Source organism: Mangrovicoccus algicola, assembly GCF_014903745.1.
Classification (GTDB): Bacteria; Pseudomonadota; Alphaproteobacteria; order Rhodobacterales; family Rhodobacteraceae; genus Mangrovicoccus; species Mangrovicoccus algicola.
This window is the reverse complement of the sequence record NZ_JACVXA010000005.1, coordinates 57030-113174: the sequence shown is the minus strand read 5'-3', so window position 1 is coordinate 113174 and position 56145 is coordinate 57030. Positions and strand designations below refer to the sequence as shown.

The following is a 56145-nucleotide window of genomic DNA, read 5'->3' as shown; positions in this document are numbered from 1 at the left end:
TCGTGTACCGGTCGTGGCCTGTGGCACCTGGCCGGCCGTTCTGCCTGCGGGCGTCGAAGGCAAACCCGTCGGCAACCCGGTGCGCCAGGTGGTGCAGGAGCGGGCGGGCGCCCCCTATATCCCGCCCGGCGACTACCCGCTGAGCCTGACGGTCTTCGGCGGCAGCCAGGGCGCGCGGATCCTCTCGGACGTGGTGCCCGAGGCGGTCTGCGCCCTGCCGGAGGCGCTGCGCGCGCGGCTGCGCGTGTCGCAGCAGGCCCGGCCCGAGGACCTGGACCGCGTGCGCGCCGCCTATGAGGCGGCCGGGGTGCAGGCGGATGTGCGCGACTTCTTCGACGACATTCCCGCCCGCCTCGCCGAGTGCCAGCTGGCCATCGCCCGGGCCGGGGCCTCCTCGATCGCCGATATCACGGTGATCGGCCGCCCGGCGATCCTGGTGCCCTTTGCCGCCGCCGCTGCCGACCATCAGACCGCCAATGCCCGTGCGCTGGTCGAGGCGGGGGGCGCGATCCTGATCCCCGAAAGCCGCCTTGACGCCGAGGGGCTGGCCGCGCAGATCGCCGCGATCCTGGGCGATCCCGGGACCGCGATCAAGATGGCCCATTCCGCGCTGGCCGCGGGCCATCCCGATGCCGCCCCCCGCCTGGCCGCGCTTGTCGAATCCATTGCCGGAACCGGCTAACAAGAAGAGGAAGAGCAGATGAAACACTGGGAGGCCGCGATGCACGCCGCCACGAAACTTCCCCTGGGTCTCGGGGCCATCCATTTCGTCGGGATCGGCGGGATCGGCATGTCCGGGATCGCCGAGGTCCTGCTCAATCACGGCTACACCATCCAGGGATCGGATGCGAAGACCTCGAAGATCACCGACCGGCTGGTCTCGCTGGGGGCGAAGGTCTTCGAGGGGCAGCGCGCCGGGAACCTGGACGGGGCCGAGGTCGTGGTGATTTCCTCCGCGATCAAGCCGGGCAATGCCGAATATGACGAGGCGCGCCGCCGCGGCCTGCCGATCGTGCGCCGCGCCGAGATGCTGGCCGAATTGATGCGGCTGAAATCCAATGTCGCCGTCGCGGGCACCCATGGCAAGACCACCACCACGACGATGGTGGCGACGCTTCTGGATGCCGGGGGGATCGACCCGACGGTGATCAATGGCGGGATCATCCATGCCTATGGCTCCAACGCGCGGATGGGGCAGGGCGAATGGATGGTGGTGGAGGCCGACGAATCCGACGGCACCTTCAACCGCCTGCCCGCGACGATTGCCATCGTCACGAATATCGACCCCGAGCACATGGAGCATTGGGGCTCGGTGGAGAACCTGCGCCGGGGCTTCGACGATTTCGTCCACGGCATCCCCTTCTACGGGCTGGCCGTGTGCTGCACCGACCATCCGGAAGTGCAGGCGCTGGTCGGGCGCACCCATGACCGCCGCATCCTGACCTTCGGCTTCAACGCCCAGGCCGATGTGCGCGCCACCGGGCTGCGCTATGAGAAGGGCGTGGCGCATTTCGACATCGCGCTGCCCGATGGCGAACGCATCGCGGGCTGCACCCTGCCGATGCCGGGCGACCACAACGTGTCGAACGCGCTGGCCGCCGTCGCGGTCGCCCGCTACCTGGGGATGGAGCTGGACGCGATCCGCGAGGCGCTGGCCGCCTTCGGCGGCGTCAACCGGCGCTTCACCCGGGTGGGCGAGGCCAATGGCGTGGCGATCATCGACGATTACGGCCATCATCCGGTGGAGATCGCCGCCGTGCTGAAGGCCGCGCGCCAGTCGGTCGAACCGGGCGCCCGCGTCATCGCCGTGCACCAGCCGCACCGCTATTCGCGGCTTTCCTCGCTATTCGAGGATTTCTGCACCTGCTTCAACGAGGCCGACGTGGTCGGCATCGCCGAGGTCTATGCCGCGGGCGAGGCGCCGATCGAGGGCGCGACCCGCGAAAGCCTGGTCGCCGGGCTGATCGGCCATGGCCACCGCCATGCCCGCGCGGTGATGGACGAGGACGACCTGGCGCGGCTGGTCCGCGAACAGGCCCGTCCCGGCGACATGGTCGTCTGCCTCGGCGCCGGCACGATCTCCTCCTGGGCGAACCGCCTGGCGGAACGGCTGAAGGGCTGAATACGGCTGCGGGGCCGGGTCAGGCCTCGCATTGCTCCGGAGTGACGGAGCCGGTCGTGCCCCAGCTGGTGCAATCCTCGGCGGCGACCACCTGCGGCATGCCGTCGGGCGTGGTCGTCGTCGTCGTGCTGGAGGAGGTCGAGTATTCGACGCAGCCCGACAGGGCGGCGGCAAGGGCAAGGCACAGGGCGGCGGGTTTCATCGGCGGACTCCTTCCGGTCGGGGCGGGGCGCGATGGTGCGCCGGGGTGACAAGCTCGTGATGACGAAGTAATCCGGCCCCCATGGAAAGCAACCGCCCCCTTGCCCCGCTCACCTGGCTCCGCGTCGGCGGGCCGGCCGAGAGGTTCTTCATGCCGAAGGACCTCGAGGATCTTTGCGCAACGCTTTCCGGGCTCGCCCCGGAAATTCCGGTGTTTCCGCTGGGCCTCGGCTCCAACCTGATCATCCGCGACGGCGGCATCCGGGGGCTGGTGATCCGGCTGGGGCGCGGCTTCAACGGCATGGAATTTTCCGGGGACCGGGCCGTCCTGGGCGCCGCCGTGCCCGATGCGCAGGCGGCCAAGCGTGCCGCAATGGCGGGGTTGGACCTGACATTCCTGCGCACCATCCCGGGCAGCATTGGCGGCGCGGCGCGGATGAATGCCGGCTGCTACGGCAGCTACCTGGCGGATCACTTCCTCGAGGCGCAGGCGGTGACGCGGCAGGGCGAGGTGGTCACGCTGCTGCCGCAGGACATGGGATTCGCCTATCGGCACACCGACCTGCCGCCCGATCTGGTGATCACGCGCGTCACCCTGGCCGCCGCGCCGGGCGACCCGGAGGCCCTGGCCGCGAAGATGGAGGAGCAGCTGGCCCGGCGCGACGCGTCGCAGCCGACCAGGGACCGCACGGCCGGCAGCACCTTCCGCAATCCGGCCGGGTTTTCCTCCACCGGGCGCGCCGATGACACGCACGAGCTGAAGGCCTGGTCGCTGATCGATGCGGCCGGGATGCGCGGCGCCCGGCTGGGCGGGGCGCAGATGTCGCCGATGCATTCCAATTTCCTGGTGAATGCCGAAGGGGCGACCGCCGCCGATCTGGAAGGATTGGGCGAGCTGGTGCGGAAAAAGGTTTGGGATTTCCACGGGATTGAGCTAATCTGGGAAGTGCAACGGGTGGGCGATCCGCTTTCCGTTCATCCCGAGTTAACCAAAGATTAACCGATCCGGGAATAACCCGGACGGCAGAGCAGTCAGAGGCCGTCAACGGCCCGAGCGAGAGGCAGGGGCATGTCACCAGACCCCTTGGTTGCGGTTCTCCTTGGAGGGCCGTCTTCGGAGCGCGAGGTATCCTTGTCCTCGGGTGCCGAATGCGTGAAGGCGCTGAAGGCCGCGGGCTTTCGCGTCACCGAAATCGATCCCGGCGCCGGGATCGCGGCGCAGCTGGCCGAGGCGGCGCCCGATGTCGTGTTCAACGCGCTGCATGGCCGCGGCGGCGAGGATGGCGCGGTGCAGGGCATCCTCGAATGGATGCGCATCCCCTATACCCATTCTGGCGTGGCGGCCTCCGCGCTTGCCATGGACAAGCAGAAATCCAAGGCGGTGCTGGCCTGGGCCGGGCTGCCGGTGATGGAAAGCCGGATCGTGTCCCGGGATGAGGCCGAGGCGGCGCATGTCCTGCCGCCGCCCTATGTGGTCAAGCCCAACAACGAGGGCTCCTCCGTCGGCGTCTATCTCGTGCAGGAGGGCGCCAACGCGCCGCCGAAGCTGGCCGCGACCATGCCCGCCGAGGTGATGGTGGAAACCTTCGCCCCGGGCCGCGAGATGACGACGGCGGTGATGGATGGCAAGGCGCTGACCGTGACCGACATCCTGACCGACGGCTGGTATGACTACGACGCCAAGTATCGGCCCGGCGGGTCGCGCCATGTCATTCCCGCCGAAATTCCGGCCGAGATCTTCGCCGCCTGCATGGACTATGCCGAGCGCGCGCATCGGGCGCTGGGATGTCGCGGGATGAGCCGGACCGACTTCCGCTGGGACGAGGCGCGCGGGCTGGACGGGCTGATCCTGCTGGAGGTCAATACCCAGCCCGGGCTGACCCCGACCTCGCTGGCTCCCGAACAGGCGGCGCATTGCGGCTATTCCTTCCCCGAGCTCTGCCGCTGGATGGTGGAGGATGCCTCATGTGCGCGGTGAGGTCGCCCCGCGAGGATTACGCGCCCTCGCGCATCGCCTACCGGGTGAACCGCCTGTGGCTGTCGCCGGTCTTCCGGGTGGCGACTCTGTGGCTTCTGCCGATGGCGGTGATCGGCGGCGGCGCCGGGCTCTGGGCCAGCCAGCCGGGATCGCAGGAGCTGATCCAGAACGTGCGCATGGCGGTGATGGCGCGGATGCGCGACCAGCCGGATTTCCAGGTCAAGCAGATGGCCGTGCGCGGGGCGTCCCCCGAGCTGACCCGCGAGATCCGCCGCGTGCTGGCTCTCGAATTCCCCGTCAGCGTGATCGATCTGGACCTCGACGCGATCCGGGTCAAGGTCTCGGCCTTCGACGCCGTGCAGCATGTCGAGGCGCATATCGTGCTGGGCGGGGCGCTGATGCTCGATGTCACGCAGCGCGCGCCGGCGGTGATCTGGCGCAATGCCGGGGGGCTGGCCCTGCTGGACGAGGAAGGCCATCGCGTCGCGCTGGCCGAACGGCGCGACGCCGCTCCCGAGCTGCCCTTGATCGCGGCCGCCGGGGCGGAGCGGGCCATCCCCGAGGCGCTGGCCATCGTCGCTGCCGCGGCCCCGCTGAGGGACCGGATGCGCGGCCTGGTGCGCCAGGGCGAACGTCGCTGGGACGTCGCGCTGACCGGCGGCCAGGTGATCCAGCTGCCCGAGACCGGCGCCGTCGAGGCGCTGGAGCGGGTGCTGGCGATGGACGAGGCGGGCGACCTTCTGGGCCGCGATATCCGCATCATCGACATGAGAAACCCCGCCCGGCCGACGATCCGGCTGGGCGACGAGGCCTTTGCCTATCTGAAGACCCTGCGCGGGCTGGAAAAAGGATGAGCAGCAGATGATCGACCTCTACGAGATCCAGCGGGCGATGCGCCAGATGCGCAAGGCCGCGATGCAGCGGGGCGTCGTCGCGATCCTCGATCTGGGGACCTCCCAGACGACCTGCCTGATCCTGCGCTTCGATGGCGGTCATGTGCCGGGCACGGACGGGGTAGGGCCCCTGGCCGGGCAGTCGCGCTTCCGCGTGATCGGCGCGGCGACGACGCGGTCGCGCGGCATGCGCTTCGGCGAGATCGACGTGATGCAGGAAACCGAACGCGCCCTGCGCACCGTTGTCCAGGCGGCGCAGAAGATGGCGCAGGTGCGGGTCGATCACGCGATCGCCTGTTTCTCGGGGGCGGGGCCGCGCAGCTACGGGCTGGCCGGGCAGATCGACCTGTCGGGCGAGTCGGTGCGCGAGGCGGATATCGCCGCCGTGCTGGCCAGCTGCGAGGTGCCGGATCTGGGGCCCGACCGCACCGTCCTGCATGCCCAGCCGGTGAATTTCGCGCTCGACCACCGGTCGGGCCTGACCGATCCGCGCGGGCAGGTGGGCAACACGCTGGCCGCCGACCTGCATCTTCTGTCGGTCGATGCCGGGGTGGTGCGCAACCTTCTGCATTGCGTCAAGCGCTGCGATCTGGAACTGGCGGGGATCGCCTCCTCGGCCTATGCCTCGGGGATCGCGGCGCTGGTGGAGGACGAACAGTCCATCGGCGCGGCCTGCATCGACATGGGCGGCGGCACCACCGGCATTTCCATCTTCATGCGCGGCCACATGATCTATGCCGACAGCGTGCGCATCGGCGGCGCGCATGTGACCTCGGACATCTCCAAGGGCTTCGGCATCTCGCTGAGCCTGGCGGAGAAGATCAAGTGCTATCATGGGGGTCTTGTGCCCACCGGCCGCGACGACCGCGACATGATCGAGCTGACCGGCGAGACCGGGGACTGGGAACATGACCGCCGCGAGATCAGCCGGTCCGAACTGATCGGCATCATGCGCCCGCGCGTCGAGGAGACGCTGGAGGCGGTGCGCGAACGCCTGGATGCGGCCGGGTTCGAGGCGCTGCCCAGCCAGAAGATCGTGCTGACCGGCGGCGCCAGCCAGGTGCCGGGGCTGATGGGGCTGGCCGCGCGGATGCTGGGCCACCAGGTGCGTCTGGGCCGTCCGCTGCGCGTGCAGGGGCTGCCGCAGGCGGCGACCGGACCGGGATTCTCGGCGGCCGTGGGCCTGTCGATGTTCGCCGCCCATCCGCAGGACGAATGGTGGGATTTCGAGATCCCGGCCGAACGCTATCCCGGCCGCTCGCTGCGCCGCGCGGTCAAGTGGCTGAAGGAAAACTGGTGATCCCCCCGCAGCGGGAGACCCTTTCTTTTCCATGCATGCCGACACGCCCCGCGAGGCTGATCGCGCAGGCAGGACGCCATGCAGCACCCGTGCCCGGATGTACCGGCCGCCGCCATCGATGCGGCCGCCGCGGCGGTGGCGGCGATGTGGCAGGCGGCCCTTGCCGGGCTCTCTGCCGCGCCGGGAACGGGCATCCTGGCCCGACCCAAGCCATGCGACACGCTGGCGGCAAAAGGCGCCCCGCCGCCGCCTTTCCGGTGCACGTATTTAATAGGCGGTCCGGGCTGGCAGCGCGCGGCGCGGCTGTGGCCGGGCGCCGAGCGGCGTGCCGCGCTGGCGGCGGCGGGATTTACGGCATGCCGGGCATCGTGACGCCGTTCAGCGACAGGCTCCGGCCGGGCAGAAGCCCGATCTCGCTGGTCAGCCGGTCCCCGGTGCCATCGCGCGTCGCGACGACGCCAAGCATCATGCGGATGCCGAACATCTGCTCCTGCGGGACGATCCCGGCCTGTCCCAGCGCATCCAGCAGCGCCAGCCCGTTCTCCAGCGCCAGCGACACGGTGCCCACCGGTTCCGGCAGCCCGTCCGCCCCGGTCCCGATATCGAGCGCGCCGGCCCCGGTCAGCGTTGCGCCGCCGAATGCCACGAGGAGGTCGCGGATCTCGAACTGCGACAGCGCCAGCGGCAGGCCGGGGACCTGCGGGGCCGCACCGGGCGCAACCGGGGTGAATGCGGCGCCGAGGTCAAGCAGCAGCCGCCCTGGCGCGCGGTCGATATGGGCATCGGGATCGACCAGCGCCCAGGTGGCCTCGCTGGCGCGGAGCGCCTCCGACTCCAGCCGCATTTCGGCGGTATCGCCGCCGGGGCCGGGCGCATAGGGCAGGTCGAGCTGCGTGCGCATGGCGTCGCTGGAGAACTCCAGCGGGCCGGGCAGCATCCCGGGAAGGCTCACCGTCAGGTTGCTTGTCCCGTAGCGGCCATCGAAATCGCCGCGCCCGTCGGCGATCGCGAAACTGCTGCTTATGTCATTGGTTTCGATCAGAAACGGCAGCTCGGCGATATCGGGCAGCAGAGTCGTTCCCTGTGTCTGCAGGCGCGCGCGGCGGATGTCGCCCGTCAATCGCAGATCCCGGCCGTCCCGGGCTTCGATGGCAAGAGAGCCGGAATGATCCTCTGACAGCGCAGTGTCGCGCGCGATTTCGGTGCCGTCCGAAGATGTCCGGAGCAGGACCCGGCTGGTGCGGGCCGCCTCGTATCCGCCGGTGCCGGTTCCGGCATCCGCGCCCTCGGCGGCCAGCCAATGCGCGGTGATCTCCTCGGCGCTGCCGGTCATCGCGCCGGACTGCAGCGGGGTGGCCTGTTCCTCCGCTTCCATGGCCGACATCCGGCTTTCGCCCGTCCAGTCAAGCCGCGGGGCAGTGAAGTCATAGCGCAGCCCGCCCGGAACGCCGCTTGCCCGCAGGCGGCCCTGGCCCCGGGGGATGGCGATGTCGAGGGCGTAATCCGCGCCGGCGTCGTCGAAGGCGGCGTGATGGCTGATCGCCAGCGGCGCCCCGGCTTGCACGGAGACCGCGCCATCCGCCTCTTCCTGCAGGCGCAGCTCGGGCGCCGAGACCCGCACCCGGCCCAGCAGCCCCAGATCCAGCTCTGCCCCGAGCCCGCCGAGGGTCAGACCGTCCGTGCCCGGCGTCACCGACCGGGCCTGCAGCGTGACCCCCCAGGCCTGCGCGGTGTCCTGCCAGTTCTGCCAGACCCGGCCTGCCGTCACCTCGGCATGGAGCGGCGCGGCGGTCGTCAGCATCAGGGCGAGGGCAGGCAGCAGCGGGCGCATGGGCAAGTCTCCGGATGGGGTTGCCCTTTGCGTATCTTCTGGCAGGGTGCGGCGGAAGTCCGAAAATTCGATGCCTTGCAAAGGAGTGACCATGACCGATCTGACCGGGAAGGCAGTGCTGATCACCGGCGCGAGCCGGGGCATCGGGGCGGCTGCCGCGCGCGCCTTCGCTGCCGCGGGGGCGCGCGTGGCACTGGCGGCGCGTTCGCGCGAGGCGATCGCCGATCTTGCGGGCGAACTGGGACCCGACGCGGTGGCCATCACCTGCGATGTCTCGCGCTACTGGGAGGTGGAGGCCGCCATCGACGCGACGCGCCAGAGCTTCGGGCGGATCGACGTGCTGGTGAACAATGCCGGGGTGATCGAGCCGATCGCCCCGCTCTCCGCCTCGGACCCGGAGGACTGGGGCAAGGCGATCGATATCAATCTCAAGGGCGTCTATCACGGAATGCGCGCGGCCCTGCCGGCGATGATCGCGCAGGGCGGCGGCACCATCCTGACCGTCTCTTCCGGGGCGGCCTCGCGCCCGCTGGAAGGCTGGAGCGCCTATTGCAGCGCGAAGGCCGGGGCGGCGATGCTGACACGCTGCGCGGACGAGGAAGGCCGCGGCCACGGCATCCGCGCCATCGGCCTCAGCCCGGGTACGGTTGCCACCGGCATGCAGGAGCAGATCCGCGATTCGGGCGTCAATGCCGTCAGCCGCCTCGACTGGTCGGAGCATATTCCGGCGGACTGGCCGGCGCAGGTGCTGGTCTGGCTTTGCGGCGCGGAGGCGGAGGACCTGGTCGGCACCGAAGTGTCGCTGCGCGACCCCGGGATCCGGCGCCGCGCGGGGCTGACCGGGTGATCGAGACCGAATGCGGGGGCGATCTGTGGGTCGCCCGCCTGTCCCGCCCGGCGAAGGCCAATGCGCTGACCCGGGCGATGCTGACGGATCTGGCGGCGTTTGCCGAAACCGCGCAGGGACGCGCCCGCGCGCTGGTGCTTACCGGGACCGGGCGGGTCTTTTCGGCGGGGATGGACCTGACCGAGGCGGAGGATCTGGCGGCGGACCCCCTGTGGGAACGGGTATCCGGGGCGGTCGCGGCCTTCCGCGGGCTCAGCATCGCGGCGCTGAACGGCACGGCGGCAGGGGGCGCGCTGGGAATGGTGCTGGCCTGCGACCTGCGCATCGCGGTGCCGGGGGCACAGATTTTCTATCCGGTGATGGCGCGGGGCTACCTGCCGCAGCCCTCCGATCCGGTGCGGCTGGCGCGGCTGGCTGGACCTGGCCGGGCCGCGATGCTGTTGCTGGCGGGGCAGAAGGTGGGTGTCGAGGAGGCGCTGGCCTGGGGGCTCGTGGACCGGGTGGTGCCTGCGGAGGATCTCGACGCGGCATCACGCGATCTGGCGGCGGTGGTACTGGCCGCGGACCCCGCTCATGCAGCGGCGATCAAGGAGATGATTCGCTGAAACGCGGCGGGGGGCGGAGCGGCCGCCCCTCCCGCGCAGGGGATCAGCCGCGCCAGCTGCGGACCGTGCCGCAATCCATGTGCACGAAGTTGGAGCCGTAATAGGACCCGACGCCACCGGCCTGGAAGGAGGCTGCCGCCTGGGACATCTGGCCGACCGAGCGCGATTTCAGCCGCAGGTCGGCGGCCTGGCCCTTCATGTGCAGCGAGTTGCGCGCCACCCCGCTGGAGCGCGAGCGCAGATAGGCGTTGGTCTGCGGCGAGCGGTAGCCCGAGAGCATCAGATAGGGCTCGCTCGTTCCCATGAGGTTGTGCGAGGCCGACATGATGTCCAGCGTCCTGGTATCCATCGCGATGGCCTTGTTCTGCCGCCAGTCGCGCATGAAGACATTGATTTCCTTGAGGGATTCCTTGATGTACTTGCCGTCGATCCAATAGATCACGTCGATCCGCTCGCCGGTGCGCCCCGAATACATCTGGAGTTTCCGGATATCGCCCCCGCCGCGCAGGAAACCCGCGGCCTTGGAATAGGTGGGTGCTGCTGCGACCATGGTCGCGGCAAAGGCTCTGAGTATTGTACGCCTGCTGACGCAGCTTGCGCTGTCGCTCATTTGTAGTCCCCGCTCGATCTGCCTCATTTCGCGACCGGCCGTTCCGGCTCAATTCGCTTTCTGCCTAACAGGGAATTGCCATAGATTTGATGAATCGCAAAGAAAAACCCGGTCATTTCGGGGAACCTTTTCCCTATAAGCATAAATCCGCCGAAAAAGGTCATACCTTAATATGTGGGCTTGATTCTCCCATTCCGGACCGTTCCTGCGCCGCCCCCGTCAATTGCGACCGAAGGCCCCGGGCGCCGGCTTCCGACGATGAGGCGCGCCTTCCGCCGGGGCGGCCTTGCGGATGCGTGTTCCGCGCCCGTGCGGGCCGGGGTATCAATCCCCGGCGCGAGGGGCTAACACGGCCCCGTCACAAGCCCCGGGGGACCCTCATGGACATTCTGCTTTCCGATCTGGCGGCGGCGCTCGATGCGCGGCTGGAAGGCAAGGGCGACATCGCCATCACCGGCGCCGCGGAGCCCGCCGCGGCCGGTCCCGGCGACCTGGCGCTGGCGATGCAGCCCGCCTATGCCGAGGGGCTGCGCACGGGGCGGGCCCGTGCGGCGGTGATGTGGGACGGGGCCGACTGGCAGAGCCACGGGCTGGAGGCGGCGCTGTTCGTGCCGCGCCCGCGCTATGCCATGGCCGGGATCACCCGCGCGCTGGATCCGGGCGCCGCGGTGGCGCCGGGCATCCACTCCGCGGCGGTGATCGATCCCACGGCCGAGATCGGCGAGGGCGCCGCCATCGGACCGCTGGCGGTGATCGGGCCGCGGGTGCGGATCGGGGCGCGCGCGGTGATCTGTCCGCATGTCTCGGTGGCCGAGGACAGCGTGATCGGCGATGACGTGCTGCTTTGCGCCGGCGCCCGGATCGGGCGGCGCGTGACCCTGGGCGACCGGGTGATCGTCCAGCCGGGCGCAGCCATCGGCGGCGACGGGTTCTCCTTCGTGACGCCCGAGAAATCGGCGGTGGAAAACGTCCGCGAAAGCCTGGGCGACCGGCAGGAGACGCGCAACACCGCCTGGACGCGGATCCACAGCCTCGGGGGCGTGGAGATCGGCGACGATGTCGAGATCGGCGCCAATTCGACTGTCGACAGCGGCACGATCCGCGCCACCCGCATCGGCCGCGGCACCAAGATCGACAACCTCGTCCAGATCGGACACAACGTGCAGATCGGCGAGGATTGCCTTCTGTGCGGGCTCGTGGGCATTGCAGGTTCCACCAGGATCGGCAACCGCGTGGTGCTGGCCGGCCAGGTGGGGGTGAATGACAACATCACCATCGGCGATGACGTGGTCGCGGGCGGGGCCAGCAAGATCTTCACCAAGGTGCCCGCGGGCCGCGTGATCCTCGGCTCGCCCGCCGTGGAGATGTCCACGCAGATGGAGATCAACAAGGGGCTGCGCCGGCTGCCGCGGCTCTACCGGGATGTCGCGGCCCTGAAAAAGGCGGTTCAAAAGCCGGGGGAAAGCGACTAGATCACGCGGCAAATCCGCAGAAGGGGTCGGAACATGGCTGATGTGGCAAACAGGGTCATCGGCATCATCGCCGAACAGGCGGTTCTGGACGAGGGCGACGTGAGCATGGATCAGACGCTGGAGGATCTGGGGATCGACAGCCTGGGCCTGGTGGAAAGCATCTTCGCCATCGAGGAAGCCTTCGACATCCAGATCCCGTTCAACGCCAATGATCCCGCTTCCAGCGAGTTCGACATTTCCTCCGTTGCCGCCATCGTGCGGGCGGTCGAGGGGCTGGTGGCGGAACAGCACGCATGAAGCGCGTGGTGATTACCGGCCAGGGGACGATCAACCCCCTGGGCCGTTCGGTCGCCGAGACCACCGAGGCGATGCGCGAGGGCCGCTGCGGCATCGGGGCCCTGGAATTCCGCGATGTGGAGAGGCTGGCGATCCGGATCGGCGGGCAGGTAAAGGGCTATGATCCCGAGGCCGAGTTCAATCGCCAGCAGATCGCGCTCTACGATCGTTTCACGCAATTCACCCTGCTGGCCGCGCGCGAGGCGATCTCCCAGTCGGGGCTGAGTTTCGGCGGAGAACTGGCGGCGCGCTCGGGCGTGGTGCTGGGCACCTCGGGCGGCGGTCTGCAGACCTCGGACGAGAATTACCGCTCGGTCTACGAGGAGGGCAAGAACCGCGTCCATCCCTTCGTCGTGCCCAAGCTGATGAACAACGCCGCCGCAAGCCATGTCTCCATGGCCTTCAATCTCAAGGGGCCGAGCTTCACCGTCGCCACCGCCTGCGCCTCGTCGAACCACGCGATGGGCCAGGCTTTCAACCTGATCCGCTGCGGCATGGCGACGGTCATGGTCACGGGCGGGTCGGAATCGATGCTGTGCTTCGGCGGGGTGAAGGCCTGGGAAGGGCTGCGCGTCATGTCGCGCGATGCCTGCCGCCCGTTCTCGGCCAATCGCAACGGCATGGTCCAGGGCGAGGGCGCGGGCGTCTTCGTCTTCGAGGAATACGAGCATGCCCGCGCGCGCGGCGCCGAGATCCTGGCCGAGGTGATCGGCTTCGCCATGACCTCCGACGCGGCCGATATCGTGATGCCCTCGAAACAGGGAGCCGCGCGGGCGATCCGCGGGGCGGTGGAAGATGCGCGCGTTCCGCTGGAGGCGGTGGGCTACATCAACGCCCATGGCACCGGCACGGCCGCCAATGACAAGACCGAATGCGCCGCCGTGGCGGATGTCTTCGGGGCGCATGCCGACAGCCTGATGATCTCCTCGACCAAGTCGATGCACGGCCACCTGATCGGCGGCACCGGGGCGGTGGAGCTTCTGGCCTGCATCATGGCGCTGCGCGACGGGGTGATCGCGCCCACGATCGGCTATGAGGAGGCCGATCCGGAATGCGCGCTGGACGTGGTGCCCAACGAGGCGCGCGAGGCGAAGGTCGATGTCGTGCTGTCCAATGCCTTCGCCTTCGGCGGCCTGAACGCGGTTCTGGCGCTGCGCGCCGCCTGAGACCGGCGGAGGGCGGCGGCCGTGGGTGATGACCCGGCCGCCGCCCGGCATGTCACTGCTGGGCAGCCGGGCCGGGCGCCATGCGCCGGGCGGGCAGCCCGTCGAAGGCGGCGGTGAAGCCTGCCAGCGACAGGGTCAGGTCGACATTGGTGTTCTGCGCGACCATCGGCACGATCTGCAGCGTGGCCGTGACCCCGCGCTTCAGCGCGGCGACCTCCTCGGCGGTCAGCCCGACCTCCGAGACGCAGCCCGAGTCGCTGCAATACTTGAACGGGTAGCGCTTGGCCCCCGCGCCATCGATCGACAGGCTGACGCCCCGCGGCAGCAGCGTCTCCAGCGGCGTGACGACCAGCGCGCCGGCGGCGAAGGACGAGCCCTCGATCTTGAACAGCGTGAATTCCGCGGTCGGCGTGCCGGACTGGTCGCGCATCAGCTGGTACATCTGGCAGGGATCTTCCTGGCCGTCGGGCGCGCGGGCGCAGCGGATTTCCCAATCCTGCTGGCTGCGCGGCACGTAGAGCTGGCCCTGTTCGACCTGGTCGCGGCTGGTGGGACGTTCGCGGGTGACCGGCTCCCCGGCAGAGAGGCCCGCGGTGCCGTCATCCTGGACGTCCGGGGCCGGGGCCTCGGCGGGTGCGGGCTGGGCCGTTTCCTGCGCGGCCGCTGCCGTGGCAAGGGCAAGCGACAGGAGGAGGCCCGCGCCAAAGCGAATGGTCATGATCGGCGTATCCTTTCGGGATTGCATCGGTGCGGCAGGCCTAGCACGGGCGCGGGGCGGATGTCAGGCCCCCAGTTGCGGCGCCGGGCCTGCGCCTGGACATGCTGCGGCGCCGTCCCCGCCCGGATGCGGGCGCCAAAGAAAAAGAGGCCCGGAGGGCCTCTTTTAAATGTGATTTTGCTCCCTGTCGGACTGGCCGACTTGTTGTGACGGAACGCTAGGACGACTCCGTCAGGCGGTCAACAGGAAAGGCGGGGCAGGCGGTGGCCGCATGGCCCGCGACGCGGCGCGGCGGCGCAGCTGCCCGAAAAAAAGCCACGCCCGAAGGCGTGGCCAGGTCAACAGGGAGGAAGATGCGGGCGCCGCCGGAGGGGCGGCCCGTGTCCCGCATCCCCGACACTAGCGCGCAAAGGTTAAGGTATCCTCTGCAGGGGCTATCCGGCCGCGCTGCCGACCGGGGCGATGCGGATCTGGCTGATCCGGTTCTTTTCGCGGCCGAGGATCTCGAAGCGGAAATTGTGGAAATTGAACACCTGTCCCACGACCGGGATCATCTGGGCCTCGTGGATCACCAGCCCGGCGATGGTATTGGCCTCGGTATCGGGCAGCTGCCATTCATTGGCGCGGTTGAGGTCGCGGATCGTCACCCAGCCATCGACCACGTATTGCCCGTCCGGGCCGCGTTCGATGCCCTGGGTCTCGCCGGTGTCGAATTCGTCGGTGATCTCGCCGACGATCTCCTCCAGGATGTCCTCCAGCGTGATCAGCCCCTGCAGCACGCCGTATTCGTCCACCACCAGCGCGAAATGCGTGTGCCGTTTCAGGAACTGGCGCATCTGGTCATCAAGCGTGGTCGTCTCGGGCACGAAATAGGCCTTGCGCGCGACCGAGAGGATGTCGAAGGCCGCGGGCAGGACCGCGCCGTCCCCGGCCTCCTCGCGGGCCTTCGCCAGGCCGCGCAGCAGGTCCTTGGCATGGATCACGCCGATGATGTTCTCGTGGCTCTCGCGGAAGACGGGCAGGCGGGTATGCGGCGAGGCCAGGCATTGCGCCAGCACCTCCTCGGAGGGCGCGTCGGCATCGATCATCTCGATTTCGCTGCGATGCTTCATGATCTCCTCGACCGTGCGGTCGCCCAGGTCGAGCGCGCCCAGCAGCCGGTCGCGATCCTCCTTCTGCACCACGCCCTCGGAATGCCCCAGCGCCAGCGCGCCCGAGATTTCCTCGCGCACGGCAAGCACGTTGTTCTGGGGGTCGGTCTCCACCCCGAAGAGCTTCAGCACCGTGCGCACCAGCGCGCGCACGGCCATCACCACCGGCGAGAAGACGCGGATGATGATCGAGATCGGCCGCGCCACCGCGGCGGCGGCGACCTCGGCATTGGTGATCGCGTAGGTCTTGGGCAGCACTTCGGCGAAGATCAGCACCAGGAAGGTCATGATCAGCGTCGCCAGGGCCAGCGTCGCCCCGCCATCGCCGAAGGCGCGGGTGAACAGCGCCGTGGTCAGCGAGGTGGCGAGGATGTTGACCAGGTTGTTGCCCAGAAGCACCGAGCCGATGAGCCGCTCGTTGTCCTCGGTGATCCGCAGCGCCTCGCCGGCGCCGCGGCTGCCGGCATCGGCCTTGGCCTTCAGCTTTCCCCGCGAGGCGGCGGTCAGCGCGGTTTCCGATCCCGAGAAGAAGCCCGACATGACCAGCAATCCCAGCACCGCGAGTGTGGTGATCCAGAATGCGGCGTCGAAAACCGGGGCGGCGGTGTCCATTCCTTAACGTCCTTGTGTCTGACTGGAAGCCACATGATAGGGCAGGGCGGGCGGTTCAGGAAGGGCAGCCGATGAAGGTCGCGGCACTCGGGCAGTTGGACGGACCGGTCCTGGTTTCGGGCGCGCCGGCCTCGAATCTGCAGGCGCTCATGGCCCTGCTGGGGGAGGCGGCGCGGCGCCGCGTCGACCGGGCTGCGCTGATCTGTAACGGCGGGCTGGTCGGGCCCTGCGGCGATCCCGGCGCCGTGGTCTCGACCCTGCGCACGCTGGGCGGCCCGGTTCTCGCGGCGGAGACGGAGCGCAGGCTCGGGGCCGGGCCGCGCCGCGGCGGGCCGCTGGCCGGGCGCGACTGGTACCGGCTGGCCGATGACCGGCTGCCCGATCGCGACCGGATGTGGCTGGACGCCCTGCCGGGCGCGGCCGTGTTCCGTCACCGGGGGCGGCAGTATGGCGTGATCGCGCCGTGCGCAGGCACGGCACCGGAAGCCGATCTGCCGGAGTGCGATCTTGGTGCCCTGGCGGCACGGCTGGAACCGCATCTGGGCCGCTGCGACACGATTTTCAGCAGCGGGGCGGGCCCGGCCTTCCGGCGCGTTGCGGCGGGCGTGGAATGGATCGGCACGGGCATGCTGGGCCTGCCGCCGGGCGATGGCAGCCGCCGGACCCGGTTCGTGATGATCCGGGCCGGACAGGCCCGGCTTCACCGGCTGGATTACGACCTGGGCGGGGCGGTCGCCCGGATGCGGCAGCTGGGTCTGGATCCGCGCTGGCAGGCTGCGCTTTGCGGCGGCAGCCTGCCGGGGCAGGAATTGCAGCCCGGCCCGCGCGCCGCCTGACATCCGGGAGGCACGGGGCGGGATCGGCGGCAGAGCGGATCAGGCGGTCGCGCCTTTCTTTCATCCGCCGTCTCCGTTCCGGAACGGCGCGTGTCCTTCCGCCCGTTTCGCCCCCTCCGGTTCCGTACGGCCCTTGTCGGCGCCCGGCGAAGGTCTCGGGTCCGGGCACTGCCCGGCGCCGCTGCCTCCGGCCTCATCCACGGCACCGGCGGACCCGCAATGGCGCGTTCGCCCGGCCTGCCCGGCAGGAGCCGCTGTCTTGTCGGGGCAGGTGGCCCCGGCTCGAGGCCGGGGCGGGACAGGGCGGGGCGGGATGCGGAACGGCAAGGCCGCGAACGCTGCCGATACCCCCCGTCTGCGCCCTGCCGACACCCTGACGGAGCGGTCCCGCGCGGCGGAGACGGGCTCCGTTGCCGGAGGAGTGGCTGGCGCGTCCCGGTCACGGCCGGTCTCATGCGATCGGGACTCATCGTCCCGGCCCCGGGGGCGGTCATGCCAGGCGCCGACGGGGCCGATCCGCAGGGAGGATGGGGCAGGGCATCGGCGTGACCGGCGGACAGGACCCGGCCTTCCGGTCGGCCCTGCTGCCGCCGGCCGGTCCGCGGATTGCCCGGGAGGGCGTTCGCCCGCGCTTCGCCGCAGGACCCGGCGGCGGGGGCGGAGCGGCCCCTGCAGCATGTCCCGCCTCTTCTGGAAGGGGGGCGCCGCCCCGGTCGGAGGGCGCGTGCGGGTCCATAGCAAGGGCTGGATGATGCGGTCTGTCCGAGGACGGAGACGCTGCAGGGACCGGATCGGGAGGAGAGTTCGACGGGGTTCCTGCATCCGCCCGGGGGACCGGCTGGCCGGACATGGCGGCGGGCGAAGGGCCCTGTCGCGCCGATCCGGGGCTGCGGGAGGGGCTGGGCTGGGCCGGAGGCCGGTGCGGGGCCGCTCCCGGCGGATGGCGATGCCGACATGTCGACCGGCAAGGGCGCAGGCGGCCTGTTCTCTCCGGCGCGGACATGGTCTGGCCAGGGCGGCGGCGACGGGGGGCGACCGGCGCGGCGCCTGCGGAAATCCCGGGCTGCCAGCCCTGCCCGTCAGGTGAGCCGATGCGGGAGGCGGATGGGCCCGCCCCGCCGGGGCGGCGGTGCAGGCCGGGTGCTGTCGACCGCGACCTGCGGGAGGGGTCCTGTCCGGCGCGGGGCCGGGCAGGAGCCGGACCGGGCTCAGCCCAGAAGGTCGCGAACCTTCTGCGCCGCGGCTTCGGCGGTGATGCCGAATTTCTCGTAGAGCACCTCGGCCGGGGCGGAGGCGCCGAAGCCTTCCATCCCGATGAACCCCGCCTTTTCCCGGCGCCCGCGCTCGTCGCAGAGCCAGCGGTCCCAGCCGAAGCGCAGGCCCGCCTCGACGGCCACGCGGACCGGACCCGCCGGCAGGACCTTGCGGCGCCAGGCCTCGTCCTGCTGCTCGAACAGCTCCCAGCAGGGCATGGACACGACGCGGGTGCCGATGCCGTCGGCCTCCAGCAGCTTGCGGGCCTCCATGGCGATGGCGACCTCGGTGCCGGTGGCCATCAGGATCGCCTGGCGCTTGCCGGTGGCCTCGGCCATGATGTAGCCGCCGCGCGCCGTCAGGTTCTTGGCCGAGTAGCTGTCGCGCAGGGCGGGCGTGCCCTGGCGCGAGAGGGCCAGGACGGAGGGCGTGGATTTCTGCTCCAGCGCGATCTCCCAGGCTTCGGCCGTCTCGGTGGCATCCGCCGGACGGATCACCAGGGTGTTGGGCGTCGCGCGCAGCATCGCCAGGTGTTCCACCGGCTGGTGGGTCGGGCCGTCCTCGCCCAGGCCGATGGAATCATGGCTCAGCACATAGACTGCCGGAACGCCCATCAGCGCCGAGAGGCGCATCGCCCCGCGGGCATAGTCGGCAAAGCACATGAAGGTGCCGCCATAGGGCTTGACCCCGCCATGCAGCGCCAGGCCGTTCATCGCCGCGGCCATGCCGTGTTCGCGGATGCCGTAATGGACGTAGCGTCCCTTGCGGTTGCCGGGCTCGAAGACCTCGATCCCGCCGGCCTTGGTGTTGTTCGACCCGGTCAGGTCGGCCGAGCCGCCCAGGGTTTCCGGCGCGATCGGGTTGATCGCGTCCAGCGCCTTCTGGCTGGCAGCGCGGGTGGCCAGCTTGGGCATGTCCTCGGCGAAGGATTTCTTCAGCGCGCGGACGGTGGCGGCCAGGCGCTTGGGCGGATCGCCTGCCATGACGCGGGCGAATTCGGCCTGGCGCGACGCGGAGACGGCGTCCAGGCGGTCGCGCCAGGCGGCGTGATCGGCTGCGCCGCGCGCGCCGATGGCTTCCCAGGCGGATTTGACATCGGCGGGCACCTCGAAGGGGCCGTGATGCCAGCCATAGGCGGCCTTGGTATCGGCCACCAGCCCGGCATCGGTCAGCGCCCCGTGGCCCTTCGACGTGTCCTGGGCCGCGGAGCCGAGCGCGATATGCGTGCGGCAGGCGATCATCGAGGGCTTCTGGGATTTCTTCGCCTCGGTGATGGCCTGGTCGATTTCCTCGGGGTCATGCCCGTCGCATTCGAAGACCGACCAGCCGGAGGCGCGGAACCGCGCCATCTGGTCGGTGCGGTCCGCCATGTCGACGGTGCCGTCGATGGTGATGTTGTTGTTGTCCCACAGCACGATCAGCTTCGACAGCTCCTGCTTGCCGGCCAGGCCGATCGCCTCCTGGGAGACGCCTTCCATCAGGCAGCCGTCGCCGGCGATGCACCAGGTGTAGTGATCCACCAGCTTGCGGCCGTAGCGGGCGCGCAGCACTTCCTCGGCCATGGCGAAGCCGACGGCGGTGGCGATGCCCTGGCCCAGCGGGCCGGTGGTGGTCTCGATCCCCGGCGCGTGGCCGTATTCGGGATGCCCGGCGGTCCTGGCGCCCCACTGGCGGAAATTCTTCAGCTCGTCGAGGGTCATCTCCGGCGAGCCGGTGAGATGCAGCAGCGCGTAGAGCAGCATCGAGCCGTGCCCCGCAGACAGGATGAACCGGTCGCGATCCGGCCAGCCGGGGGCGGCGGCGTCGAATTTCAGATGCTTCTCGTAGAGCACGGTCGCCACGTCCGCCATCCCCATCGGCATGCCGGAATGGCCGGAATTGGCCGCGGCCACGGCGTCCAGCGTCAGCGTGCGGATCGCGGCGGCCTTCTTCCAGTGGTCGGGATGGGTCTCTTGCGCGGGAGTGATGGTCACGTGAGGTCTCCTCGTCCGGCGGGGTGGTTGATGGCCGGCAAAGCGGCATCCATGCGGCGTTTCGGGCACCCCGCAGCGGGGCGCGTCGGCCCGCCTCTTAGCAACACATCAGTAATGTGCAAGCGCTAAGGAGGTCGGGCATGTTCTGGTTAACGGGGAATTGCCGCCGGGCGGGGCCGCCTTCCGGCCTTGCTCCCCCCGGCCAAGTCTGTACTCATGGGCCATCGAAGAGGAACCGGGCGGCACCGCGACAGGACGGGATATGAGCGAATTGGAAACGATAGCCGCGCGCTTCGAGGCAGCCATGGGCGCCATCGAAGAGCGCGTGGCGGGACTGGCCGAGGCGCTGGCGCAGGAGCGCGCGCGCGCGCGCGCAGCCGAAACCGCGGCGGCCGAGGCGCGCGATGCGCTGGAGGATCTGGAGCCCGGCGATGCCGCGCTGGCAGAGGCCGTGGCCCGCGCAGAAGCCGCGGAGGCAAGGGTTGCGGAACTCGAGGCCGCCGCCGCCGCGCCGCAGCATGACGGGGCGGAGGATGCGGCGGATGTCGCCCGCCTTTCCGCCGAGCTGGCCGAGGCGCAGGAGGCGCTGGCGCGGCTTGGCGTCGAGCTGGAGGAGGCGCAGGCCGCGCGCAGCGAGGCCGGGGTGTCGCTGCCGCAGGATGACGGCGAGGCGGCGCGCATCGCGCAGGATCTCGGCGCCGCGCAGGCCTCCGTCGCGCAGCTGGAGCAGGAACTTGCCGGGGCCCGCGAGGAAAACGCGCGGCTTTCCGCCGAGCAGGAGGCCGCCGGGACCGAGGCTGCGCGGCTTTCCGCCGAGCTGGAAGAGGCCCGCGCGCAGGCCGAGCGGCTCTCCAGCGAGGTGGAGCAATGGAGCGCCGAGGCAGAACGCGTCACCGCCGAGCTGGAGCAGTCGCGCAGCGCGGGCGAGGACCTGGCCGCCGCCACGGCGGAGCTGGACCAGATGCGCCCCGATCTGGCCGCGGCCCGGGCCCGCGCAGAGCAGGCCGAAGCCAATCTTGAGGCCGGGCAGGAACGTCTGGCCGCCCTTCAGGCCGAGCTGGAGGAGGCAAGGGCCGCAATGGCGGGCCTGCAGGAGACCCGGGGCGGGGCCGAGGCGCGCGCCATGGCCGCCCGCGGGGAGACCGAGGCGATGCAGGGGCTGCTCAGCCGCTCCGAGGCGGTGCTGGCGGAATTGCAGCGGGTGAATGCGCAGCTGCGCACCAACAATGCCGCGCTGCGCGGTGCCATCGAGACGGGCCTGTCGGAGGCGTCGCTGGTGGATGCCGCGCTGAAGGCCGATCTGGAGGCACTGGAGGCGGCCCGCGCCGCCGACCGCGCCGAGCTTGACAGTATCCTGGCCGCGCTGGAACCCGCGCTGAAGGAGGACGGACATGCCTGAGGTCACCATTTCCATCGGCGGGCGCGATTTCGATGTCGCCTGCCAGGAGGGCGAGCAGCCCTTCCTCGAGACGGCGGCACGGATGCTGGATGCCGAGGCGCAGACCCTGGCCCAGCAGATCGGCCGCATGCCGGAACTGCGCATGCTGCTGATGGCCGGGCTTATGCTGGCCGACAAGACCGCGGGTCTGGAGGACCAGCTGGCCGATCTCTCGGCGCAGCTGGCCAGCCAGCAGGCGCTGGTGGAGGAACTCGGCGCACGCGCTGCCGAACCCGGGCCGATGACCGAAGAGATGGCCGCCCGCCTGGAGGCGCTGGCCGCCCGCGCGGAGGCCGCGGCGGAGATGGCGGGCGAGTGATCCCGGTCCCGGCGCGCCCCGCGGGGGCGGCCGGGGATGCATGATGCGGGTCCGCGCGGCGAAGCGGACCGGCCCCCGGCCGGGGGAGGCGGTCCCCGGCGCAGATGCCGTCACGCCGTCTTGCAGCCCGCCGCACAGGGTCCGGCCCATCGGCGGGAGGTTTCCGGAACCGGAATCGGGCGTGGGGCCATCGCGCGGCGGCCGAAGCCGCGCGGCGGGGCGATCAAGCCGTTTCGCGCAGGGTCTCGATCATCAGCGCCACATTCTCGGGATCGGCATCGGGCGTGATGCCATGGCCGAGATTGAAGATATGCGGCCCCCCCGACAGGGCGCGGCGGATGCGCCGCACCTCCTCGACCAGCGGCGCGCCTCCGGTGACCATGTGGCCCGGCGCCAGATTGCCCTGCACGCAGGTCAGCGGCTGCAGCGCCTGCGCCGCCCAGTCGGCATCGGCATGCTCGTCGATCGCCACGGCCCGGACGCCCGTTTCCTGCGCGAAGGTCACGTAATTCGCGCGGCTGGTCCCGCGCGGGAAGGCGATGACCGGCACGCCGGGATGACGCTGCTGGAGGGCATGGGTGATGGCGCGGATGGGCCCCAGGGAATAGGCGGCGAAATCGGGCCCCTCGAGGGATCCCGCCCAGCTGTCGAACAGCTTGACCACCTCGGCCCCGGCCTCGATCTGGGCCGAGAGATACTCGATCGTGGCTTCCGTCAGCCGCGCCATCAGCGCGTCGAACAAGGCGCGGTTCTCGTCCTTCAGCCGGTGCGCGGGCCCCTGATCGGGCGTGCCATGGCCTGCGATCATGTAGGTGGCCACCGTCCAGGGCGCCCCGGCAAAGCCGATCAGCGCGGTCTCGGCGGGCAGGGCGCCGCGTAGGATGCGCAGCGTCTCGTAGACCGGCGACAGCGTGGCATGGACGCCCTCGGCATCGCCCAGCCGGGCGAAATCGGCATCTGTGGTCACGGTGGACAGCTTCGGGCCCTCGCCCTTGACGAAGCCGACCTCGGCCCCCAGGGCATCGGGGATCAGCAGGATGTCGGCGAACAGGATCGCCGCGTCGAAACCATAGCGGCGGATCGGCTGGAGCGTCACTTCCGCGGCCAGGTCCGGCGTGTAGCACAGGGTCAGGAAGTCCCCGGCCCGGGCGCGCGTGGCGCGGTATTCGGGCAGGTAGCGTCCGGCCTGCCGCATCATCCAGACGGGCGGCACCGGCTGGGTTTCGCCGTTCAGGGCGCGAAGGATCGTCTTCATCTGTGCCATCCTGTCCTCTCACTGCTGGGGGCGTGACTGCCGGTGCGGGGGCGCAAAGTCAATGCGCGCCCGCCGGGCGATTGCCTCGCCGCGGCGCGGGCGGTAAAGCGAAGGCATGAGCTTCACCTTGCCTTCCCCCGCTGACCCCCTGAAACTCGGCACGCGCGGTTCGCCGCTGGCGCTGGCCCAGGCCAACGAGACCTGCGACCGGCTGGCGGCCGCGCATGATCTGCCGCGCGAGGCCTTCGAGGTGGTCGTGATCCACACGACCGGGGACAACCGCGCGCTGATCGCCGCCGACCGTCCGCTGAAAGAGATCGGCAACAAGGGGCTGTTCACCCGCGAGATCGAGGAGGCGCTGACCCGCGGCGATATCGACCTGGCGGTCCATTCCATGAAGGACATGCCGACCGAGCAGCCCACGGGCCTGGTGATCGACTGCTACCTGCCGCGCGAGGATGTGCGCGATGCCTTCATCTCCGCGCAGGCGGGGTCCATCGCCGATCTGCCCGAGGGCGCGGTGGTGGGCTCCTCCTCGCTGCGCCGCCGCGCGCAGCTGGCCAACCGGCGTCCCGACCTGCAGCTGGTGGAATTCCGCGGCAATGTGCAGACGCGGATGCGCAAGCTGCAGGACGGGGTGGCGCAGGCGACCTTCCTGGCAATGGCCGGGCTGAACCGGCTGGGCCTGTCCGACCTGGCCAAGGGCGCGATCGACCCCGAGGAGATGCTGCCCGCCGTCGCGCAGGGCGCCATCGGCATCGAGCGGCGCAGCGCCGACACCCGGGCCGCCGCGATGCTGGAGCCGATCCACGACATCCCCACCGCCGAGAGGCTGGCGGCGGAGCGGGCCTTCCTGGCGGCGCTGGACGGCTCCTGCGAGACGCCGATCGCGGGGCTGGCGATCCACGAGGGCGGCGATATCTGGCTGCGCGGCGAGATCCTGCGCCCGGACGGGTCCGAGGCGCTGGCCGAGGAGGGCCGCGCGCCGCTGCTCGATGCGGCGGAACTCGGCCGGGCCCTCGCGGCGCGGTTGCTGGCGCGGGCGGCGCCGGGATTCTTCGACTGGCGCGGCTGAGCCCGTTTCGCGGCTGCCGCCGGGTCATCGCCCGGGACTTGCCCCCCGGGAGGCAGGTTGTCACAAATCTGTCGCGGCCCCGTTGCTATAGGGCGGCCTGAACAGCCCGCCTGGCCCGCGGGCCAAGCGGAGACCGATGATGGACGGACAGAAAGACCCCCATGAGATGGACTGGCTGGAGGCGGAGCTTGCCGACACGCTGGACGAGGATTACGAGCTGGAGATGTCCGAACCGGCGCTGTCCCTGGAGATCCGCAAGATCTACGAGAAGGCGCATCCTCCCAGCCTGGAGCGCAAGGATTATTTCCGCAAGCTGCTGTTCCTGCAGTCCGAACTGATCAAGATGCATGACTGGGTGAAATACTCGGGCGAGAAGGTCGTGGTGCTGTTCGAGGGCCGCGACAGCGCGGGCAAGGGCGGCGTCATCAAGCGCATCACCCAGCGGCTGAATCCGCGGGTCTGCCGGGTCGTGGCGCTGCCGGCGCCGTCGGAGCGCGAGAAGACCCAGTGGTATTTCCAGCGCTACGTGCCGCATCTGCCCGCCGCCGGGGAAATCGTGCTGTTCGACCGGTCCTGGTACAACCGCGCCGGGGTGGAGCGCGTCATGGGCTTTGCCGATGAGGGCCAGGTGGAGCAGTTCTTCGAGGACGTGCCGGAATTCGAGAGGATGCTGGTGCGCTCGGGGATCCGGGTCATCAAGTACTGGTTCTCGATCACCGACGAGGAACAGCAGATGCGGTTCCTGATGCGCATCCACGACCCGCTGAAGCAGTGGAAGCTGTCGCCGATGGATCTGCAGAGCCGCGTCCGCTGGGAGGATTACACCCTGGCCAAGGAAGAGATGATGGCGCGCACCAACATCCCCGAGGCGCCCTGGTACATCGTGCCCGGCAATGACAAGAAACGCGCGCGGCTGAACTGCATCGACCATCTCCTGTCGATGATCCCCTACGAGCCGGTGCCGCATGAGGAGGTCGCGCTGCCCGAGCGCAAGTACAATCCCGAATACGAACGCTCGGTGCTGCCGCCGGAACTCTACGTGCCGTCGAAATACTGACCCCCCCGGGCGGCGGGCTTGACCCGCCGCCGCGGGAGCGGTCACATATCCGCGAGGGGAGGCGGATCGCGCCTTCCGCGGCACGGGGGATCTTTCATGCGATATCTGGCGGCCTGCGGGCTGGCCCTGGCGGCGGCGGCCGGTCCGGTCGCGGCGCAGCAGGCGCCCGGGATCGAGACCGAGATCGGGATCTACGGCTTTGGCGTGGCGATCGGCGGCGATGCCTCCGCGGGCGGGGCCGAGATGGATATCGACCTGCCCTTCGGCGATGTCTGGGACGCGCTGGAGGGGCTTGTCCTGGCCTATGCCGAGCATCGCCGCGGCAACTGGATCTATTTCGCCCGTGCCGAATACATGGATCTCGACGGGTTCGAGGCCGAGACCTCGCGCGGGCCGGTCTCGGTCGAGGCACGCGCGGGCATGGCGCAATGGACGGTGCAGGGCTTCGCGGGCTATCGCGTGACGGATCGCGCGACGCAGGCGGGGCGGCTGACCGCCGATCTGCTGGGCGGGCTGCGCTATGTCTCCATCGACATGGATGTCGATGCCTCGCTGGCCGCCTTCGGCCGCGAGACGCGGCGCGATTTCGGCAAGCGCGTCGAATTCACCGACCCGGTCGTCGCGCTGCGGGCGAAACATGTCTGGAACGACGCCTGGGGGCTTGCGGGCTGGATCGATCTGGGCGGGTTCGGGGCCGGCTCGGAATTCAGCACCTCTGCGGAGATCACCATCGACCGGCAATGGTCCAACGGCTGGCGCGCCTTCGGCGGGTGGAAATACTTCACCTTCGATTACGAGGACGGGCCCCTGGAGATGCAGCCGACCTATTCGGGGCCGGTGCTGGGCGTCTCCTACCGGTTCTGATCCCGCTCAGGGCGCGGGATCCAGGCGCTTGTCGCGGAAGAACGCCCACAGGAGCTGCGCGGCGGGCGGACCTTCGGGCCGGGCATAGTCGCCGGTGCCGTCGCCCGGCCAGTAATGCGTGCCGCTGATGTCGGGCCCCTCGAAGAACACGGTTTCCAGCACCTCGCGCCCCTGCGCATCCTCGAAACGGGACTGCAGGCAGGGGATGGCGTCGTCGCTGCAATCGCTCTGCGAGACGGGATCGGGCAGGGCGTCGTAGCGGCGGATCCAGGACGCGGCCAGCGCCTGGCCGTTCTGCACCGGCACGCGGCAGTCATTGAGGCTGTGCATCACCATCAGCGGCACCAGCCGGTCCTCGCCGGGCGCGTCCTGCTCGGCGCGCATCTCCTCGACCATCTCCTCGGGCGTGTCGGTCCAGACCGGCCAGGAACAGCCCGGCAGGGTCCGCACCGCCCAGGCATCCTCGGCATAGCCCAGCCCGGCCACCGCGCCCGCCGCGGCGATGTCCTCGGACCAGGCGACGGCCATGACCACCGACATGGCGGCGCCGGAACTCAGCCCCGCCACATAGCGCCGCGCGGGATCGGTGCCCGCGCGGGTCTCGGCCGCCGCGATCAACCGGCGCAGATCGGCGGGCTCGCCGGCCCCCTCATGGCGGTGATGGTCGATCCAGAAGCCCCAGCAATTCTCGCTGCGCCGCCCGTCATAGCTGGTGATGAAGGGGTAGAGCACGGCGAAGCCCTCGACATCGGCCAGCGCGCGGAACCCGGTCTGCTCCAGCATGTCGTCCTGGGTCTGCTTGCAGCCATGCAGCACCGTCACCAGCGCCGCGCTGCCATCGGCGGGGAGCCCGTCGGGAAGATAGAGCGCATAGTCGCGGTCCCGGCTTTCGGGATGGGCGGCGGCAGGCAGGGTGTCGCGGACCAGTGTTCCGGCCGTGCCCGGCAGCGCCGTGCCGAAGGCGGCGGCAAGACCGAACAGGATGGCGGCAACGGGCGGCGATGCGGGCATGGGGTCTCCTCCGGCTGGGGTCGGGGCATCCTATCGCATCGCGCCCGCTCCGGCGGGTGCGGAATCGCTCACCTGCGGCGATAGGCGATGCGGCTGAGCTGGTCCTTGCGCGGGCCGCGGACATGCCACAGCATCTCCCACCGGGCAGGGTGCATCCGGTAGCGCCCGGTATAGAGGTCCTCGCCGCAGAGATGGCGGATCACGGTCCGGAGGCGGGACGGGTCGAGCAGGTGGAACAGCCTGCCATCGGCAAAGAGCACCCGCGGCAGCGGATCGAAGCGCCACAGATAGACCTGCCCGGAGGCCAGGCGCTGCCCTCCGGGCAGGGTCAGCGTGCCCGTTTCCTCGTAGCGCAGCCCCTCCGCGTCGGGCAGGAACCGCGCCTCGCCTTCCATCTGCGCGGTGCCGCCCGCGCGGGCATCGCGGATCCGGCGGCGGACATGCCAGCGCCCGGCCAGCCCGTCGCGGGTGAACAGCGCCGCGGCGCCCGGCAGGCTTGCGTCGCGGGCCTCTTCCCCGTAGAGGCAGGGCGCCGAAGCGCCGCAGGAAAGGTCCGACGATGATCCCACGCTATTCCCGTCCCGACATGGTTGCCATCTGGTCCCCCGAGACCAAGTTCCGCATCTGGTACGAGATTGAGGCCCATGCCTGCGATGCGCAAGCCGAGCTGGGCGTCATTCCGAAGGAAAACGCGGCGGCCGTCTGGAAGGCGAAGGACGCGGAGTTCAATGTCGCGCGCATCGACGAGATCGAGGCGGTCACCAAGCATGACGTCATCGCCTTCCTGACCCACCTGGCCGAGATCATCGGCAATGACGAGGCGCGCTTCGTCCATCAGGGGATGACCTCCTCGGACGTGCTGGACACGACCTTCAACGTGCAGCTGGTGCGGGCCGCCGACATCCTTCTGGCCGACATGGACAAGCTGCTCGACGCGCTCAAGCGCCGCGCCTTCGAGCACAAGGATACGGTCCGCATCGGCCGCAGCCACGGCATCCATGCCGAACCCACCACGATGGGGCTGACCTTCGCGCGGTTCTATGCCGAGATGGCGCGCAACCGCACCCGGCTGGAGACCGCGCGGGCGGAGATCGCCACCGGCGCCATCTCGGGCGCGGTGGGCACCTTCGCCAATATCGACCCGGCGGTGGAGGAGCATGTCTGCGCCAGGATGGGGCTGGTGCCCGAGCCGATCTCCACCCAGGTGATCCCGCGCGACCGCCATGCCGCCTTCTTCGCCTGCCTGGGCGTGATCGCCTCCTCGATCGAGAACGTCGCGATCGAGATCCGCCACATGCAGCGCACCGAGGTGCTGGAAGCCGAGGAGTTCTTCTCCAAGGGGCAGAAGGGCAGCTCCGCCATGCCGCACAAGCGCAACCCGGTGCTGACCGAGAACCTCACGGGCCTGGCGCGGCTGGTGCGCATGTCGGTGGTTCCGGCGATGGAGAACGTGGCGCTGTGGCACGAGCGGGACATCTCGCATTCCTCCGTGGAGCGGATGATCGGCCCCGATGCCACGGTGACGCTGGATTTCGCGCTGGCGCGTCTGACCCAGGTGATCGACAAGCTGGTCGTCTATCCCGAGACCATGCTGGCCAACATGAACAAGTTCCGCGGCCTGGTCATGTCGCAGCGGGTGCTGCTGGCGCTGACCCAGGCGGGCGTGAGCCGGGAGGATGCCTATCGCCTGGTGCAGCGCAACGCGATGAAGGTCTGGGAGCAGGGCAAGGATTTCAAGACCGAGCTTCTGGCCGATGGCGAGGTGACCGCCGCGCTGTCGCCCGCCGAGATCGAGGAGAAATTCGATCTGGCCTATCATACCAAGCATGTCGACACCATCTTCGCGCGGGTCTTCGGCAGCTGACCGGGCGGCCCCGGTTCCCTGCGGGACCGGGGCGGGACAGCACGGGCGGGGGCGGTGTTTTCCGCCTCGGCCATCGCGATAAACCGGCTGTTAACGCGCCTCCGCCAAAGCTGACCCCGTCGGCAGAAGTCGGAAGGATGCCCATGAGCCAGATGCCCTCGCTTGCCAGCCTCGATCCCGCCGCGCCGCAGCTGACGCAGAAGCGCAAGGCGGCGATCATCGTGCGCATCCTGATGCAGGAAGGCGCCGAGCTGAGCCTGTCTGACCTGCCGGAGGCCCTGCAGGAGGAGCTGACCCACGAGATGGGCGCCCTGCGCCAGATCGACCACACGTCGCTGGGCGAGGTGATCGAGGAATTCCTGGCCGAGCTGGACGCCGTGGGCATGACCTTTCCCGGCGGCCTCGCCGGGGCGCTGGATGCGCTGGACGGCTCGATCAGCGCATCCACCGCGGCGCGGATCCGCAAGCAGGCCGGGGTTCCGGTGCATCGCGATCCCTGGGGCATGATCGGCGGGCTGGATGCCGCGCGGCTGCTGGAGGTGATCGATGCCGAGAGCGAGGAGGTCGCGGCGGTGGTCCTGTCCAAGCTGCCGGTCCAGAAATCGGCGGAGATCCTCGGCCAGATGGATGGCGCCCGGGCGCGGCGCATCGCCTATGCCATCTCCCAGACCAGCGCCATCGATCCCGAGACCGTGCAGACGATCGGTTCGGCCATCGCGCTGCAGCTGTCCTCGCGGCCTGTCGCGGCCTTCACCGACGGCCCGGTGCAGCGCGTGGGCGCGATCCTGAATTCGACGCCCGCCCTGACGCGCGACGGCGTGCTGGAAGGGCTGGAGGAGAAGGATGCAGGCTTTGCCGAGGAGGTGCGCAAGGCGATCTTCACCTTCGGCAACATCCCCACCCGGATCGATCCGCGCGACATTCCCAAGATCACCCGCGCGGTGGACCAGGCGGTGCTGGTCACGGCCATCGGCGGCGGCCAGGGAGCGGATGCCAAGGCCGGCGAATTCATCCTGTCCAACATGTCCCAGCGAATGGCGCAGCAGCTGCGCGACGAGATCAACGATGCCGGCAAGATCAAGGCCAAGGATGCCGAGGAGGCCATGAGCGCCATTGTCGGCGCGATCCGGGAAATGGAATCGGCCGGCGAGCTTCTGCTCTTGAGCGACGGGGAGGATGACGCCTAGGCCGCGCCTCGCCGTCCCTCGGGCGTGCCGGGCGCGGGCGGCGGCGTGACCATGCGCAGCGGGCCGGGCTGCCGGTGATCTGTCCGGATCCGCCTGAACCGGGGGCGGGCCATGTTCCCTTGCCCCGCGCGGCATCGGGGACGCGCCGCAATGTCCGGTCCCGGCGCCTGGGACAGGCGGGCATCTGCCACCTGCCGTGATCCGTGCCGGGACCCTGCGATGCGCGGCCGGGGCGCCCCCGGTCCGCGCTGCTGCCGGATGCGGCGGCCGACGCGGGACGGCATCCCGGCGCGGGGCGGCGGCTCTTGGCGCAGGCCGGCCCGGCGGTTAGAAGGGACGCAGACAAGGCAAGGAGCGCCCCATCCATGATCGCAGAGCTCGGCCATTTCGCCCTGATCCTCGCCGCCTTCGTCGCGCTGTTCCAGGCGGTGGTTCCCTTCATCGGGGCGGCCCGCGGCTGGACGGGATGGATGGCGGCGGCGGTGCCCGCCGCCACGGCGCAGTTCCTGCTGACGGCGGGCAGCTTCGCGGCCCTGACCCATGCCTTCGTCACCTCGGATTTCTCGCTGAAGCTTGTCGTCGAGAATTCCCACAGCCTGAAGCCGATGCTTTACAAGGTCTCGGGCGTCTGGGGGAACCACGAGGGCTCGATGCTGCTATGGGTGCTGATCCTGACCCTGTTCGGGGCGCTCTGCGCCTGGTTCGGCAGCGACCTGCCGCCCGGGCTGAAGGCGCGGGTGCTGGCGGTGCAGGCGATGATCGCGGCTGCCTTCTTCGCCTTCATCCTGTTCACCTCCAACCCGTTCCTGCGCCTGGCGCGGCCGCCGATGGACGGGCAGGACCTCAATCCGCTGCTGCAGGATCCGGGGCTCGCCTTCCATCCCCCCTTTCTCTACCTCGGCTATGTCGGGCTGAGCCTGACCTTCTCCTTCGCGGTTGCAGCGCTGATCGAGGGGCGGGTGGATGCCGCCTGGGGCCGCTGGGTGCGGCCCTGGACGCTGGTCAGCTGGATGTTCCTGACGGTGGGCATCGCGCTGGGATCCTGGTGGGCCTATTACGAGCTGGGCTGGGGCGGGTTCTGGTTCTGGGATCCGGTGGAGAACGCCTCCTTCATGCCCTGGCTGATCACCGCGGCGCTGCTGCATTGCGCCATCGTGGTGGAGAAGCGCGAGAGCCTGAAGACCTGGACCATCCTTCTGGCGATCCTGGCCTTCGGGTTTTCGCTGATCGGCACCTTCATCGTGCGCTCGGGGGTCATCACCTCGGTCCATGCCTTCGCCAACGATCCCGAGCGGGGGGTCTTCATCCTGGCGATCCTCGCCGTCTTCATGGGCGGCGCGCTGACCCTCTTCGCGGCGCGGGCGGGGGCGATGACCTCCAAGGGGGTATTCGGGCTGGTCAGCCGCGAGAGCGCGCTGGTGGCCAACAACCTGCTGCTGGCGGTGGCGTGTTTCGTGGTCTTCATCGGCACGATCTGGCCCCTGGTGGCGGAGCTTCTCTTCGGGCGCAAGCTGACCGTGGGGGCGCCCTTCTTCAATGCCGCCTTCACGCCCTTCATGATCGCGCTGGCGGTGATCCTGCCCGTCGGCGCGGTGCTGCCCTGGAAACGCGGGCGGGCGGGGCGCGCGGCGGCGCAGCTGGCGACCGCGGCGGCCCTGGCGGAGGCGGCCGGGCTCCTGGCCTATGCGGTGCAGAGCGGCCGGTCGGCGCTGGCCCCCGCGGGCATCGCCCTTGGCACCTGGCTCGTGCTCGGCGCGCTGCGCGATTTGTGGCTGCGCACGGGGCGGGGCGAGGCGCGGCTGCGGCGGCTGGCCCATCTGCCGCGCGCCGACTGGGGCAAGGCGGTGGCCCATGCCGGGCTGGGCGTGACCTTCATCGGCATCGCCGCGATGACCGCCTGGCAGGTCGAGGATATCCGCGTCGCCCGCATCGGCGACCGTTTCGAGGTGGCGGGCTACGGCATCAGCCTCGACGCGGTCGAGGACACGCGCGGCCCGAACTACTACACCACCATGGCGACGATGACGGTCTGGGACGGCGACCGCCCGCTTGCGACCCTGCATCCCGAGAAACGCGTCTATCCGGTGGCGCAGATGCCGACCACGGAGGCGGCGATCGACAACGGCATCTGGCGCGACTTCTACCTGGTGATCGGCGATCCCCAGCAGGGCGGCGGCTATGCGGTGCGCACCTATGTCAAACCCTTCGCCAACTGGATCTGGGCGGGGGCGATCATCATGGCGCTGGGGGGGCTCTTGAGCCTCACCGACCGGCGGTTCCGCGTGGCGGCAGGCGCCCCGCGGCAGCGCCCGGTCCGGCCGGTGGCGGCGGAATGACCGGGATGCGTGTGCTGATCGCGGCGGCCCTGATCGCGCTGGCCGGGCCGGTCCTGGCGGTTCAGCCCGATGAAATGCTGGCCGATCCGGCGCTGGAGGCGCGGGCGCGCGAGCTGTCGAAGGAGCTGCGCTGTCTCGTCTGCCGCAACGAGAGCATCGACGAATCCAATGCCGACCTGGCGCGCGACCTGCGGATCCTGGTGCGCGAGCGGCTGCTGGCAGGCGATGGCGATGCCGAGGTGATCGCCTTCGTCACCGACCGCTACGGCGAATATGTGCTGCTGCGCCCGCAGAAGACCGGGGTGAACCTGATCCTGTGGGGCGCGGGGCCGGTGCTTCTGATTCTCGGCGCCGGGATCGGGCTGGCCCATCAGCGGCGCAACCGCCTGTCGCGCGAAACGCCGCCCGAGGAACTCAGCACGGCCGAGGCGGCGCGGCTCCGGGCGATCCTGCAGGATCGCGACCCGTGACCCCGCGTTGCGCTTTTCTTCCGCCGCGGCGGGGCTAGTCTGGCGCAGGAGACCGGCGGAGGACGGCCATGGATTACGAGACGATCGCGCTGGAGCAGGATGCGCAGGGGGTGGCGGTCATCCGCCTGTCCCGGCCGGACCGGCGCAACGCGCTGAACGTGCGGATGCGCGCGGAGCTTCTGCATGCCCTGAAGGCGGCCGAGCGCGACGCCCGGGTCATCGTGCTGACCGGGGCGGGCGAGGCCTTCTGCGCCGGGCAGGACCTGGCGGATCGCGGCAATGCGGCCAGCCTGGATATCGAGCGGACGCTGCGCGACGAATACGAACCGCTGCTGCGGGCGGTGCATGACTGCCGCTTGCCGGTGATCGCCGCGGTCAATGGCGCCGCGGCGGGGGCCGGGGCCAGCCTGGCGCTCTGTGCCGATGTGGTCATCGCCGCCGATAGCGCGGTCTTCGTCCAGGCGTTCTCGCGCATCGGCCTGATCCCGGATGCCGGGGCCAGCTATTGGCTGCCGCGGCAGGTGGGGTTCGCGCGGGCCATGGGCGCGATGCTGTTCGCCGAACCGGTGACGGCCGCCCGGGCCGAGGAATGGGGCATGATCTGGAAGGCCGTGCCCGCGCAGGAATTTGCGGCGCACTGGCAGGCGCGAGCAGCGCAGCTGGCGCAGGGCCCGACCGAGGCGCTGGCGCGGATCAAGCAGGCGCTGCGGGCCAGCACGCAGAACGGGCTGGACGCGCAGCTGGGACTGGAGGCGCAGCTTCAGGGCGAATGCGGCCGCACGCGCGATTTCACCGAAGGCGTCATGGCCTTCCTGGAGAAGCGTCCCGCCCGGTTCGAGGGGCGCTGAAACGCCGGGGTTCAGGGCGCCAGCGACAGCGCGTGCAGGTCGATCATGTCCTTGGGATGGCGATCTGCCCCGGTGACGCCGGGGCGGACATGGCGCATCAGCCGCCGCCAGTAGGGCTGCACGATCACCGCCTGGTCGCGCAGCCGCTGCTGCAGCCGGGTCATGACCTCGCGCCGCTCTGCCGCGCCGGGCAGGCCCTTGGCGCGGTCCAGCAGCGCATCGAATTCCGGGTCGGCAAAGCCGCTCTCGTTCCAGGCGGCGCCCGAGCGGTAGCCCAGATCCAGCGCCTGCACCCCCAGTTCGCGCGCGTTCCAGTTGGTGGAGGAAAAGCCGAAGTCGCGCCAGCCCGCGTGGTAGTCGGCGGCGGGCAGGATGATCCGCCGGACACGGAACCCGGCATCGCGCAGCTGCGCGGCCATCACGTCGGTGGTGAAGCGCCGCCAGTCATCGTCGATGGAGACCAGCTCATGCTCGTATTCCATCATCCCGGCCTCTTCCATCAGCGCCCGCGCCTGCGCCGGGTCGGGACGCTGGGGCGGGATGGCGGCATAGGCGGGATGCAGGGGCGAGACATGGTGGTTTTCCGCGGCCAGCCCGCGCCCGTCATAGCCCAGTTCCAGCAGCACCTCGTTGTCGACGGCCAGTTGCAGCGCCCGGCGCACCCGCAGGTCGGCATAGGGACGGAACCCGCCCAGCTCGTGGCTTTGCCGGGCGCGCAGCACGATTGTGGCCGATGTGTCGATCTCCGAGCGGCGCCAGCCCAGCCCGTCCATCACCGGCACATAGGCCCCGATCGTGTCATAGGTCATGTCGATGCGGCCATCCTCGGCCGCCTCCACCATCGCCACGGGATCGGGCCCGAGATCGACGAACGCGATCCGCTCCAGCTGGCCCGCGCGCCAGGGGCGCCGCTGCGGGTCCCGTTCCAGAACGGCGCCCGTGCCGGGCTGGTATTCGGCAATGCGGTAGGCGCCGGTGCCGATCTGGCGGTCCAGGGGAGATTCGCCGATGGCCGAGCGATGCATCACGGCCGCCGGGTAATCCGACAGGCCGGGGATCAGCGTGATGTCCGGCCAGGCCAGGTCCAGCCGCAGGGTCAGCGGGTCGAGGATCGTGACCGCCCCCTCGCGCAGGCGTCCGGTCCCCGGGTCGATCAGCGGCGCCAGCCGCGAGGCCATGGAATTTCCCGCCAGCCCGGCATCGCACCAGCCCTCGAAATTGGCGAGGACATCCTCGGCGCCGAAGGGATCGCCATTCGACCAGGTCACGCCCGGGCGCAGGTGAAGCACATAGGAGGCCGCGTCCTCGGAGGTTTCCCAGCTTTCGGCCAGCGCCCCCTCCATGCGCCCGTCATGGCGGGCATGGACCAGCCGGTCGAGCAGCCCGGCGCAGGCATTGGATTTCTCGGTGAAATCCCACAGACGCGGATCGCCCTGCGGCAGCACCCGCATCTGGATGCGCAGGCTGCCGCCCCGTGCCTCCTGGGCGCGCGCGGCGCCCAGCGGGCCGAAGGCCTGCGCCGCCACGCCCAGTGCCGTGGCGCGGGTCAGGAATTCGCGACGCCCGATGGCGCCTTGGCCGTAATCCCGGCGCAGCATGGCAAGGGCGTCCCGGGGCGGGGCGGCAAGGCGGCGGCGGAAATGGCGCATCGTCGGGCTCCTCGCGGCGCGGATGTCACGCCGGGGCGCGCCCGGCGGAAGGCTCCGCGCGGGGCCGGGTCCGGCCGTCCGGGAGGATGATGGGGTGTTCGGGGGGGCGGGGCAAGTGTTGCGCGGCGCGCGCAGGCAGCCCCGGTGTCGCGGCCGGTGCCGCGGCGCTCAGCGCTTGGGCTGCGCTATGGCGCGCAGCATGTCCGAGACCTGGACATTGGGCACATGCGGGCGCCCGGCCTGGCGGTTCAGCCAAAGCAGCATCAGCGCGGCGCGATGGTAAAGGACCAGGTCGCGATCCGGGCTGGTCCCTTGCGATTCCTGACGCAGATCCTCGATCAGCGCATTCATTTCGGATTGCATCTGCACGCCCTGCATCCGCAGGTGCAGCTCGTTGGGCGGGAAGGGCAGCATGCTCTTCTCGGCAAAGAAGATGGCCGTGCCCTGGCAGCGCGGCGAGATCTCGATGCCGTGGGACAGGTTTCCGGGAAGGAAGATCGCGTTATGGCCGGTATAGCCGCGCAGCTGGCCGCCGACGCTGAGCCGTCCCTGGCCATGGGCGATCCAGAACAGGACGGGCGCGATATAGCTGCGCTCCGCGCCCAGGCCGAGCCCGCCCGCCCGCGCGAGCTGGGACAGCGGCACGACGCGAAGCGGATGGGATACGTTTTCACTGCCCTGTGCGTCAAACATGGGAACTTCCTCGCAACTTTGCAGGATACTAGGAAATCACGGAGATTCGGCCAAGGCCGGATCGCGGATTCCCGACAGACTCCCCCCATAGAGGCGATAACACGCCGATAATGTTAACAAGAGGTTAAATTCCGGAAACCACCTGCCTCCAGCCGCCCATCTTGCTGCGCATCCAGGTCCTTTGCCGCTTGGCATACCGGTGGGTCGCGGTCTTGGCGGCGGAAATCGCCTCGTCAGGCGTCATCTCGCCGGCCAGGGCGGCGATCAGCTCGCCTGCGCCGATCGCGCGGGAGGATTGCAGGGCCGGGTCCCAGCCGGGCGCCATCGCGCGCGCCTCCTCCCAGGCGCCGCCCTCCAGCATCGCATCGAACCGCCGGTCGATGCGGGCATTGAGCGCATCGCGCCCGGCCTGGACCAGCACGCAGGCGGCCTGCGCCTCGGGCAGCAGCGCCGGGCCGGTCTCGTCCTGCCAGGCGGCCAGGCCGCGCCCGGTCTGGCGCAGCACCTCCCAGGCGCGCTGCACCCGCGCGGGGTTGCGCAGGTCGATGCGCGCCCGGGTCGCGGCATCGAGCTCGGCCGCCATGGCCGGGTTGCCCGCCTCGGCCATCCGCGCATTCGCCGCGGCGCGCACCTGCGGATCGGTGGGGGGGATCTCGGCCAGGCCGCGGGTCAGCGCCTGGAAATACAGCCCGGTGCCGCCGACGATGACGGGGGCGGGGCGCGCATCGAGAAGCGGCGCGACCTCGCGCAGCCAGTCTCCCGCGGAATAGGCGGCGCGGTGATCGACATGCCCGTAAAGCAGGTGCGGGGCCCGGGCGAGATCCTCATCGCCGGGGCGTGCGGTCAGGATGCGCCAGCCGTCATAGACCTGCAGCGCATCGGCATTGACCACCGCACGGCCCTGGCGGCGCGCCAGATCCAGCGCCAGCGCGGATTTTCCCGAGGCGGTGCAGCCCGACAGCAGCACCACCCGTCCGGGGTCGATGTCGCGCAGGGGGTTATCCACCGCGATTCTCCGCCGTCCCGGCGGGCGCGACCGGAAGGACGGTTGTGCCCGCGCCGGTATTCAGCCAATGTCCATTGGCAAGTGAGGACTTCGAGGATCTGTGTGCCATGGGTGATGTCAAAGCAGCGACGCCGGTGACGTTCAAGCGGGTATTGCTGAAGATTTCCGGAGAGGCGCTGATGGGCGACCAGGGCTTCGGACTGCATCCCCCCACCGTCGAGCGCATCGCCGCAGAGGTCGAGAAGGTCCATCAGCTGGGCGTCGAGATCTGCATGGTGATCGGCGGCGGCAACATCTTCCGCGGGCTGCAGGGATCCGCCCAGGGCATGGAGCGCACCACCGCCGATTACATGGGCATGATCGCCACCGTGATGAACGCGCTGGCGATGCAGTCCTCGCTGGAATCGCGCGGCATCCATTCGCGGGTCATCACCGCGATCCGCATGGACGAGGTGGCCGAACCCTATATCCGCCGCCGCGCGGTGCGCCACCTGGAGAAGAAGCGCGTCTGCATCTTCGCGGCCGGGACCGGCAATCCGTATTTCACCACCGACACAGCCGCGACGCTGCGCGCCAACGAGATGAGCTGCGAGGCCATCTTCATGGGCAAGAACGGCGTCGACGGGGTCTATGACAAGGACCCGCGCAAGCACGAGGACGCCAAACGCTATGAAAGCGTCAGCTATGACGAGGTCCTGACCAGGAACCTGAAGGTCATGGATGCCTCGGCGATCGCGCTGGCGCGGGACAATTCCAAGCCGATCTACGTGTTCTCGCTGGATGAACCGGGCGGCTTCTGCGGCATCTTGCGGGGCGAGGGGGCCTATACAAGGGTACACGCTTAGGCGTATACGACTGTGCCGGACGTGCCGCCCGGTGGGCGCGCCCCGGCGGTCTCCGGCAGGGGCCCCGCCGGCAACGATAGCAAAGAATGAGGCTGCTCGCTTATGTCGACCGACGACGACCTGGATATCGATCTTGACGACCTGCAACGGCGCATGGACGGCGCGATGGCATCGCTGCGCCAGGAATTCCTGTCGCTGCGCACCGGACGCGCGGCCGCCAGCATGCTCGATCCGATCCATGTCGATGCCTATGGCTCCTCGACGCCGATCAACCAGCTGGGCACCGTCAACGTGCCCGAGCCGCGGATGCTGACGATCAACATCTGGGACAAGTCGATGGTCGGCAAGGTCGAGAAGGCGCTGCGCGAAAGCGGCCTGGGGATCAACCCCGTGGTCGACGGCACCATCATCCGCCTGCCCATCCCCGAGCTGAATGAGGAGCGCAGGACCCAGCTGACCAAGGTGGCCGCGCAATATGCGGAACATGCCCGGGTCGCGATTCGCAACGTGCGCCGCGACGGCATGGACCAGATCAAGAAGGCCAAGGCCGCGGGCATGAGCGAAGACGACCAGAAGGTCTGGGCCGACGAGATCCAGGAGCTGACCGATGCCTCCATCGCGGGGATCGACAAGGCGCTGGAGGCCAAGCAGGCCGAGATCATGCAGGTCTGAGACCTGTTTCGTGGCGGCCTGTCCCGGCAGGCGGCCGAGCCTTCGCCCCCCGGGGCAGGCATGTTCCGGGCACCGCATGAGGATCCATTGGCGGCGAAAGACACCTCTCATTCCCCGGCATCCCATGTCGCGATCATCATGGATGGCAACGGCCGCTGGGCAAAGGGCCGGGGCAAGCCGCGGCTCTACGGGCACAAGATGGGCGCGCGGCGGGTCCGCGAGGTGGTCGAGGCCTGTCCCGATCACGGCGTGCGCTATCTGACGCTCTATGCCTTTTCCACCGAGAACTGGAAACGCGCGCCCTCCGAGGTGGCCGGGCTGATGGCGCTGTTCCGCCAGTTCATCCGCAGCGAGACGGCGGAGCTGGTGGCCCAGGGGGTGCGGGTGCGCTTCATCGGCGACCGCGGGCCGCTCAATCCCAAGCTGCGCCGCATGATGGCCGGGCTTGAGGAGGCCACGGCCTGCAACGGCGCGCTGAATCTGACCGTCGCGCTGAATTACGGCGCCCGCGACGAGCTGTCCCGGGCCGCGCTGCGGCTGGCCCAGGACGTGGCGGCCGGGCGGGTATCGGCCGATGCGGTCGGGGCCGACAGCCTGCGCCCCTATCTCGACACGGCGGACCTGCCCGATCCCGACCTGGTGATCCGCACCTCGGGCGAAAGCCGGGTGTCGAATTTCCTGCTGTGGCAGTCGGCCTATTCCGAATTCGAGTTCACCCCGGTCTACTGGCCCGATTTCGGCCGGGCCGAGCTGGGCCGCATCCTGGCAAGGTTCGGGTCGCGCGAACGCCGCTTCGGCGCCGTGCTGTCATGAGCCCCGCAGCCGGACCGGGCGGTTCCGCACAGATGGCCGATCTGGGGCCGCGGCTGCTGTCGGGCCTCGTCATGGCCGGGCTGGGACTGGGCATGGTGGCGATCGGCGGCCTGCCTCTGGCGGTCTTCGTCGCGGCGGCGGTCGGGCTGATGGTCTGGGAACTGGCACGGATGTGCGGCTCGGGCGAGGCGGGGCTTCTGGCCGGGGTCGCGGGGGTCTCCTCGCTTCTGGCGATGCTGCTGCCCGAGGGCTGGGGCGTGCCCTTCCTGATCCTGCCGGCCTTCATCGGCATTTCCCGGCTGGATCACCGCAAGATGTCCTTTGCCATCTTTGCCGTGCTGATCCTGCTGGCCGGCTTCGGGCTGGTCCATGTGCGCGGCGATTTCGGCCCGGCCTGGATGGCCTGGCTGATCCTCGTCGTGGTCGTCACCGATGTCTTTGGCTATTTCGCCGGCCGGCTGATCGGGGGGCCGAAATTCTGGCCCAAGATCAGCCCCAAGAAGACCTGGTCGGGCACCGTGGCGGGCTGGATCGGCGCGGCGCTGACCGGCTGGGCGGCGATCGCGATCCTCGGCGGCGGCAGCGAGGTGATCGGGCTGTCCATCGGGCTGTCGATGGCCTCGCAGCTGGGCGACATCGCCGAAAGCGCGCTGAAGCGCCGCGCGGGCGTCAAGGACAGCTCCAACCTGATCCCCGGCCATGGCGGGCTGTTCGACCGGTTCGACGGCATGCTGGGCGCCACGGTCCTGTTCCTGATGGTGGAACAGGTGGTGGGTTTTCCGCCTGCGCCCTGGGGCTGAGCGATGCGGCGGATTTCCATTTTCGGGGCGACCGGTTCGATCGGCGCTAGCACGATCGACCTGATCCGCCGCGACCCGGAGGCCTATCGCCTCGTGGCGCTGACCGGCGGGCAGAACATTGCCGGGCTGGCCGCGCTGGCGCGCGAATTCCGCCCCGAGATCGCGGTGACCGCCGATCCCGCGCGGTTGCCGGAGCTGCGCGCCGCGCTGGCGGGGACGGGCCTCGCCTGCGCGGCGGGACCGCAGGCGCTGATCGAGGCGGCGGACCGTCCGGCAGACTGGATCATGTCGGCCATCGTCGGCGCCGCCGGGCTGCCGCCGGGGCTGCGGGCGCTGCGCCACGGCACCACGCTGGCGCTGGCCAACAAGGAAAGCCTGGTCTGCGCCGGGCCGCTTCTAATGGAGACCGCGCGTCGCCACGGCGCCACGATCCTGCCGGTGGACAGCGAGCATTCGGCCGTCTTCCAGGCGCTGGCGGGCGAGGACATGGCCAGCGTGGAACGGGTGATCATCACTGCCTCGGGCGGCGCCTTCCGCGATTGGCCGCTGGACCGGCTGCGCGATGCCACCCCGGCGGAGGCGTCGAGCCATCCCAACTGGGACATGGGCCAGCGCATCACCATCGACAGCGCCTCGATGTTCAACAAGGCGCTGGAGCTGATCGAGACGCGCGAATTCTTCGGCATCGACCCGCGCAGGATCGAGGCGGTCGTCCATCCCGAGAGCATCATCCACGCCATGGTGGCCCATAACGATGGCGGGATCCTGGCGCATCTGGGCGCGCCGGACATGCGCCATGCCATCGGTTTCGCGCTGAACTGGCCCGCGCGCCGCGCGCTGCCCGTGGAGCGGCTGGATTTCGTGCGCCTGGGCAGCCTCAGCTTCCGCCCCGCCTGCGAGACCCGCTATCCCGCGCTGCGCCTCGCGCGCGAGGTCATGGCGGCGGGCGGGCTGCACGGGGCAGCCTTCAACGGCGCCAAGGAACGGGCCCTGGATCATTTCATCGCCGGACGGCTGCGCTTCACCGAGATGGCGGAGCTGGTGGAGCGGGTGCTGGAACGGCTGCAGGCGGCCGCCGCGCTGGCGGGGGCGGTGACCCTTGAAGAGGTGCGCCGCGTCGACCAGATTGCCCGGGACAGCGCGGATGACGCGCTGCGCCTGGACCAGGCCGCGCGCTGACGCGCTGCGGGCAGACATGATGACAAGGAAGGCAGACGTTTGGACCTGATCGGGCTGATCCCTCAATTCGGCAATCTCATCTGGACCGTCGCCGCCTTCGTGGTCGCCCTGTCCGTGATCGTGGCCATCCATGAATACGGCCATTACATCGTTGGCCGCTGGTCGGGCATCCATGCGGAGGTGTTCAGCCTGGGCTTCGGGCCGCGCATCGCCTCCTGGCGCGACAGGCGCGGGACGCTGTGGCAGATCTCGGCGCTGCCGCTGGGGGGATACGTCAAGTTCCTCGGCGATGCCGATCCGGCCAGCGCGGGGCACGATGGCAACCTGGAGCAGATGGATGCCGCGACCCTGCGGCGCACGATGCATGCCGCGCCGCTCTGGGCGCGCGCGGCCACGGTGGCGGCGGGGCCGGTCTTCAATTTCGTGCTTTCGGTGCTGCTGTTTTCCGGGGTGATCCTGTGGCAGGGCCAGGCCAGCGATCCGCTGACCATCGACAGCCTGCGGCCCATGCCCGCCGACAGCCAGACGCTGCAGCCGGGCGACCAGCTGCTGCGCATCGACGGCGCCGATGTCCCCGCGCTGGAGGGGTTCGAGGCCTTCGTCGCCGATCTGCCGGTGGTGCCGCAGCTGCCCTACACGGTGCTGCGCGACGGCCGCGAGGTCGAGGCGCAGGGGCCCTATCCCTATCCGCCGCTGGTCTCCTCGGTCAGCCCGAAATCCGCCGCCAAGGAGGCGGGGCTGCGCGCCGGGGATGTCATCCGCACGGTCGACGGGGCCCCCGTCGCGGCCTTCGAGGATCTGCGCAGCGCGGTGACAGCCTCGAAAGGCGCGCCGCTGGATCTGGAGATATGGCGCGACGGCGCGCGTTTCGAGGCCGAACTGACGCCGCGCCAGACCGATCTGCCCGCCGCGGATGGCGGCTTCGAGACGCGCTACCTGATCGGCGTCACGGGCGGGCTGTTCTTCGAGCCGGTGACCGAAAGCCCGGGGCTGGGGGCGGCAGTGTCCATGGGGGCGGGGCAGGTGGTGTTCATCGTAGAGCAGAGCCTGTCGGGCCTGTGGCACATGATCACCGGCGCGATCTCCTCGTGCAACCTGTCGGGGCCGATCGGCATCGCCGAGACTTCGGGGGCGGCGGCCAGCCAGGGGCTGGACAGCTTCATCTGGTTCCTCGCCGTCCTGTCCACCGCGGTGGGGCTGATGAACCTCTTCCCGATCCCGGTCCTCGATGGCGGCCACCTGGTGTTCTTCGCCTATGAGGCCGTGGCCGGCCGGCCGCCGTCGGACCGGGCGCTGCGGGCGCTGATGGCGGGGGGGCTGGCGCTGGTCCTGGCGCTGATGGCCTTCGCGCTGACCAACGACATCTTCTGCTGAGCCTGCGGCGGCGCCTCCTGCGCGGCAAAAATGGCGGCGCTGCGCGCGCAAGCCATTTTGACAAGCCGGCCGTCTCGGTCTACGGACAGGGCAGGCAAGAAAACGAGTTCGAGGTGGTGGGCATGGCGCGACAGGCGGGCAGGCGGATGGGTCTCCGGAACGGGGCGGCATGGGGGCTTTCGGCCTCTCTCGCGCTGGCCGTGCCGGTGGTGACGATGCCTTTCGGGGCGGTCGCGCAGGGCGCGGGGCAAAGCTATTCGCGCATCGATGTGGAGGGCAACATCCGCGTCGATGACGTCTCGGTGCTGAGCTATGCCGGGATCGGCCCGGGCACGCCGCTGACCATCGGCCAGCTGAACGCCGCCTATCAGCGGATCATGGCCTCGGGCCTGTTCGAAAGCGTCGATTTCGACCCCTCGGGCAGCACGCTGACCATCACGGTCAAGGAATTTCCGACGGTCAACGAGATCGCCATCGAGGGCAATCGCCGGATCGACGACGAGGCGCTGACGCCGCTGCTGAAAAGCCAGCCGCGCCGCGTCTACAGCCCCTCGACCGCCGAGGCGGATGCCCGCGCCATCGCCGATGCCTACCGCCAGGCCGGGCGGCTGGGCGCGGTCGTCACGCCCAGGATCATCCCGCGCAGCCAGAACCGCGTCGATGTCGTCTTCGAGGTGACCGAAAGCGCCGTCGTCGAGGTCGAGCGGATCGCCTTCGTCGGCAACAGCTCCTTCAGCGACCGCCGCCTGCGCAACGTGCTGGGCACCAAGCAGGCGGGGATCTTCCGCGCGCTGGTCGCGCGCGACCAGTATGTCGAGGACCGCATCGCCTACGACCGGCAGGTGCTGACCGATTATTACCGGGCCCGCGGCTTCATCGATTTCGAGGTCACCTCCGTCTCCACGGAATTCTCCCGCGAGCGCAACGCGTTCTTCATCACCTTCAATATCCGCGAAGGGCAGCAGTTTCGCTTCGGCAAGGTCGGGATCGCCTCGGAGGTGCCGGAACTCGCGGCGGCCGATTACGAGGACATCGTCCGGACCCGGCCCGGCCAGCTGTATTCGCCGCTGCGCATCGATGACGGGATCGCCCGGCTGGAACGCAAGGCGCTGATGAACGGGAACGATTTCATCCAGGTCGATCCGCGCATCACCCGCAACGAGGCCGACCAGACGCTGGATCTGACCTACACGCTGACGCGCGGGCCGCGCATCTTCGTCGAGCGCATCGACATCGAGGGCAATTCCACCACCCGCGACGAGGTGATCCGCCGCCAGTTCGACACGGTCGAGGGCGACCCGTTCAACCCGCGCGAAATCCGCAACGCGGCCGAACGCATCCGGGCGCTGAACTATTTCTCCAATGCCGATGTCGCGCCGCGCGACGGCACGGCGCCGGACCGGGTCATCATCGACGTCAATGTCGACGAACAGCCGACCGGGCAGATCGGCTTCGGCGTCAACTACTCGGTCGGGGACGGCGTCGGCGGGCAGTTCAGCCTCAGCGAGCGCAACTTCCTGGGCCGCGGCCAGCGGCTGGGCTTCTCGGTCAGCGGCGGCGTGGACAACACCGCAGCCAATCTCAGCCTGACCGAGCCCGCGCTGCTGGGCCGCGACGTGTCGGGCACGATCTCGGCGGGCTACAGCGCGACGGATCAGTACAGTTCGGATTACTCGACCCGCAAGGCGTCCCTGTCGCCCTCGCTGGGCTTCCGGGTCAGCGACTATTCGCGGCTGAGCCTGCGCTACACGATCTCCGGGGACCGGCTCTACGGGGTCAGCGACGGCGACAGCGACGATGCGGATGACAATGGCAGCTCGGTGATCCTGCAGCGCGAGGAAGGCGACAAGATCAGCAGCTCGGTCGGCTACACTTTCAGCTTCGATACGCGCAATGTCGGGATCAATCCGGATGCCGGCATCCGGTTCCAGTTCTCGCAGGACTTCGCGGGGCTGGGGGGCGATGTGGATTACATCAAGACCTCCGCGCTGGTGGGCGCCGAGACCAAGCTGGGCGGCAGCGACGTGACGCTGACCTCGGAACTGCAGGGCGGGGCGCTGACCATGCTGAACGGCCAGGACAGCTGGGTCCTCGACCGGTTCGGCGCCGGCAGCCGTGTCCGCGGCTTCTCGCGCAACGGCTTCGGCCCGCGCGACACGACCGCGACCAACGAGGATGCGCTTGGCGGCAACTACTACACCGCATGGCGCACCGAGGTGAACTTCCCGGTCGGGCTGCCGGAGGAATACGGCGTGCGCGGCGGGCTGTTCTTCGATGCGGGGTCTGTCTGGGGGCTGGACGACACGGCCGGGACCGGTGGCGAGGTGGATGACGACTTCCACCTGCGCGCTGTGCTCGGCGCCTCGCTTTTCTGGTCGACCCCCCTAGGGCCGCTGCGCTTCGACTTCACCCGCGCGGTGCAGAAGGAGAGCTACGATGACGAGCAGACCTTTGACTTCTCGATCTCCACGGCATTCTGAGCTCTGGCTGGCCGCCGGGCTCGTCCTGGCGGCCGCCTCCGGCATGGCGCAGGAGACGCAGGAGGGCGGCGCCCCGCCGCCTCCCGCCGCGTCGGCCCCGGCGCCCGGCGCGCCGCATTTCAACGGCACGCCCGTCGTCACGCTGAACCAGGAGACGGTCTTTTCCGACAGCCTGCTGGGGCAGCGCATCATTTCCGACCTGGAGCGCGACCGCAACGCCCTGGCCGCGGAGAACCGCCGCATCGAGTCCGAGCTGACCACCGAGGAGCAGGATCTGACGGACCGGCGCCCGGCCATGCCGGCCGGCGAGTTCCAGGACCTCGCCGATGCGTTCGACGCCAAGGTGCAGCGCATCCGCCAGGAACAGGACCGCAAGGCGCGCACGCTGCAGCAGCGGCTGGAGGCGGAACGGCAGAATTTCGTCAACCGCGCCGCCCCGATCCTGGCCGAGATCGCCCAGGATCGCGGCGCGCTGGTGATCCTCGACAATACCGTGGTGCTGATGGCCTTCGACGTGGTGGACATCACCGACGAGGCGGTCGCGCGCCTGGACGAGGAGATCGGCGATGGCAGCGGCACGACCGGACCTTCCCAGCCCAGTCCCTCCCTGCGCCCGACCCCGCGCATGCTGCGCCAGCTGACCATTCCCGGCGAGCCCCCGCCGCCGGGGGATCCGTCCGACTGAACGCGCCCGGCGGGCGGCCCTGGCCGCCGCCGGGGCCTGATCGCTTGCCCAGCCGGGCCTTCATTGCTAACCCCTTGTGCCAAGCCCCTCAGAGCCCGAGACAGGACGACCATGACCGATTGCCCGACCACCGCCGATATCGACCTGATCCAGAAGGTCATTCCGCATCGCTATCCGTTCCTGCTGGTGGACCGGGTGACCGATATCGTGCCGTCGAAATCCGCCGTCGGCCTGAAGAACGTCACCATGAACGAACCGCAGTTCACCGGCCATTTCCCGGCCACGCCGATCTTTCCCGGCGTGCTGCAGATCGAGGCGCTGGCCCAGACCGCAAGCGTCATGGTCGGCCTGTCGCTGGACCTGGCCGGAAAGAACGCGCTGGTCTATTTCATGGGCGTGGACAAGTGCAAGTTCCGCCGCAAGGTGGTGCCGGGCGATCAGCTGCTGCTGACGGTCGAGGCGCTGCGCGGCGGCGGCAAGGTGTGGAAGTTCCGCGGCGTGGCCTCGGTGGATGGCGAAACCGCCTGCGAATGCGAATTCATGGCCATGATCGACGTTCCGAAGGAGTGACGCCTTGAGCATCCACGAGACAGCCCAGATCCATCCCTCGGCGGTGGTCGAACCCGGCGCCCGGATCGGTGCCGGCGCGATCATCGGGCCGTTCTCGCTGGTCGGCGCTCAGGTGGTGCTGGGCGCGGGCGTCCATCTGAAAAGCCACGCGGTCGTCACCGGCCGGACGGAGATCGGCGACGAAACGGTGATCTTTCCCGGCGCGGTGGTCGGCGAGATCCCGCAGGACCTGAAATTCAAGGGCGAGCAGACCCGCCTGGTCGTCGGCCGGCGCAACCGCATCCGCGAGGGCGTCACGATGAACACCGGCACCGAGGGCGGCGGCGGGCTGACGCAGGTCGGCGATGACTGCCTGTTCATGACCGGATCCCATGTCGGCCACGACGTGATGGTCGGCAACCGCGTGATCATGGCCAACCAGGCCGCCCTGGCCGGGCACTGCAAGATCGAGGATGACGTCATCATCGGCGGGCTGTCGGGCATTCATCAATGGGTGCGCATCGGCCGCGGCGCGATCATCGGCGCGGTGACGATGGTCACTAATGACGTGATCCCCTACGGGCTGGTCCAGGCGCCGCGCGGCGAGCTGGACGGGCTGAACCTCGTGGGGCTGAAACGCAAGGGCGTGGCGCGGTCGGACATCACCGCGCTGCGCGCCGCCTACCAGATGCTGGCCCAGGGCGAGGGGGCCTTTGCCGATCGCGCGCGGCGCCTCGGCGAGGAGACCGAAAGCCCCTATGTGAAGGAGATCGTCACCTTCATCCTGGGTCAGACCGACCGCAGCTTCCTGACCCCGCGCTGATCCGTTGCCGGGGCCGCTGGGGATCATCGCCGGGCAGGGGGGGCTGCCGGTCGCCCTGGCCGCGGCGGCAACCGCTTCGGGGCGCGCCGTGGTGCTGGCCGAGATGGAAGGCCATCCCTCCGGCGTGCCGGGCGGCCATCCGGTCGTGCCCTTCCGGGTCGAACGCCTGGGACGGCTGTTCCGCGACCTGAGGGCCCGCGGCGTCGATGAGGTCGCGATGGCCGGCATCCTGCACCGTCCGGATTTCGACCCGCGCCGCTTCGACCTGAAAACCCTGGCGCTGGTGCCGCGGATCTTCCGCGGGCTGAAGGCGGGGGATGACGCGCTGCTGCGGCTGGTCATCGCGATCTTCGAGGAGAACGGCTTCCGCATCCGCGGCGCCCATGAGTTCCTGCCCGAATTCGTGGCCCGGCCCGGGGCGATGACCCGTACCGCGCCCGACCCGGCCCGGCAGGGGGATGCCGCGCGCGGCCGGGCGATCCTTGCCGCGCTGGGACCGCAGGACGTCGCCCAGGCCTGCGTGGTGGCGCGCGGGCTGTGCCTGGGGATCGAGTCCATCTACGGCACCGATGCGCTTCTGTCGGACGTGGCGCGTCACCGGCCCGAACGGCGGCCGGAAACCGGCGGAACCTTCGTCAAGGTGGCCAAGCCCGGCCAGGAGATGCGCGCCGACATGCCCGTGATCGGCCCGGCGACCGTGGCGGGGGTTGCCGCGGCGGGGCTGGATGGCATCTGTCTGGAGGCGGGCCGGGTGATGATCCTCGATGCAGGGGAGGCCGTCCGCCTGGCCGAGGAGAAGGGGATCTGCATATGGGCGATCTGACTGCCGCGCCGCGGCTGTTCCTGCTGGCGGGGGAGCCCTCGGGAGATGCGCTTGGCGGCGCGCTTGCGGCCGGGCTGCGCGACCTGGCGCCGGGCGTGTCCTTCGACGGGGTGGCCGGTCCGCTGATGCGCGCGGCCGGCGTGCCCAGCCTGTTTCCCATGGAGGAACTCAGCGTCATGGGCCTGGCCGAGATCGTGCCGCGCTATCTGGACCTGCGGCGGCGGCTGCACCAGACCGCCGCCCATGTCGTCGCCACCAGGCCCGACGCGCTGGTCACCATCGACGCGCCGGATTTCTCGCTGCGCCTCGCTGCGCTGGTCCGGGCGCAGGCCCCGGAGATCCGCACGATCCACTATGTCGCCCCCTCCGTCTGGGCCTGGCGTCCCGGCCGGGCGAAGAAGATGGCGCGCATGATCGACCAGGTGCTGGCGCTCCTGCCCTTCGAGCCGCCCTACATGGAGGCCGAGGGGATGCGCTGCGATTTCGTCGGCCACCCGGTCGCGGCCGAGCAGCAGCCCGGGCCGGAGGCCGCGCGCCGGTTCCGCGACAGCCACGGCATCGCGCCGGATGCGCCGCTGGTCCTGGTCCTGCCGGGATCGCGCAAGGGCGAGGTGTCCCGGCTGGCGCCGGTCTTCGGCCCGGCCATCGCGCAGGTCGCCGCGGCGCGGCCCGGGGCGCGCTTCGTCCTGCCCGCGGCGGCACCTGTCGCCGGATTGGTGCGCGAGCTTGCCGCCGGCTGGCCGGTGACGCCGATCATCCTCGATCCCGGCCGCCCCGGCGCGCTGGCCGAGAAGGCGGCGGCCTTCGCCGCGGCGGATGTCGCCCTGGCGGCCTCGGGCACGGTCAGCCTGGAGCTCGCGGCCAGCGCCACGCCCATGGTGATCGCCTACCGGTTCTCCGGCCTGACGAATGCGATCATGAAGCGCATGGCGCTGACCGATACCGTGACGCTGGTCAACCTGGTGTCGGAAAGCCGCGTGGTGCCGGAATTCCTGATGGAGAATTGCCGGCCGGAACCGATCGCCGCGGCGCTGCTGCAGGTGCTGGCCGAGCCGGAGGCGCAGAAGGCGGCCGCGGCCCTGACCATGGACCGCCTGGGCCGCGGCGGCCCGCCGCCGGGGCTGCGCGCGGCCGAGGCCGTGCTCTCGGGCCTGCGCGACAGCCGCCGGGCATGAAAAGGGGCGGCGGATTGTCCGGTCCGCCGCCCTCTGCGCGATCTGCTGTCCGGATTGCCCGGTCTCAGCCCTTGCGGCGGCGCAGCAGGCCCAGCCCGGCCAGGGCGGCCCCCAGCGTCAGCACCCCCGCCGGAAGCGGAACCGGCGCCAGGTCGCCGGCGGTCTTCAGCGTGTCGGTATCGGCGATGAAGTACCATTCGCCGCCCGAGGCGAGCCCCCCGTCGAGCGTCCCCGAGAGGTCCAGGACCAGGGAGGTGTAGAGATCGCCGACCGCTGCCGCGCTGCCGACGCTGACACGGCCCGCATAGGTCGCCACCACGTCGCCCGTGAGGCCGCTGCCATCCTCGGAGCCGGAGCTGTCCGACTGGATGAGGGTCCGGCCCAGGTTGGACCCGTCAGTGCCGGTCGCGCCGCCGAAATCCAGGTCGAAGACCGCGCTGGCCGGAACCAGGTCGATCGACAGGGTAACCAGCGCGGAGGTATAGTCGTTGAACAGCGCGAAGGCGTTGGAATAGGTCGTGCCGGTCTGGACCAGCTCGAAGCCGGAGCCGTAGAGCGCGCCGGTATTGCGCCCGAAGGCCGCGATCGTGCCGCTTTCGCTCGTGCCATCGGCGAAGGTCGCCGTGACGGTTGCCCCGGCCAGGGTGGCGCCGGAGCTGTTATAGGCGGCAATGCCGTCCTGGGAGACAAAGCCGCCGCTGTTGTCGGTCGCGACGGTGAGCGTCGCTGCCGCGGCGGGAAGGGCGCCCATGAGGCTGCCGGCCGCGACAAGCGTCGGGAGGAAACGCATGATCAACTCCTGATGATTCAGTTCACTGACGCATGGTTAACATGTGACGCATGGTCAGGTCCATGAATATCACTTTTATTTCAGATGGATAGGTTCCATATGGTGATCAGGATCCGCCTTTCCGGCCGGACCGTATCTGTATTGTCACCAATACCATCCGCGGGGGCCGCGCTCAGTGGCCGCGCCAGATCCAGCCGCCGCCCAGCACCCGGGAACTGTCGGGCTGATACAGCACGCAGGCTTGGCCGGGGCTGACGCCTTCCTCGGGGGTCAGCAGCTCCACCTCCGCCTCGGTCTCGCTGACCGGGCGCAGGATCGCCGGGCGCGGCGGCCGGGTGGAGCGCACCTTTGCCGTCACCTCCCATTCGGCGCGGTCGGTCAGCTTGCCGTCGCCCAGCCAGTTCAGCTCGCGCAGCGGCACCCGGCGCGTGGCCAGGGCCTCTTTCGGGCCGACGACGACCTGCCGCCTGTCGGGGTCGAGCCGGACCACGTAAAGCGGCGTGTCCAGCCCGCCGATGCCCAGGCCCCGGCGCTGGCCGATCGTGTAATGGATCACGCCGCGATGCTGCCCGAGGACATTGCCCTGCATGTCGACGATCTCGCCGGGATCGGCCGCGTTGGGCCGCAGCTTCTCGATCACGGCGGCATAATTGCCGTCGGGAACGAAGCAGATGTCCTGGCTGTCGGGCTTGTCGGCCACCATCAGCCCGTATTTCGCCGCCAGCGCCCGCGTCTCGGCCTTGGAGGCGAGATGGCCCAGCGGGAAGCGCAGATAGTCGAGCTGGTCGGGGGTGGTGGAGAACAGGAAATAGCTCTGGTCGCGCTGCGGATCGGCCCCGGCATGCAGCTCCGGCCCGGTCGTCCCCGCGATGCGCTGGATGTAATGGCCCGTGGCCATGCAATCGGCCTCCAAGTCCTTCGCGGTCTGCAGCAGATCGCGGAACTTCACCCGCTCGTTGCAGCGGATGCAGGGCACGGGCGTGGCCCCGGCGAGGTAGCTGTCGGCGAATTCGTCGATCACCGCATCCTTGAAGATGTTCTCGTAATCCAGGACGTAATGGGGAAAGCCCAGATCCTCGGCGACGCGGCGCGCGTCATGGATATCGCGTCCCGCGCAGCAGGCGCCTTTCTTGGCCAGCGCGGCCCCGTGATCGTAAAGCTGCAGCGTCACGCCGATCACGTCATAGCCCTGTTCATGCAGCAGCGCGGCCACGACGGAGCTGTCGACACCGCCGGACATGGCGACGATCACGCGGGTTTCCGCGGGGGGCTTTGCAAAGCCCAGGGAGTTCAGCTCTTGGGTCATCCGATCCGTTTCCGGTCTGCAGGGAAGCGCGGCATTATAGGCAAAAGCCATTTACTTACAAGGACGGGTTTTACACGTTTTTAGTCCCCTCACAGCGAAATGACCGGCGTGGGGCGATGAGGGGAATGCCGATGTATATCAGGAAAGTCGAGGGGCCGCGCATTGTCAGTCTGCCCGATGGCGGAACGTTGAGCCGGGCGGATCTTCCGTCGGCCGATACCCGTCGCTGGGTGGCCAGCCGCAAGGCCATCGTCGTCAAGGCGGTGCAGCACAGCCTTATCACCAAGGAAGAGGCGATGAAGATGTACGGCCTGTCCGAGGAAGAGCTGGATTCCTGGCAGAATGCCGTGAAATCCCATGGCGAGGCCGCGTTGAAAACCACCTCTTTACAAAAGTATCGACAACTTTAAGTTGTTCTCAGGGGAAACGGGCCTGCAGTAACGTGCGATTAACCTCTATTGTCCACGTTAACGTCGTGAAGCGACTTCCATCGGAGAGAAACCATGCGCGTTCTGCTCGTCGAGGACGACCCGACAACGTCGAAAAGCATCGAACTGATGCTGACCCACGCCAACCTGAACGTGTATTGCACCGATCTCGGAGAAGAGGGGATCGACCTTGCCAAGCTGTATGACTACGACCTGATCCTGCTGGATCTCAACCTTCCGGACATGAACGGGCTGGACGTGCTGCGGCAGCTGCGGCTTGCCAAGATCGACACGCCGATCCTGATCCTCACCGGCGCCGACGACACCGAGAACAAGATCAAGGGATTCGGCTTCGGCGCCGACGACTACCTGACGAAGCCCTTCCATCGCGAGGAACTGGTGGCGCGGATCCATGCGATCATCCGCCGGTCCAAGGGCCATTCGCAATCCGTCATCCGCACCGGCAAGATATCGGTCAATCTGGATGCCAAGACCGTGGATGTCGCCAGCCAGCCGGTCCATCTGACAGGCAAGGAATACCAGATGCTTGAGCTGCTGTCGCTGCGCAAGGGCACCACGCTGACCAAGGAGATGTTCCTCAACCATCTCTATGGCGGCATGGACGAGCCCGAGCTGAAGATCATCGATGTCTTCATCTGCAAGCTGCGCAAGAAACTCAGCCAGGCGACCGGCGGCGAGAATTACATCGAGACCGTATGGGGGCGCGGCTATGTGCTGCGCGATCCCGAACCGAAGACCGCCGAACCGCCCATCGCGCTCGGCGCCTGACCCGGAACGATCTGGACGGCAGCGTCCGGGCCACCTATCACCCCCGGTGAGAATGGTGCGACAAGCGAGGCTGCCCGTGTCCGGAGAACTGCCCGATCCCGCGAGGATGACCGCCGAGGAGGCCTCGGCAGAATTGAAGGCGCTTTCGGCGGAGCTGGCCGAGGCGGATCGCGCCTATCACAATCGCGACGCCCCGATCCTCAGCGATGCCGATTACGACCGGCGCAAGCAGCGCGCGCTGGCGCTAGAGACGGCCTTTCCCGATCTTGCCGGCGAGACATCCGTTTCCGCGCGCGTCGGCGCCCCGGTCGAGTCCGGCTTTGCCAAGATCCGCCATGCCCAGCGGATGATGTCTCTGGCCAATGCCTTCACGGGCGAGGACGTGGCGGAGTTCGACCAGGGGCTGCGCCGCTATCTCGGGCTGGGATCCGGGGCGGCGCTGGCCTATACGGCCGAACCCAAGATCGACGGCCTGTCCCTGTCGCTGCGCTACGAGGACGGTGTGCTGATCCAGGCTGCCACGCGCGGCGACGGAGAGACCGGCGAGAACGTCACCGCGAATGCCCGCGAGATTGCCGATATTCCGACCCGGCTCGACGGCGCGCCCGCGCTTCTTGAGGTGCGCGGCGAGGTCTACATGGACAAGGAGGATTTCGCCGCGCTGAATGCCCGGCAGGCGCAGAAGGGGGCCAAGACCTTCGCCAATCCGCGCAACGCCGCCGCCGGATCGCTGCGCCAGCTTGATGCCGCGATCACCGCGCAACGGCCGCTGCGCTTTTTTGCCTATGCCTGGGGAGAGCTCTCCGCGCCGCTGGCCGAAACCCAGTCGGGCGCGATCGACCGTCTTGCGGCGCTGGGGTTCCAGACCAATCCGCTGACCCGCCGCTGCGCCGATGTGGAGGCGATGATCGCCCATTACCGCGATATCGAACAGGCCCGCGCCACGCTGGGCTATGATATCGACGGGGTCGTCTACAAGGTCGACGACCTCGAGCTGCAGCGGCGGCTCGGCTTTCGATCCGCCACGCCGCGTTGGGCGATTGCCCACAAGTTTCCCGCCGAACTGGCCTGGACGCGGCTCGAGGCGATCGACATCCAGGTCGGCCGCACCGGTGCGCTGTCGCCGGTCGCGCGGCTCGCCCCGGTCACCGTCGGCGGCGTCGTGGTGTCGAATGCCACGCTGCACAACGAGGATTACATCGCCGGGCGCGACGCGTCGGGCAATCCGATCCGCGACGGCAAGGATATCCGCATCGGCGACTGGGTGCAGGTCTATCGGGCGGGCGACGTGATCCCCAAGATCGCCGATCTCGACCTGTCGAAACGTCCCGAGGGCACAGAACCCTATGCCTTCCCGACGACCTGCCCCGATTGCGGCTCGGAGGCGATCCGCGAACCGGGCGATGCGGTGCGCCGCTGTACCGGCGGGCTGACCTGCCCGGCCCAGGCGGTTGAAAGGCTGCGCCATTTCGTATCCCGCGCGGCGTTCGACATCGAGGGGCTGGGCGCGCGCCAGGTGGAATTCCTGCATGCCATGGGCTGGATCGCCGAACCTGCCGACATCTTCTCGCTGCGCGCGCGGGACGCGGAAGGGCGGAGGCTGGTGCGCGATCCGCAGGAGGCCATCGCCCGCAGTGCCGAGGATCCGGCGCGGCGCCGCGAGATGCTGGAAAACCTGGCCGAGATGCTGCGCGGCGCGGGCGTGCCGGTGGATGACACCGATCCCGGCCATGTCGTCTCGGCGATCCGCCATCTGGCGGAGAAACCCCTCGCGCGGCTCAAGGGCTGGGGCGAGAAATCGGCCGAGAACCTGCTGAACGCGATCGACGACCGGCGCGGGATCGCGCTCAACCGGCTGATTTTCGGCCTGGGCATCCGTCATGTCGGCGAGGTGGCGGCGCGCGACCTGGCGCTGCATTTCGGGACCTGGGACGCAATGCTGGCGGCGGTGGATCTCGCGCGCCCGGCCGAGCAGCGCCATCAGGAGGCCGAGGCCGCGGTCGAGGCCGAACGCCGCCGCGCGGCGGAGGAGAGGCGGCGCGCCGAGATCACGGCGACGCGCACCCGCATCTGGGAGGCGGAGCGCGCCATTCCCGCCGAAAGCCGCGCTGCCTGGGACGACCTCGTGGGCATCGACGGGATCGGCGCGACCGTGGCGGTGGCGCTGGTCTCGGCCTTCGCGCAGGAGGCCGAGCGCGGCTCCATCGACCGGCTGGCCGCGCATCTCGATCCCCGGCCGCTGGAGCGGCCGCAGAGCGCGGGCAGCCCCGTCGCGGGCAAGACCATCGTCTTCACCGGCTCGCTGGAGAAGATGACCCGCGCCGAGGCCAAGGCCCGGGCGGAGGCGCTGGGGGCCAAGGTCGCGGGCTCGGTCTCGAAGAAGACCGACCTCGTCGTGGCGGGGCCGGGCGCGGGCTCCAAGGGAGCCAAGGCGGCGGAACTGGGGATCGAGACCATCGACGAGGATGGCTGGATCGCGATGATCTCGGGCTGAGGCGCGCATGGCCCGGCCCGAGATCCTGTTTCCGCTCTTCTCGGAACTGACCCGCCTGCCGGGCGTCGGCCCCAAGGGCGCGCAGGCGATGGGCGGGCTGGGGGTGGAACGGCCGCGCGACCTGCTTTTCACGCTGCCCCAGGGGGTGATCGACCGGCGGCTGAAACGCTCGGTGCTGGAGGTGGAGCCGCCCGCGGTCGCGACGGTGGAGGTGCGGATCCTGTCGCATGACGCCCCCGCGCGGAAGGGGCGGCCGCACCGGGTGCTGGTCGAGGATGCGGGCACCCGTTTCACGCTGGTCTTCTTCCATGCCAGGGGCGCCTGGCTGGACCGGCACCTGCCGGTGGGAGAGACCCGGATCGTTTCGGGCCGGGTGGAGCTGTTCGACGGCCATCCGCAGATGGCCCATCCCGACCATGTTCTGACCCGCGACGAGGCGGCGGCGCTGGCCTCGCATGAACCGGTCTATCCGCTGGCCGCGGGCCTCACCGGGCGGGGTCTGCGCAAGGCGGTGCTGGGCGCGCTGGACATGGCGCCGGATCTGCCCGAATGGATCGACCCGCATCTGCGCGCGCAGAAGGGCTGGCCCGGCTGGCGCGAGGCGCTGCGCCTGGCGCATCATCCTGAATCGGCCGCCGATCTGGAGCGCGCGGCGCCTGCGCGGGCGCGGCTGGCCTATGACGAATTGCTGGCCCACCAGCTGACCCTGGCCATCTCGCGCCAGCGCGAGCGCCGCCGCGGCGGCCGTGCCAGTCATGGCGACGGGCATCTGCGCGCCCGGGTGCTGGCGGCGCTGCCCTTCGCGCCGACCGGCGCCCAGACCCGCGCCGCCGCCGAGATCGCGGCCGACATGGCGGCCGGGACGCGGATGTCGCGGCTGCTGCAGGGGGATGTCGGGGCGGGCAAGACCCTGGTGGCGACGCTTGCGCTGCTGCAGGCGGTGGAGGCCGGAGGCCAGGGCGCCATGATGGCCCCGACCGAGATCCTCGCGCGGCAGCACCTGGCGGGGATCGCCCCGCTCGCCGCGGCGGCCGGGGTGCAGGTCGAAATCCTGACCGGGCGCGACACTGGCCAGGCGCGCGCCGCCAAGCTGGCGCGGATTGCCTCGGGCGAGGCGGCGCTGGTGATCGGGACGCATGCGCT

The 56145-nt window shown here is 69.7% G+C and carries 52 protein-coding genes (2 of these 52 running past the window's edge); 38 read left to right on the top strand and 14 right to left on the bottom strand.

Features of this window, described 5'->3' with window-relative positions; genetic code table 11:
- Positions 1-682 carry the 3' portion of a UDP-N-acetylglucosamine--N-acetylmuramyl-(pentapeptide) pyrophosphoryl-undecaprenol N-acetylglucosamine transferase gene (locus tag ICN82_RS02710; RefSeq protein ID WP_193179315.1) on the top strand. 410 nt of this gene lie to the left of the window's left edge, so only the last 682 of its 1092 coding nucleotides appear in the window; its start codon lies beyond the left edge, outside the window; the stop codon is at positions 680-682.
- Between the two features lie 39 nt (positions 683-721).
- Positions 722-2122, top strand: a complete 1401-nt coding sequence (gene murC, locus ICN82_RS02705) for a UDP-N-acetylmuramate--L-alanine ligase (RefSeq protein WP_193179346.1) — start codon at positions 722-724, stop codon at positions 2120-2122.
- A gap of 19 nt (positions 2123-2141) precedes the next feature.
- Here murC and ICN82_RS02700 read toward each other — a convergent pair whose 3' ends face one another.
- Positions 2142-2324, bottom strand: coding sequence for a hypothetical protein (locus ICN82_RS02700; protein WP_193179313.1), 183 nt, complete (start codon positions 2322-2324; stop codon positions 2142-2144).
- A gap of 81 nt (positions 2325-2405) precedes the next feature.
- On the opposite strand from ICN82_RS02700, the gene murB reads away from it, so the two are divergent.
- From murB to ftsA, 4 genes are all read left to right on the top strand, one after another.
- Positions 2406-3323 carry a UDP-N-acetylmuramate dehydrogenase gene (gene murB, locus ICN82_RS02695; protein WP_193179311.1) on the top strand — a complete coding sequence of 306 codons (918 nt, stop codon included), beginning with the start codon at positions 2406-2408 and terminating at the stop codon, positions 3321-3323.
- A 69-nt stretch (positions 3324-3392) separates the two neighbouring features.
- Entirely contained in the window at positions 3393-4301 is a 909-nt protein-coding gene (locus ICN82_RS02690) for a D-alanine--D-alanine ligase (protein ID WP_193179309.1), read from the top strand.
- On the top strand, positions 4289-5155 hold the full coding sequence (locus tag ICN82_RS02685) for a cell division protein FtsQ/DivIB (RefSeq protein WP_193179307.1): 867 nt from the start codon (positions 4289-4291) through the stop codon (positions 5153-5155). The genes ICN82_RS02690 and ICN82_RS02685 overlap by 13 nt, the downstream gene beginning before the upstream one ends.
- A 7-nt stretch (positions 5156-5162) precedes the next feature.
- Complete coding sequence (ftsA, locus tag ICN82_RS02680) at positions 5163-6494, top strand: cell division protein FtsA (RefSeq protein WP_193179305.1); 1332 nt, start codon at positions 5163-5165, stop codon at positions 6492-6494.
- A gap of 349 nt (positions 6495-6843) precedes the next feature.
- Here ftsA and ICN82_RS02675 read toward each other — a convergent pair whose 3' ends face one another.
- Positions 6844-8325, bottom strand: a complete 1482-nt coding sequence (locus ICN82_RS02675) for a DUF2125 domain-containing protein (protein WP_193179303.1) — start codon at positions 8323-8325, stop codon at positions 6844-6846.
- Positions 8326-8416: 91 nt separating this feature from the next.
- Here ICN82_RS02675 and ICN82_RS02670 point away from each other — a divergent pair, with 91 nt between their 5' ends.
- Both ICN82_RS02670 and ICN82_RS02665 read left to right on the top strand, forming a co-directional pair.
- The gene (locus ICN82_RS02670; protein WP_193179301.1) at positions 8417-9172 is read left to right on the top strand and encodes an SDR family oxidoreductase; all 756 of its coding nucleotides are present in this window, start codon (positions 8417-8419) and stop codon (positions 9170-9172) included.
- Positions 9169-9777: an enoyl-CoA hydratase/isomerase family protein gene (locus tag ICN82_RS02665; protein WP_193179299.1), complete on the top strand. Its 609-nt coding sequence runs from the start codon at positions 9169-9171 to the stop codon at positions 9775-9777. The genes ICN82_RS02670 and ICN82_RS02665 overlap by 4 nt, the downstream gene beginning before the upstream one ends.
- A gap of 43 nt (positions 9778-9820) precedes the next feature.
- Here the strand turns inward: ICN82_RS02665 and ICN82_RS02660 are convergent, their stop codons facing one another.
- The gene (locus ICN82_RS02660) at positions 9821-10387 is read right to left on the bottom strand and encodes a YcbK family protein (protein ID WP_193179298.1); all 567 of its coding nucleotides are present in this window, start codon (positions 10385-10387) and stop codon (positions 9821-9823) included.
- Between the two features lie 380 nt (positions 10388-10767).
- Between ICN82_RS02660 and lpxD the strand changes: the two genes are divergently transcribed.
- From lpxD to ICN82_RS02645, 3 genes are read left to right on the top strand one after another with little or no spacing between them, the layout of a single operon-like run.
- A complete protein-coding gene (gene lpxD / locus ICN82_RS02655) occupies positions 10768-11859 on the top strand; it encodes a UDP-3-O-(3-hydroxymyristoyl)glucosamine N-acyltransferase (protein WP_193179296.1) in 1092 nt (363 codons plus the stop codon).
- Between the two features lie 33 nt (positions 11860-11892).
- The gene (locus ICN82_RS02650; RefSeq protein ID WP_193179294.1) at positions 11893-12156 is read left to right on the top strand and encodes an acyl carrier protein; all 264 of its coding nucleotides are present in this window, start codon (positions 11893-11895) and stop codon (positions 12154-12156) included.
- Positions 12153-13361: a beta-ketoacyl-[acyl-carrier-protein] synthase family protein gene (locus tag ICN82_RS02645; RefSeq protein WP_193179292.1), complete on the top strand. Its 1209-nt coding sequence runs from the start codon at positions 12153-12155 to the stop codon at positions 13359-13361. Before ICN82_RS02650 ends, ICN82_RS02645 begins: the two co-directional genes overlap by 4 nt.
- A 52-nt stretch (positions 13362-13413) precedes the next feature.
- On the opposite strand, the gene ICN82_RS02640 is transcribed toward ICN82_RS02645, so the two are convergent.
- Together ICN82_RS02640 and ICN82_RS02635 are read right to left on the bottom strand one after the other, a co-directional pair.
- Positions 13414-14079 (bottom strand): invasion associated locus B family protein, encoded by a 666-nt coding sequence (locus tag ICN82_RS02640; protein ID WP_193179290.1) that lies wholly within the window; start codon positions 14077-14079, stop codon positions 13414-13416.
- Between the two features lie 434 nt (positions 14080-14513).
- On the bottom strand, positions 14514-15842 hold the full coding sequence (locus tag ICN82_RS02635; RefSeq protein ID WP_193179289.1) for an HlyC/CorC family transporter: 1329 nt from the start codon (positions 15840-15842) through the stop codon (positions 14514-14516).
- Between the two features lie 71 nt (positions 15843-15913).
- Here ICN82_RS02635 and ICN82_RS02630 point away from each other — a divergent pair, with 71 nt between their 5' ends.
- Entirely contained in the window at positions 15914-16678 is a 765-nt protein-coding gene (locus ICN82_RS02630) for a hypothetical protein (RefSeq protein WP_193179288.1), read from the top strand.
- A 1208-nt stretch (positions 16679-17886) separates the two neighbouring features.
- On the opposite strand, the gene tkt is transcribed toward ICN82_RS02630, so the two are convergent.
- Positions 17887-19905 (bottom strand): transketolase, encoded by a 2019-nt coding sequence (tkt, locus tag ICN82_RS02625; RefSeq protein WP_193179287.1) that lies wholly within the window; start codon positions 19903-19905, stop codon positions 17887-17889.
- A gap of 262 nt (positions 19906-20167) precedes the next feature.
- On the opposite strand from tkt, the gene ICN82_RS02620 reads away from it, so the two are divergent.
- Positions 20168-21304: a coiled-coil domain-containing protein gene (locus ICN82_RS02620; protein WP_193179286.1), complete on the top strand. Its 1137-nt coding sequence runs from the start codon at positions 20168-20170 to the stop codon at positions 21302-21304.
- Positions 21297-21662 carry a cell division protein ZapA gene (locus tag ICN82_RS02615; protein WP_193179285.1) on the top strand — a complete coding sequence of 122 codons (366 nt, stop codon included), beginning with the start codon at positions 21297-21299 and terminating at the stop codon, positions 21660-21662. Before ICN82_RS02620 ends, ICN82_RS02615 begins: the two co-directional genes overlap by 8 nt.
- A gap of 223 nt (positions 21663-21885) precedes the next feature.
- Here ICN82_RS02615 and hemE read toward each other — a convergent pair whose 3' ends face one another.
- A complete protein-coding gene (gene hemE, locus ICN82_RS02610) occupies positions 21886-22926 on the bottom strand; it encodes a uroporphyrinogen decarboxylase (RefSeq protein ID WP_193179284.1) in 1041 nt (346 codons plus the stop codon).
- Positions 22927-23032: 106 nt separating this feature from the next.
- Here hemE and hemC point away from each other — a divergent pair, with 106 nt between their 5' ends.
- The 3 genes from hemC to ICN82_RS02595 all read left to right on the top strand — a co-directional run bounded on the left by hemC (position 23033) and on the right by ICN82_RS02595 (position 25913).
- On the top strand, positions 23033-23992 hold the full coding sequence (gene hemC / locus ICN82_RS02605; RefSeq protein ID WP_193179283.1) for a hydroxymethylbilane synthase: 960 nt from the start codon (positions 23033-23035) through the stop codon (positions 23990-23992).
- Positions 23993-24131: 139 nt separating this feature from the next.
- Positions 24132-25049 carry a polyphosphate kinase 2 gene (ppk2, locus tag ICN82_RS02600; protein WP_193179282.1) on the top strand — a complete coding sequence of 306 codons (918 nt, stop codon included), beginning with the start codon at positions 24132-24134 and terminating at the stop codon, positions 25047-25049.
- 96 nt (positions 25050-25145) lie between these two features.
- The gene (locus ICN82_RS02595; protein WP_193179281.1) at positions 25146-25913 is read left to right on the top strand and encodes a hypothetical protein; all 768 of its coding nucleotides are present in this window, start codon (positions 25146-25148) and stop codon (positions 25911-25913) included.
- Between the two features lie 6 nt (positions 25914-25919).
- Here the strand turns inward: ICN82_RS02595 and ICN82_RS02590 are convergent, their stop codons facing one another.
- Together ICN82_RS02590 and ICN82_RS02585 are read right to left on the bottom strand one after the other, a co-directional pair.
- Positions 25920-26924: an extracellular catalytic domain type 1 short-chain-length polyhydroxyalkanoate depolymerase gene (locus ICN82_RS02590; protein WP_193179280.1), complete on the bottom strand. Its 1005-nt coding sequence runs from the start codon at positions 26922-26924 to the stop codon at positions 25920-25922.
- 68 nt (positions 26925-26992) lie between these two features.
- Positions 26993-27493, bottom strand: a complete 501-nt coding sequence (locus ICN82_RS02585; protein ID WP_193179279.1) for a DUF6314 family protein — start codon at positions 27491-27493, stop codon at positions 26993-26995.
- Between ICN82_RS02585 and purB the strand changes: the two genes are divergently transcribed.
- The 5 genes from purB to ICN82_RS02560 all read left to right on the top strand — a co-directional run bounded on the left by purB (position 27484) and on the right by ICN82_RS02560 (position 33629).
- Complete coding sequence (gene purB / locus ICN82_RS02580) at positions 27484-28788, top strand: adenylosuccinate lyase (RefSeq protein WP_193179278.1); 1305 nt, start codon at positions 27484-27486, stop codon at positions 28786-28788. The two genes, ICN82_RS02585 and purB, sit on opposite strands and share 10 nt — an antisense overlap.
- Positions 28789-28931: 143 nt before the next feature.
- Positions 28932-29975: a flagellar motor switch protein FliG gene (locus tag ICN82_RS02575; RefSeq protein ID WP_193179277.1), complete on the top strand. Its 1044-nt coding sequence runs from the start codon at positions 28932-28934 to the stop codon at positions 29973-29975.
- Between the two features lie 365 nt (positions 29976-30340).
- Positions 30341-32311 (top strand): heme lyase CcmF/NrfE family subunit, encoded by a 1971-nt coding sequence (locus tag ICN82_RS02570; RefSeq protein ID WP_193179276.1) that lies wholly within the window; start codon positions 30341-30343, stop codon positions 32309-32311.
- Positions 32312-32316: 5 nt separating this feature from the next.
- Positions 32317-32781, top strand: coding sequence for a cytochrome c-type biogenesis protein (locus ICN82_RS02565; protein ID WP_407943741.1), 465 nt, complete (start codon positions 32317-32319; stop codon positions 32779-32781).
- A 68-nt stretch (positions 32782-32849) separates the two neighbouring features.
- Positions 32850-33629: an enoyl-CoA hydratase-related protein gene (locus ICN82_RS02560; RefSeq protein ID WP_193179274.1), complete on the top strand. Its 780-nt coding sequence runs from the start codon at positions 32850-32852 to the stop codon at positions 33627-33629.
- An 11-nt stretch (positions 33630-33640) separates the two neighbouring features.
- On the opposite strand, the gene ICN82_RS02555 is transcribed toward ICN82_RS02560, so the two are convergent.
- The 3 genes from ICN82_RS02555 to miaA all read right to left on the bottom strand — a co-directional run bounded on the left by ICN82_RS02555 (position 33641) and on the right by miaA (position 36977).
- Positions 33641-35278, bottom strand: coding sequence for an ABC transporter substrate-binding protein (locus ICN82_RS02555; protein ID WP_226898235.1), 1638 nt, complete (start codon positions 35276-35278; stop codon positions 33641-33643).
- Between the two features lie 168 nt (positions 35279-35446).
- On the bottom strand, positions 35447-35971 hold the full coding sequence (locus tag ICN82_RS02550) for a hypothetical protein (RefSeq protein ID WP_193179273.1): 525 nt from the start codon (positions 35969-35971) through the stop codon (positions 35447-35449).
- Positions 35972-36095: 124 nt separating this feature from the next.
- Positions 36096-36977 (bottom strand): tRNA (adenosine(37)-N6)-dimethylallyltransferase MiaA, encoded by an 882-nt coding sequence (miaA, locus tag ICN82_RS02545; protein WP_193179272.1) that lies wholly within the window; start codon positions 36975-36977, stop codon positions 36096-36098.
- Positions 36978-37084: 107 nt separating this feature from the next.
- Between miaA and pyrH the strand changes: the two genes are divergently transcribed.
- From pyrH to lpxB, 12 genes are all read left to right on the top strand, one after another.
- Positions 37085-37822 carry a UMP kinase gene (gene pyrH, locus ICN82_RS02540; protein WP_193179271.1) on the top strand — a complete coding sequence of 246 codons (738 nt, stop codon included), beginning with the start codon at positions 37085-37087 and terminating at the stop codon, positions 37820-37822.
- Between the two features lie 102 nt (positions 37823-37924).
- Positions 37925-38494: a ribosome recycling factor gene (frr, locus tag ICN82_RS02535; RefSeq protein ID WP_193179270.1), complete on the top strand. Its 570-nt coding sequence runs from the start codon at positions 37925-37927 to the stop codon at positions 38492-38494.
- Between the two features lie 60 nt (positions 38495-38554).
- Positions 38555-39307, top strand: a complete 753-nt coding sequence (uppS, locus tag ICN82_RS02530) for a polyprenyl diphosphate synthase (RefSeq protein WP_193179269.1) — start codon at positions 38555-38557, stop codon at positions 39305-39307.
- Entirely contained in the window at positions 39304-40107 is an 804-nt protein-coding gene (locus tag ICN82_RS02525) for a phosphatidate cytidylyltransferase (protein WP_193179268.1), read from the top strand. Before uppS ends, ICN82_RS02525 begins: the two co-directional genes overlap by 4 nt.
- Before the next feature lie 3 nt (positions 40108-40110).
- Positions 40111-41286 (top strand): 1-deoxy-D-xylulose-5-phosphate reductoisomerase, encoded by a 1176-nt coding sequence (dxr, locus tag ICN82_RS02520; protein ID WP_193179267.1) that lies wholly within the window; start codon positions 40111-40113, stop codon positions 41284-41286.
- Between the two features lie 39 nt (positions 41287-41325).
- Positions 41326-42660, top strand: a complete 1335-nt coding sequence (gene rseP, locus ICN82_RS02515; protein WP_193179266.1) for an RIP metalloprotease RseP — start codon at positions 41326-41328, stop codon at positions 42658-42660.
- A 146-nt stretch (positions 42661-42806) separates the two neighbouring features.
- The gene (gene bamA / locus ICN82_RS02510; RefSeq protein WP_193179265.1) at positions 42807-45140 is read left to right on the top strand and encodes an outer membrane protein assembly factor BamA; all 2334 of its coding nucleotides are present in this window, start codon (positions 42807-42809) and stop codon (positions 45138-45140) included.
- Positions 45097-45825: an OmpH family outer membrane protein gene (locus ICN82_RS02505; protein WP_193179264.1), complete on the top strand. Its 729-nt coding sequence runs from the start codon at positions 45097-45099 to the stop codon at positions 45823-45825. Before bamA ends, ICN82_RS02505 begins: the two co-directional genes overlap by 44 nt.
- Before the next feature lie 111 nt (positions 45826-45936).
- Positions 45937-46395 (top strand): 3-hydroxyacyl-ACP dehydratase FabZ, encoded by a 459-nt coding sequence (fabZ, locus tag ICN82_RS02500; RefSeq protein ID WP_193179263.1) that lies wholly within the window; start codon positions 45937-45939, stop codon positions 46393-46395.
- 4 nt (positions 46396-46399) lie between these two features.
- Complete coding sequence (lpxA, locus tag ICN82_RS02495; RefSeq protein WP_193179262.1) at positions 46400-47197, top strand: acyl-ACP--UDP-N-acetylglucosamine O-acyltransferase; 798 nt, start codon at positions 46400-46402, stop codon at positions 47195-47197.
- A gap of 4 nt (positions 47198-47201) precedes the next feature.
- Positions 47202-48020, top strand: coding sequence for an LpxI family protein (locus ICN82_RS02490; RefSeq protein WP_193179261.1), 819 nt, complete (start codon positions 47202-47204; stop codon positions 48018-48020).
- A complete protein-coding gene (gene lpxB / locus ICN82_RS02485; RefSeq protein ID WP_193179260.1) occupies positions 48008-49195 on the top strand; it encodes a lipid-A-disaccharide synthase in 1188 nt (395 codons plus the stop codon). Before ICN82_RS02490 ends, lpxB begins: the two co-directional genes overlap by 13 nt.
- A 64-nt stretch (positions 49196-49259) precedes the next feature.
- Here lpxB and ICN82_RS02480 read toward each other — a convergent pair whose 3' ends face one another.
- Both ICN82_RS02480 and mnmA read right to left on the bottom strand, forming a co-directional pair.
- Positions 49260-49985, bottom strand: a complete 726-nt coding sequence (locus ICN82_RS02480; RefSeq protein WP_193179259.1) for a VPLPA-CTERM sorting domain-containing protein — start codon at positions 49983-49985, stop codon at positions 49260-49262.
- 172 nt (positions 49986-50157) lie between these two features.
- Positions 50158-51291: a tRNA 2-thiouridine(34) synthase MnmA gene (gene mnmA / locus ICN82_RS02475; RefSeq protein WP_193179258.1), complete on the bottom strand. Its 1134-nt coding sequence runs from the start codon at positions 51289-51291 to the stop codon at positions 50158-50160.
- A gap of 131 nt (positions 51292-51422) precedes the next feature.
- On the opposite strand from mnmA, the gene sciP reads away from it, so the two are divergent.
- From sciP to recG, 4 genes are all read left to right on the top strand, one after another.
- The gene (gene sciP, locus ICN82_RS02470; RefSeq protein WP_193179257.1) at positions 51423-51701 is read left to right on the top strand and encodes a CtrA inhibitor SciP; all 279 of its coding nucleotides are present in this window, start codon (positions 51423-51425) and stop codon (positions 51699-51701) included.
- Between the two features lie 93 nt (positions 51702-51794).
- Positions 51795-52508, top strand: coding sequence for a response regulator transcription factor CtrA (gene ctrA / locus ICN82_RS02465; RefSeq protein WP_193179256.1), 714 nt, complete (start codon positions 51795-51797; stop codon positions 52506-52508).
- 106 nt (positions 52509-52614) lie between these two features.
- On the top strand, positions 52615-55002 hold the full coding sequence (ligA, locus tag ICN82_RS02460) for an NAD-dependent DNA ligase LigA (RefSeq protein ID WP_193179337.1): 2388 nt from the start codon (positions 52615-52617) through the stop codon (positions 55000-55002).
- Between the two features lie 7 nt (positions 55003-55009).
- On the top strand, positions 55010-56145 hold the 5' portion of the coding sequence (gene recG / locus ICN82_RS02455; protein ID WP_193179255.1) for an ATP-dependent DNA helicase RecG. It continues 952 nt past the right edge of the window; the window shows 1136 of its 2088 coding nt (coding positions 1-1136); its start codon is at positions 55010-55012; its stop codon lies off the right edge, out of view.

Excerpts from the sequence above, each read along its gene's own strand:
- murC (WP_193179346.1), top strand. The coding sequence starts at position 722 with ATGCACGCCGCCACGAAACTTCCCCTGGGTCTCGGGGCCATCCATTTC.
- ICN82_RS02700 (WP_193179313.1), bottom strand. The coding sequence starts at position 2,324 with ATGAAACCCGCCGCCCTGTGCCTTGCCCTTGCCGCCGCCCTGTCGGGC.
- murB (WP_193179311.1), top strand. The coding sequence starts at position 2,406 with ATGGAAAGCAACCGCCCCCTTGCCCCGCTCACCTGGCTCCGCGTCGGC.
- ICN82_RS02690 (WP_193179309.1), top strand. The coding sequence starts at position 3,393 with ATGTCACCAGACCCCTTGGTTGCGGTTCTCCTTGGAGGGCCGTCTTCG.
- ICN82_RS02685 (WP_193179307.1), top strand. The coding sequence starts at position 4,289 with ATGTGCGCGGTGAGGTCGCCCCGCGAGGATTACGCGCCCTCGCGCATC.
- ftsA (WP_193179305.1), top strand. The coding sequence starts at position 5,163 with ATGATCGACCTCTACGAGATCCAGCGGGCGATGCGCCAGATGCGCAAG.
- ICN82_RS02675 (WP_193179303.1), bottom strand. The coding sequence starts at position 8,325 with ATGCGCCCGCTGCTGCCTGCCCTCGCCCTGATGCTGACGACCGCCGCG.
- ICN82_RS02670 (WP_193179301.1), top strand. The coding sequence starts at position 8,417 with ATGACCGATCTGACCGGGAAGGCAGTGCTGATCACCGGCGCGAGCCGG.
- ICN82_RS02660 (WP_193179298.1), bottom strand. The coding sequence starts at position 10,387 with ATGAGCGACAGCGCAAGCTGCGTCAGCAGGCGTACAATACTCAGAGCC.
- lpxD (WP_193179296.1), top strand. The coding sequence starts at position 10,768 with ATGGACATTCTGCTTTCCGATCTGGCGGCGGCGCTCGATGCGCGGCTG.
- ICN82_RS02650 (WP_193179294.1), top strand. The coding sequence starts at position 11,893 with ATGGCTGATGTGGCAAACAGGGTCATCGGCATCATCGCCGAACAGGCG.
- ICN82_RS02645 (WP_193179292.1), top strand. The coding sequence starts at position 12,153 with ATGAAGCGCGTGGTGATTACCGGCCAGGGGACGATCAACCCCCTGGGC.
- ICN82_RS02640 (WP_193179290.1), bottom strand. The coding sequence starts at position 14,079 with ATGACCATTCGCTTTGGCGCGGGCCTCCTCCTGTCGCTTGCCCTTGCC.
- ICN82_RS02635 (WP_193179289.1), bottom strand. The coding sequence starts at position 15,842 with ATGGACACCGCCGCCCCGGTTTTCGACGCCGCATTCTGGATCACCACA.
- ICN82_RS02630 (WP_193179288.1), top strand. The coding sequence starts at position 15,914 with ATGAAGGTCGCGGCACTCGGGCAGTTGGACGGACCGGTCCTGGTTTCG.
- ICN82_RS02620 (WP_193179286.1), top strand. The coding sequence starts at position 20,168 with ATGAGCGAATTGGAAACGATAGCCGCGCGCTTCGAGGCAGCCATGGGC.
- ICN82_RS02615 (WP_193179285.1), top strand. The coding sequence starts at position 21,297 with ATGCCTGAGGTCACCATTTCCATCGGCGGGCGCGATTTCGATGTCGCC.
- hemE (WP_193179284.1), bottom strand. The coding sequence starts at position 22,926 with ATGGCACAGATGAAGACGATCCTTCGCGCCCTGAACGGCGAAACCCAG.
- hemC (WP_193179283.1), top strand. The coding sequence starts at position 23,033 with ATGAGCTTCACCTTGCCTTCCCCCGCTGACCCCCTGAAACTCGGCACG.
- ppk2 (WP_193179282.1), top strand. The coding sequence starts at position 24,132 with ATGGACGGACAGAAAGACCCCCATGAGATGGACTGGCTGGAGGCGGAG.
- ICN82_RS02595 (WP_193179281.1), top strand. The coding sequence starts at position 25,146 with ATGCGATATCTGGCGGCCTGCGGGCTGGCCCTGGCGGCGGCGGCCGGT.
- ICN82_RS02590 (WP_193179280.1), bottom strand. The coding sequence starts at position 26,924 with ATGCCCGCATCGCCGCCCGTTGCCGCCATCCTGTTCGGTCTTGCCGCC.
- purB (WP_193179278.1), top strand. The coding sequence starts at position 27,484 with ATGATCCCACGCTATTCCCGTCCCGACATGGTTGCCATCTGGTCCCCC.
- ICN82_RS02575 (WP_193179277.1), top strand. The coding sequence starts at position 28,932 with ATGAGCCAGATGCCCTCGCTTGCCAGCCTCGATCCCGCCGCGCCGCAG.
- ICN82_RS02570 (WP_193179276.1), top strand. The coding sequence starts at position 30,341 with ATGATCGCAGAGCTCGGCCATTTCGCCCTGATCCTCGCCGCCTTCGTC.
- ICN82_RS02565 (WP_407943741.1), top strand. The coding sequence starts at position 32,317 with ATGCGTGTGCTGATCGCGGCGGCCCTGATCGCGCTGGCCGGGCCGGTC.
- ICN82_RS02560 (WP_193179274.1), top strand. The coding sequence starts at position 32,850 with ATGGATTACGAGACGATCGCGCTGGAGCAGGATGCGCAGGGGGTGGCG.
- ICN82_RS02555 (WP_226898235.1), bottom strand. The coding sequence starts at position 35,278 with ATGCGCCATTTCCGCCGCCGCCTTGCCGCCCCGCCCCGGGACGCCCTT.
- ICN82_RS02550 (WP_193179273.1), bottom strand. The coding sequence starts at position 35,971 with ATGTTTGACGCACAGGGCAGTGAAAACGTATCCCATCCGCTTCGCGTC.
- pyrH (WP_193179271.1), top strand. The coding sequence starts at position 37,085 with ATGGGTGATGTCAAAGCAGCGACGCCGGTGACGTTCAAGCGGGTATTG.
- frr (WP_193179270.1), top strand. The coding sequence starts at position 37,925 with ATGTCGACCGACGACGACCTGGATATCGATCTTGACGACCTGCAACGG.
- uppS (WP_193179269.1), top strand. The coding sequence starts at position 38,555 with ATGTTCCGGGCACCGCATGAGGATCCATTGGCGGCGAAAGACACCTCT.
- ICN82_RS02525 (WP_193179268.1), top strand. The coding sequence starts at position 39,304 with ATGAGCCCCGCAGCCGGACCGGGCGGTTCCGCACAGATGGCCGATCTG.
- dxr (WP_193179267.1), top strand. The coding sequence starts at position 40,111 with ATGCGGCGGATTTCCATTTTCGGGGCGACCGGTTCGATCGGCGCTAGC.
- bamA (WP_193179265.1), top strand. The coding sequence starts at position 42,807 with ATGGGTCTCCGGAACGGGGCGGCATGGGGGCTTTCGGCCTCTCTCGCG.
- ICN82_RS02505 (WP_193179264.1), top strand. The coding sequence starts at position 45,097 with ATGACGAGCAGACCTTTGACTTCTCGATCTCCACGGCATTCTGAGCTC.
- fabZ (WP_193179263.1), top strand. The coding sequence starts at position 45,937 with ATGACCGATTGCCCGACCACCGCCGATATCGACCTGATCCAGAAGGTC.
- lpxB (WP_193179260.1), top strand. The coding sequence starts at position 48,008 with ATGGGCGATCTGACTGCCGCGCCGCGGCTGTTCCTGCTGGCGGGGGAG.
- ICN82_RS02480 (WP_193179259.1), bottom strand. The coding sequence starts at position 49,985 with ATGCGTTTCCTCCCGACGCTTGTCGCGGCCGGCAGCCTCATGGGCGCC.
- mnmA (WP_193179258.1), bottom strand. The coding sequence starts at position 51,291 with ATGACCCAAGAGCTGAACTCCCTGGGCTTTGCAAAGCCCCCCGCGGAA.
- sciP (WP_193179257.1), top strand. The coding sequence starts at position 51,423 with ATGTATATCAGGAAAGTCGAGGGGCCGCGCATTGTCAGTCTGCCCGAT.
- ctrA (WP_193179256.1), top strand. The coding sequence starts at position 51,795 with ATGCGCGTTCTGCTCGTCGAGGACGACCCGACAACGTCGAAAAGCATC.
- ligA (WP_193179337.1), top strand. The coding sequence starts at position 52,615 with ATGACCGCCGAGGAGGCCTCGGCAGAATTGAAGGCGCTTTCGGCGGAG.